Below are 56,240 nucleotides of genomic sequence, written 5' to 3'. Positions count from 1 at the left end.
GAGCTGGCCACCACCATGCCACCGAATTGCTTGAGGGGATCCTTGGCCGGCGCTTGGCCTAGTCCGAGCGGGCCGATCTCCTCCTCGGGGACGGGTTTGCGGGGGCTCATGCGGGCTCCTTTCCAAAGAGTGCGCGGGCGTCACCTGCCGTGACCACCGAGCCAGTAATCACGATGCCGGAACCGGACTGCACATCGGCCTCCTCCGCCAATTCCACGGCCTGGGTATAGGCGCTGGGCAGTTCTGGTTCGACGTACACGCGCTCTTCACCGAAGATGTCGCGGGCGAGCTCCGCTAGCTCATAGGCATCGCGGGCGCGCGGCGAGGTGTTCTGAGTAATCACGACTTCCGTGAGAACGGATTCCAGGGCGGTGAGGATGCCGGCGGCGTCCTTGTCGGCGAAGATGGACACCACGCCGATGAGGCGCGCGAAATCGAAGTCTCGGTCGAGCGCTGCGGCCAGGGCCTTCGCGCCGTGCGGGTTGTGGCAGGCGTCCAAGAAGGTCGTGGGGCTGGTGCGCACGCGCTCCAAGCGTCCGGGGGAAATGGCCTTGGCAAAGCCGGTGCGCGCGGAGGCGATATCGAGCTGATTGCCTGGCGACGCCCCGAAGAAAGCCTCCACCGCCGCCAAGGCGACGGCCGCGTTCTTGGCTTGGTGCTCGCCGTGCAGCGGCAGGAAGATGTCCTCATAGAGGCCGCCGAGACCTTGGATGGTGAGCTGCTGGCCGCCGACGGCAATGCGGGATTCCAGCGCGGCGAACTCGGAGCCCGCGCGCGCTACGCCGGCGCCGACGTCGACGGTGCGCTGCAGCAGCACACGCATGGCCTCCGGCTCCTGCTCGGCGATGATAGCGATGTTCTCCCCAGGCGTGAGCACGTCGTCAGCATCGTGCTCGCGGGCTTTGATGATGCCGGCCTTTTCACCGGCGATCTCGGTGATGGTGTCACCGAGGTAATCCGTGTGGTCGAGACCCACCGGCATGACCACGGCTACCTCCGCGTTGACCACGTTCGTGGCATCCCACGTGCCGCCAAGGCCAACCTCGACCACGGCGACGTCGATGGGCGCATCGGCGAAGGCCGCGTAGGAAATACCCACCAGCACCTCGAAGGTGGACATGGGGATGTCGGAGCGGGAATCCACCATTTCCACATAGGGCTTGATTTCGCGCCAAATGCGCACGAAGTCGCGCGGGTGGATGGGGTGGCCGTCGATGCCGATGCGCTCGGTGACTAGCTGCAAGTGCGGGCTGGTCACTAGGCCTACGCGGCGGTGGAAGGAGCGCAGCAGCGAATCGATCATGCGCGCGGTCGAGGACTTGCCGTTGGTGCCTGCAACCTGGATGACGTGGAAGGAACGCTCCGGGTTGCCCAAGAGATCCATGAGCATCTCGATGCGCTCGAGGCTGGGCTCAATGATAGTCTCCGGGGCACGCGCGTTGAGCTCCGCGGTCACCTGAGCCAGCTCCGCGAGCTCCTCCGGCGTGGCCTGCTCGGGCGCTGCCTCCTCGTAGTCATCCTCGCCGCCGAGGTTGAGCGTTAGGCCGGAGTCGGTGATTTCGACCGGCCCGCCATCGGTGCCCTCCGCGAGGGCATCGACGACCTCAAATTCCTCGCGGTCTTTCTCCCCCGCCACTACTTGAGCCCCTCCAGACGTGCGGTGATGCGCTCGACTTCTTCCTGAGCCACCTGCTGGCGCACGCGGATCTTCTCCACGACGGCCTCCGGCGCCTTGGACAGGAAGGCCTCGTTACCCAGCTTCTTGCCGGTCTGGTCCAGCTCCTTCTGGGCCTTGGCCAGATCCTTCTCCAGGCGCTTGCGCTCTGCGGCGACGTCGACGGCGCCGGAGGTGTCCAGGGTGACCTCGACGGTGGCCTGGGACAGGCGCACCTCGATGGAGGCGGACGCGGTGAAGTCCTCACCCGGCTCGGTGGTGTTGGCCAGGTTGCGGATGAGCCCTTCCTGCTCCTGCAGGTCGGCCGCGGCGAAGTCGAGGCGGCCCGGGACCTTCTGGGAAGGCTTGACACCCTGATCGGAACGGAAGCGGCGCAGCTCAGTGATGAGCTTGTCTGCGTCCTGAATGCGGCGGGCGGCTACCTCGTCCTTCTCGGCGCCGCCGTTGGTGTGCTCCTGGGTAGGCCACTGCGCGGTGACGATGGTCTCCCCACCGGTCAGGGCCTTCCACAGGACCTCGGTGACAAACGGCATCGTCGGGTGCAGCAAACGCAGAACCAGATCAAGAACGCGGCCCAGAACGATCTGGGTCGTACGTCCGGTAGCCTGCTCCTCGGCGCTCGCCCCATCGAAGTCACGCGGGATCTGGGTCTTGGCAATCTCCAGGTACCAGTCACACAGCTCATCCCACACGAAGTGGTAGAGCAGCTCGTTGGCCTTGGCAAACTGGTAATCATCCAGGTAGGAATCCACCTTGGCGCGGACCTCTTCGGAACGGTCGAGGATCCAGCGGTCGGCGTCGGTCAGCGCGTCGCGTGCCGGCAGCTCAGCCACGCCCGCGCCGTTCATGAGCGCGAACTTGGTGGCGTTGAAGAGCTTGGTGGCGAAGTTGCGGCCGGCAGCGGCGGCATCGACAGCCAGCGGCAGGTCCACGCCCGGGTTCGCGCCGCGGGCCAGGGTGAAGCGCAGTGCGTCCGCGCCATAGTCGCGCACCCAATCCATCGGGTCGATGCCGTTGCCCAAGGACTTCGACATCTTGCGGCCCTGCTCATCGCGCACCAGGCCGTGCAGGTAGATATCCGTGAACGGAACCTGCGGGCGGCCGTCCTTGCCCTCACCGAGCAGCTCCGGGGTGTGGGCGCCGGCGAAGGTGCCGAACATCATCATGCGGGCGACCCAGAAGAAGAGGATGTCATAGGCGGTGACCAACACGTTCGTGGGGAAGAACTTCTCCAGATCGGCGGTCTTTTCCGGCCAGCCCATCGTGGAGAAAGGCCACAGCGCAGAGGAGAACCAGGTATCCAGAACGTCCGGGTCCTGGACGTAGCCTTCTGGGGCTTCCTCGTCGGGGCCGACGCAGATAATGTCGCGCTGGCCGTCCTCGCCCTCCGGGCCGTACCAGATCGGGATGCGGTGGCCCCACCACAGCTGGCGGGAGATGCACCAATCGTGCATGTCATCGACCCACTCAAAGTAGCGCGGCTCCAGGGACTTCGGGTGGATGGTGGTATCGCCCTCGCGGACGGCGTCACCGGACATCTTCGCCATCTTCTCCACGGCCACGAACCACTGCAAGCTCAGGCGCGGCTCAATCGGCTCGCCGGAGCGCTCCGAGTGGCCCACGGAGTGGACGTAAGGGCGGATCTCCTTGACAATGCGGCCCTGCTCGCGCAGCGCCTCACGGATCTCCACGCGGGCTTCCTCGCGGGTCAGGCCGTCGAACTTCGTTCCGGTGTTCGCGATGTGTCCGGTGGTGTCCATGATGGTGGGCATGTCCAGGTCGTGGCGCAGGCCCATGGCGTAGTCATTCGGATCGTGCGCCGGGGTGATCTTCACGGCACCGGTGCCGAATTCCATGTCCACGTAATCATCGGCGATGATCTTCAGGCTCAAATCATCGCGGAAGGGGTGCGGCAGCTCCTTACCCACCAGGTGGGCGTAACGCTCGTCATCGGGGTGGACGGCGATGGCGACGTCACCCAGCATCGTCTCCACACGGGTGGTGGCGACGATGAGGTGCGGTTCGTCGTCGTTCAGCGAGCCGTAACGAATGGACACGAGCTCGCCCTCGACGTCCTTGTACACGACCTCGATATCGGACACCGCGGTCTCCAGCACCGGGGACCAGTTAACCAGACGGTTGGCCTGGTAGATCATGCCCTCGTCGTAGAGGGTCTTGAAGATGGTCTGCACGGCGCGGGAGAGGCCATCATCCAGGGTGAAGCGCTCGCGGGACCAGTCCACCGAGTCACCGATGGCGCGCATCTGGTTCTGGATGGTGCCGCCGAATTCTTCCTTCCACTCCCAGACCTTGTTGATGAATTCCTCGCGCTCATAGTCCCAGCGCTTCTTTCCCTCCTGCTCGCGCAGGCGGGCCTCCACCTTGGTCTGGGTAGCAATACCGGCGTGGTCAGCACCCGGCAGCCACAGGGTGGCATAACCCTGCATGCGCTTGCGGCGAATGATGGAGTCGATCAGAGTGTGGTCCAGGGCGTGGCCCATGTGCAGCTGGCCGGTGACGTTCGGCGGCGGCAGCACGATGGAATAAGGCTCCGCCTCCGAGGAAGCATCCGGGGTGAAGTAACCGGCGCTTACCCAGCCTTCGTAGAGGTCCTTCTCTACTGCCTGCGGCTCCCAGGACTTGGGAAGCTGGTCCGCGCGGTTGGTGCCAACGAGTTGCTCTTTATTCTGATCAGTCACCTGGCCAACTCTACCCTGTGCGTCAACTGGCACCAGCGCCGTGTCTAGAGTAAGGGCATGTCTCACAACCCTGGCCACCGCGCCCGTCTCCGCACCCGCCATTTCGCCCGCTCTAAAGAAAACTCTCAGGCCTTCGCGTGCCTGACGAGCTATGACTGCATGACCGCCGAAATCTTCGATGAAGCCGGGGTAGATCTCCTGCTCGTCGGCGATTCCCTGGCCAACGTGGTCCTGGGCCGCGAAACCACGCTCTCGCTCACCCTGGATGAGATGATTCCGCTGGCCCGCGCGGTGGTTGCATCGACCTCCCGTGCCTTCGTGTTGGTGGACCTTCCCTTTGGCTCCTATGAGGACGGCCCCTCCCAGGCACTCGAGACCGCGGTGCGCGTCATGAAGGAAACCGGCGCGCAGGCCGTGAAACTGGAGGGCGGTGCGGAGCGCGCACCGATTGTTGCCGCGCTTGTCGCCGCCGGCATCCCCGTCTGCGCCCACATTGGCTTTACACCCCAGCAGGTCCACGCCTTGGGTGGCTTCGTAGTCCAAGGCCGGGGTGCCGGTGCGGAGAAGCTTCACGACGACGCCCGCGCCCTCGCCGAGGCCGGCGCCTTCGCCGTGGTGCTGGAGATGGTCCCGGCAGCCCTTGCTGAGCAGGTGACCAAGGAGCTGCCTATCCCCACCATTGGCATCGGCGCCGGCGCGCAGACCGACGGTCAGATTCTGGTGTGGACCGATGCCTTCGGCCTGGGCGGGCCCAAGGCGCCGCGATTTGTGCGCCGCTACGCGAATCTGCGCGGCGCACTGCTGGAGGGCGCGAAGGAGTACGTGTCCGATGTGAACGAACGCTCCTTCCCCAACGCCGAGGAGTCCTTCGAGGACTAAGGTCTTAAGCCATGCAGATCCTCACAACTAAATCCGAACTCCGTGCCTTCCGCGCGGCAACGTCCGGCTCCGTGGGCTTGGTACCCACGATGGGCGCGCTTCACGACGGCCACGCTTCCCTCATTCGCCGCGCCCGCGAAGACAACGACACCGTGGTGTGCTCGGTCTTTGTCAACCCCCTCCAGTTCACGGACCTGGGCGATTGCGAAGACTACCGCGCCTACCCGCGCACCCTCGACGCGGATGCCGCGCTGCTGGACTCGTTGGGAGTCGATGCGGTCTTCGCCCCCAGCGTGGAGGAAATGTACCCGGGCGGTACCCCGCGGGTGTGGGTGCGCACGGGTGAGATGGGCTCGGTCTTGGAAGGTGCCTCGCGCCCCGGCCACTTCGATGGCGTGGCCACCGTGGTGAGCAAGCTGTTTCACCTTGTCACACCAGACCGCGCTTATTTTGGGCAAAAGGATGCGCAGCAAGTAGCCATCATCCGCCGCCTGGTGGCGGACCTCGACCTGCCGCTGGACATCATCAGCGTGCCCATCGTGCGCGCAACGGACGGCGTGGCCGAGTCCAGCCGCAATGCACGCCTCAGTGCCGCCGAGCGTGAGCAGGCGGTCGCCCTATCCCAGGCGCTCTTCGCGCTGCAGGATGGCGCCTCGCTCAAAGAAGCCGAGGCCCAGCTCGCCACCTCCCCCGGCGTGACGGTGGATTACCTCACCGTGGTGGACCCCGCCACGCTCGAGCCCGTAGATACACAACACCGGCCCGCCTTGGCGCTGGTTGCAGCGCAGGTGGGGCCGGTGCGACTCATCGATAACTTGGTGCTGGAAGCTTAGCCCTTCAGCAGGTGGGCTACGGCCTCGCGCTCCTCACGCAGCTCCTGCACGGAGGCCTCGATGCGCTCCTTCTGGAAGTCACTAAGCTCCAGGCCTTGGACGATTTCCCACTTTCCGTCGCGGGAGACGGTGGGGAAACCTGCGACGAGCCCCTCGTCCACGCCATAGGAACCATCCGAAACGATGGCGGCGGTGCGCCAATCCTCGGTGCCATGGATCCAATCGTGCATGTGATCCACCGCGGCGGATGCTGCGGAGGCTGCCGAGGAGCGGCCACGCACGGCGATGATCTCGGCGCCGCGCTTGGCCACCTTCGGAATCATCTCCTCCTTGTACCAGGTCTCATCTACCTCGGCGTTGGAGTAGGTCAGGTCCGGGAACTGGGAGGCGGAGTGGTTGCCCCAAACGGCAACCTTGGTCAGCTCCGCGGTGGGCACGCCCGTCTTGAGGGACACCTGGCTCAGCGTGCGGTTGTGGTCCAGACGCATGAGCGCGCTGAACTGGCTCGGGTCCAGGTCCGGAGCACTGTTCGCGGCGATATAGGCGTTGGTGTTGGCCGGGTTACCCACGACGAGGACGCGAACGTCGCGTGCGGCGACGGCGTTCAGCGCCTTGCCCTGCACAGTGAAGATAGCGCCGTTAGCCTCCAACAGGTCAGCGCGCTCCATACCCTTGGTGCGCGGGCGGGAGCCCACGAGGAAAGCGGCCTTGGTGTCCTTGAAGGCCACCTCCGGATCATCGGTGACGGTAATGCCGCGAAGGAGCGGGAAGGCGGAGTCATTAAGTTCCATGGCCACGCCCTCAGCGGCACCAACGGCGTCCGGGATTTCCAGCAATGCGAGTTCAACTGGAGTGTCCTTGCCATAGACATCGCCGGCAGCGATGCGCCACAGCAGGGAGTACGCGATGTTGCCGGCGGCGCCGGTCACGGTGATCTTGACGGGTTGAGAAGCAGTCATGTGTGAATCCTTTCGGCTGGGTACTCACTTCCCCACCCTAGTCCCGTTTTTCGCCCCCATGGGGTGTGATTTTACCCCCGAAAGATGCGAGTTCTTTGCACTTGAACTCCATGGCCGTCTTTTTTCGGCATAGTGGACAACTGTACGCATATTCATCGACTAGACGGGACTTTCCATGAGCACTGAGACTGCAACGGTCGACTCCGGCTCTGTTGAGCACGTGATCGATGTTGCGATAGCGCAGTTTTCTGAGCACGGTTATGCCGATACCAAGCTCGAAACCGTGTCGAAGCTGTCTGGAATGTCCAAGCGCATGATCCATTACTACTTCGGGGATAAAAAGGGCCTCTACCAGCAGGCATTGGCTGCAGCTGCCCAGCGGCTCAACCCTCCGGAGGGCAGCTTGGAAATCAATTCCGCGGTCCCGGTAGAGGGCGTGCGCACTTTGGTGGACTGGATGTTCCGCCAGCACGTGGACAACCCGGAGGCCATCCGGATGCTGACGATGGAGTCCTCTCACAGTGTGCTGGAGTCCTCGCACGCGCTTGTCGACGTTTCAGCGATCTCCCTCCACCTCGACAGGCTGCTTATGCTGGGCCAAGATTCCGGCGCCTTCCGCCCGGGCATTTCTGCGAACGATATCTTCACTCTGATTTCGGCGCTGACGATGTACCGGGTGACAAATCACGCGATGATGAGCAATCTGCTCGACATCGATATGCACACCCACAACAACACCGAGGGTCTGCACCGCATGGCCGTCGATGCCGTGCTGGCCTTCCTCACGGCGAACATCCCCGACATTGGCTTTGAGTCCTACCTCAAGCAGAACGAGACCGAGCTGGAAGCCGAATCCGCGCCCTTGGACGTCTACTCCACCGAGGACGAAGGCGACGTGTCCCGGGACCTCTACGAGTAGAACCCTCTTCCCAGCACCGGGCGAGCAATAAAACCACAGTAAAGGAACCATTTACCCGCCGGCCCGTGCATAATCCCAGGTCACGATCTCGCGCCATAGCTAAATGGTCCCACTCATCTGGTTCCTTTGCCCCCCAGCACGAAGATGGCATCTGACAGACGGCGTTTTTAGGCCTGAAAACGCCTTTTAGACAGCGCAAGAGGCATCTTCAGCCGTGAAGATGCCTTTTATAAGATGCCGTTTAGGCGGATTCCTTCGCCTCATCCGAGTACACGAACTCCGGCTCGCCGCCGTCAGTCACGCAGTCCTGCGTGATGTGGACGCTGGCAATGTCCTCGCGGTCCGGAAGGTCATACATGATGGGAACGAGCAGCTCCTCCATGATGGCGCGTAGGCCGCGGGCACCGGTCTTGCGCTCGAGTGCTAGCTCGGCAATTGCCTCCAGCGCCGCATCCTCGAAGTGCAGCTCCGCACCATCCATACTGAACAGGCGCTGGTACTGCTTGACCAGGGAGTTCTTCGGTTCCACCAATACCTTAACCAGCGATTCGCGGTCCAGGTTGTCCACCGTGGCAACCACCGGAAGGCGGCCGATGAATTCCGGGATGAGGCCGAACTTCACCAGGTCCTCTGGGCGCACCTGGGAGAAGAAGTCGACGGACTCCTTCTCGTCCTTGCTCTCCAGCTTGGCGCCGAATCCCACGCCCTTCTTGCCCACGCGCTCCGAAATCACCTTGTCCAAGCCCGCGAAAGCACCGGCCACGATGAAGAGGATGTTCGTCGTATCCAGCTGGATGAACTCCTGATTCGGGTGCTTGCGCCCGCCCTGTGGCGGGATGGCCGCCACGGTTCCCTCGAGGATCTTCAACAGCGCTTGCTGCACGCCCTCACCGGACACATCGCGGGTAATCGAGGGGTTCTCCGACTTGCGGGAGATCTTGTCCACCTCATCGACGTAGATGATGCCGTGCTGCGCGCGCTCCACATCAAAGTCCGCAGCCTGCAGCAGCTTGAGCAGGATGTTCTCAACATCCTCGCCCACGTAACCGGCCTCGGTCAGGCTCGTGGCATCCGCGATGGCAAAGGGGACGTCGAGCAAACGCGCCAGGGTCTGCGCCAGGTAGGTCTTGCCGGAGCCCGTCGGGCCCAGCATCAGGATGTTGGATTTGGCAATCTCCACCTCTTCATCCTGAGTCTTCTTCCGACGGCCCTCCAGGCCGGCGGCTTCCTCAGCCTTGATGCGCTTGTAGTGGTTGTACACAGCCACCGACAACACACGCTTGGCCTGGTCTTGGCCGATGACATACTTATCCAGAAAAGCCGAAATCTCCGAAGGACGCGGAAGGCGCATTTCCTTCTCTTCGTCCGCCTCAGCCTGAGCCGCGCCGAGCTCCTCTTCGATGATTTCGTTGCAGAGCTCGATGCACTCGTCACAGATGTAGACGCCGCCGCCGGCGATAAGCTTCTTCACCTGCTTCTGACTCTTTCCACAGAAGGAACACTTGAGCAGGTCAGCGCTTTCTTGCATACGTGCCATGAAGGCCTTTCAACTCTTTTCTCTGGGGTTGGGTGGAGCGATTTTACCGCAGTCCATTCCACTCTAGTAAACCACCCAGACCCGAGCGCTATTCCTCGCGCGGCGGCGCGCCACTGAATTTAAAACGGCAGTTAATGGACATAGACAGAGCGGTTCACTAACTTACATCGAAACCTCTCCATCAGCAGAAAGACTTTCATGGACATCCGCGAACTCATCGACCGCTCCCCCATGGGCGCGCGCCAGTGGCTCATCATCGCCATCGCCCTCTTCCTCAACACTCTCGACGGCTACGACATGGTGGCCATGGCCTTCGGCGCCGGACCTGTCAGCGAAGAGTTCGCCTTGTCCAATTCCTCCCTAGGCTGGCTCCTCTCCGCCGCGCTTATCGGTATCGGCCTCGGTTCCTTCTTCCTTGCCCCGCTAGCTGACCGCCTCGGGCGCACCACACTGATTACCGTCTCACTCATCATCGACCTCGTCGGCCTCGTTCTCACCGCCCTCGCGCCAACGTTTAGCCTTCTCCTCTTCTTCCGCCTCATCACCGGCATTGGCGTCGGCGGCGTCCTCGTCTGCGTCACCGTCCTCGTCAGCGAGTATTCCAACCTGCGCTTCCGCGGACTGGCCGTCGCCATTTATGCCTCCGGCTACGGCCTTGGTGCATCCTTCTGCGGTGTTATCGCATCAACCTTCGATAGCTGGCAACCCATCTTCTGGGTCGGCGCAACGCTCACCGTCGTGGCCCTTATCCTCACGGTTGCTGTCGTCCCCGAGTCCGCCGACTTCCTCGCCGCCCGCGGCCGCATGGACGCCGTGCGCACCATCACCGCCAAGCTCGGCCTCAAGAGCGAGGTCAGCGTCCGCCCCCGCACCACCCACAAGGCGTCCTACAAGGACCTCATCTCCCCACAGTTCCTGCGCACCTCCATCAAGCTCTGGCTGGCATTCAGCTTCATCATGTTTGCTTACAACTTCACCTCACAGTGGACCCCGAAGCTACTTACCGCCGAGGGCCTGACTGCTCAACAAGGCATCATCGGCGGCATCATGCTCTCCTTCGGCGGGGCTATCGGCGCCATCCTCTTCGGCCTATTCACCACGCGCATCGACGCCCGCCCGCTGCTCATCGCCTTCTGTCTTGTCTCCTCCGTCGTCCTCGTCGGCTTCATCAACTCCACCGCCGTGCCCCCCTCATGTTCGCCCTCGGTGTCGGCGTAGGCCTTAGCCTCAACGCCTGCATTTCCGGCCTCTATACCGTCACCCCGGAGGTCTACCCTTCCGCACTGCGCACCACGGGAACGGGCGCCGCCATCGGCATCGCCCGCGTCGGCGCCACCCTCGCGCCTATCCTGGCCGGCTACCTCCTCGAAACAGGCTGGACCCCGACGGGCCTCTACACCCTCGCTGGTGTTACCGCGGTGCTGGCCGCGCTCTCCCTCATCGGCGTGCGTGCCTACACGGCGACCACAAAGCACAGCACGCCACAACCGGTAGCGGCCTAGGCTGGGGCTCAGAGCCACCCTCAACCGCTAAGGAGCTTCACATGTTCGATCTTCAGGACCAGGTTGCCATCGTCACCGGCGGTGCCGCCGGCATCGGCCGCGGTATCGTCAGTGCCCTGCGCGAGGCCGGCGCGACCGTCATCATCGCTGACCTCAACGAAGAAGCCGCACACAAAACCGCCGAAGAACTCGGCGCGGACGCCCTGCTTGTCGACGTCACCTCGCGCGACTCCGTCCGCACCCTTTATGGGGACGTCGTCAAGCGCTATGGCCGCATCGACATTGTCTGTTCCAACGCCGGTGTCTTCCCCAACTGCCCGCTCGAGGACATGAGCGACGAGCAGTGGGACACCATGTTCGCCATCAACACGCACGGTACCTTCACCGTGGTGCAGGAGGCGCTGCCTTACATGAAGAAGGCGGGCTACGGGCGCATCGTCATCACGACGTCTATCACCGGCTCGCACACCGGTTACCCAGGCTGGGCGCACTACGGCGCTTCGAAGGCCGCGCAGCAGGGCTTCATGCGCTCCGCCGCCCTGGAAGTGGCGCGCGATGGCATCACCATCAATGGAGTTCTACCAGGCAACATCCTCACCGAGGGTTTGGAGGGCCAGGGTCAGGAGTACCTCGACCAGATGGCGCGCTCCATTCCCATGCACCGTTTAGGGTCCCCGCGCGATATCGGCAATGCCGCGGCCTTCCTCACCTCCCGCGAGGCAGGCTACATCACCGGCCAGACCCTCATTATCGACGGCGGCCAGATCCTCCCCGAGTCCCCCGAGGCCATCCTGCCGCCCTACGAAGCCTAGGCATGACCGAAGCCCCGCTATCTACTAGACAGCGGGGCTTTAAGCTTGCTCACTTAGGCGTTGAGCTTGCGGTAATCAAAGACGGTATCGATGAGACCGTATTCGACGGCTTCCTGCGCGGTGAGGATCTTGTCGCGGTCGGTATCGATGCGCACCTGCTCTGCGGTGCGGCCGGTGTGCTCGGCCAGGGTCTCTTCCATGAGGCGGCGCATGCGCTCGATCTCGTTGGCCTCGATCTCAAGGTCAGAGACCTGGCCCTGCGTGCCCTGCGTGCGCGGCTGGTGAATCAGCACGCGAGAGTTCGGCAGAGCGGCGCGCTTACCCGGGGCGCCAGCGGCCAACAAGACGGCTGCTGCGGACGCGGCTTGGCCCAAGCAGACGGTTTGCACGTCCGGGCGAACGTAGCGCATGGTGTCGTAGATAGCCATCAGCGCGGTGAAGGAGCCACCCGGGGAGTTGATGTACATCGTAATGTCGCGATCCGGATCCTGGGATTCCAGGACCAGCAGCTGCGCCATGATGTCGTTGGCGGAGGTGTCATCGACCTGGGTGCCCAGGAAGATGATGCGCTCTTCAAAGAGCTTGGAATACGGGTTGGTGGTCTTCGATCCCTGTGCGTTCTGCTCAATGAACTCCGGCAGAACGTAGCGGGAAGAAGGCATCTGAAGGTTCGACATAGTGATAAAGCTCCTTGTTCCCTAGTTGGTGATAGGACCGTTGACGGACTCGATGACGTGGTCGACGATGCCGTATTCCTTGGCCTGCTGGGCGGTAAACCAGCGGTCGCGGTCCGAATCCTTGGTGATTTGCTCGAAGGTCTGGCCAGTGTGCTCAGCGATGAGCTCAGCCATCTCACGCTTGGTCTGCGCGAACTGCTCAGCCTGGATGGCGATATCTGCAGCGGTACCACCCACACCAGCGGAAGGCTGGTGCATCATGATGCGGGCGTGCGGCAGCGCGTAGCGCTTGCCCTTGGTGCCACCAGACAGGAGGAACTGGCCCATCGAAGCAGCCAGGCCCATGCCATAGGTAGCCACATCGCACGGCGAGTACTTCATCGTGTCGTAGATTGCCATGCCCGCGGTAACGGAGCCACCCGGCGAGTTGATATAAAGCGAAATATCGCGCGTGGGGTCCTCTGCAGACAGCAGGAGGATCTGGGCGCACAGTTTGTTGGCAATCTCATCATCCACCTGGGTTCCCAGGAAGATAATGCGCTCGCGCAGCAGGCGCTCATACACGCTATCGCTCAGATTCATACCCGTAGACGACGAGTTCATTGAAATCTTCTCAGACATGAATGGTTCTCCTTCAAGTGAAGAATGCTTTAACTGGCCCCACCTTACCGGCATTCCTCTCAAACTTGGCCTCTGTTCGCTATGAGCGTTGGGGCGCAGCGCCAAAGGCGCATACGGAAGCTGGGTTAACATTTACTCATGTCTGTTTCCGAGCTGTCCACCAGTACCCAGAACTATTTGAAAGCTATCTGGGGGCTAAAGGAATGGTCATCCGAGCCCGTTACCGCCACACTTATAGCGAAACAGCTGGGACTCAAGCTCTCCTCGGTCTCCGATGCAGTGCGCAAAATGTCGAAGCAAGGGCTCGTGTCACACACGCCCTATGGCTCTGTGGAGTTAACCGAACTTGGCAGGCAGTACGCATTGGTCATGGTGCGCCGCCACCGATTGCTTGAGTCTTTTTTGGTTCAAGCATTGGATTATACGTGGGACGAGGTCCATGATGAAGCCGAAAATCTCGAACACGCGGTGTCCGACATGCTCATAGAACGTGTGGATAAGGTCCTTGATTACCCCACTAGGGATCCACACGGCGATCCTATCCCTACGGTTGATGGACAGATCACAATCCCCAGTGCGCACCGTCTCACCGACAGCGGTGCACAATCGCAGGTGACCGTGGAACGCATTTCTGATTCCGACCCACAACTGCTGGCCTTCCTCAAAGAGCAAGGCATCGTCACTGGGGCTGTTCTTAGCACGCGCGAAGGAACGCCCTTTTCAGAATCGCTCGAAGTACAGGTAGCCGGCAGTACTCAGTGGGTAGTACTTGGACGCCCAGCTACCGACGCAGTGTTTGTAGCACACCACAGCCTTTAGACCTTCCCCTTTGTATTAATCCTGCCCTCACCTGCCCTTTTCAAAACTACGTTAGACCGTAGTTGCAACTACGGCATTGCGTAGTTAGTCTTTTCGAATATCACCTATCCCACTTATGGCTAAGGCCAGGATGAGCAGGATTGCCATGTCAGACTCACCAGATTTGGTGTACTTTTCCAGCGTTTCAGAAAACACAAAAAGATTCGTTGAACGCTTAGATAGACCCGCGGTGCGCATTCCACTGCGCCCCAAGAAAACCGGGATGATCCAGGTTTCACACCCGTACGTACTCATCGTTCCCACCTACGGTGGAGGCTCGCTCAAACGCGCAGTCCCCAAACAGGTCATCGACTTCCTCAATGACCCAATCAACCGCTCCTTTATCCGGGGCGTTATTACCTCAGGGAATACCAACTTCGGAAGTGCTTACTGCGTCGCCGGACGCATCATTTCCGCCAAGTGCCACGTACCGGAGCTGTATCACTTCGAGCTTCTCGGCACACAGAAGGACATCGCCGCCGTAAAGCAGGGCCTTCAGAAGTTTTGGGAGCAGCAAAAGCAGCTAACGATGACACCCCATTAATCCCCCGCAAGATGAAGAACCCATCCGCATCACACAGATTGGAAGACACAATGTGGCCTCTCGATGCCACCCCCACACAACCTCATGGCACTACGCTCCGCACCGCTTCAGCAAACAATGCCGGCGGTGTCGGCAAGCGCAAGAGCTACCACGCACTCAACGCGCAGCTGAACTTGTTCGACGCTTCTGGAAAAATCCAGTTTGACAAGGACATTCAGGCAGCACAAGACTATGTCACGCACCATGTCGCTCCCCGCATGCATCAGTTCGATTCCACCAAGCAACGCTTGGAATGGTTGGTTGATAACGAGTACTACGAGCGGGATTTCCTTGAGCTTTATGATGACGCCTTTCTGTGCGCCATGTATGACAGAGCTCATCGAGCTAAGCACCAGTTCCGCACCTTCCTCGGCGCATTTAAGTTCTTTACTTCATATGCACTGAAAACCTTTGATGGCTCCCGATTCCTAGAAGGCTACGAAGAACGCGTCGCCACCACAGCTTTATACCTTGCACAGGGCGACGAAGAGCTCGCAGAAAAGCTGGTGGATGACATCATGACAGGACGATTCCAGCCCGCCACCCCTACTTTTCTCAACGCAGGCAAAGCCCAGCGCGGCGAAATGGTCTCCTGCTTCCTCCTGCGAATCGAAGACAATTTGGAGAGCATTGGTCGCAGCGTGAACTCTGCACTGCAACTATCAAAGCGCGGTGGTGGAGTGGCCTTGTTACTGAGCAACCTGCGCGAATCCGGAGCCCCGATCAAAAAGATAGAGAACCAGGCTTCCGGCGTAGTCCCAGTCATGAAGATTCTCGAAGATAGCTTCAGCTATGCCAACCAATTGGGCGCCCGGCAGGGCGCTGGAGCCGTCTACCTGCATGCGCACCATCCAGATATTCTTCGCTTCCTGGATACCAAGCGGGAAAATGCCGATGAGAAAGTCCGCATCAAGACTCTTTCGCTGGGGGTTGTTATTCCAGATATAACCTTCCGGCTGGCCAAAGAGAACAAAGATATGCATCTTTTTAGCCCGTATGACATCACTCGCGAGTACGGCGTAGCCATGTCTGACATGTCCATCACCGAGTACTACGACGAGTTGGTTGCCAATCCGCGAATTTCTCACACGACCATTAAGGCCCGCGAGTTTTTCACCACGCTGGCTGAGCTTCAGTTTGAATCCGGATACCCCTACATCCTCTTTGAGGATACGGTCAACCGCGCTAATCCCCTCAAAGGACATATCAATATGTCCAACCTGTGTAGTGAAATCCTCCAGGTCAACACGCCATCGACCTACGGAGCTTCGGGTGACTACACCACCGTTGGCCAGGATATTTCCTGCAATCTAGGTTCGCTCAACATTGCGAAGGCTTTTGAATCACCGGACTTTGGGGAGACCGTCGAAACCGCAGTGCGTGCCCTCACGAAGGTTTCAGACCTGACGAACATCGAAGCTGTTCCTTCCATCGCTCACGGAAATGCTTCCATGCATGCCATTGGTCTGGGCCAAATGAATCTCCACGGCTTCCTTGCTTCACAGCGTATTCCTTATGGCTGCGCCGAGGCACTGGACTTTACAAATATTTATTTCCTCACGGTGACCTACCATGCGCTCCGCGCATCCCATGCACTCGCGGTTGAAAAAGGTCAACGATTCACAGGCTTCGAAGAATCCACCTATGCCACTGGCGCCTACTTTGACAAATACATCGACCAAGACTGGGCGCCAGCCACTGAACACGTAAAACAGCTCTTCCACGAAGCAGGCGTACAGATCCCCCAACGCGAGGATTGGCTACGGCTCAAGAATCAAGTGATGCAAGATGGCATCTACAACGCCTACTTGCAGGCAGTTCCACCCACTGGATCAATTTCCTACATCAATGACTCCACCGCGTCCATCCACCCGATTGCCTCCAAGATTGAAATACGCAAGGAAGGCCGCTTGGGGCGCGTGTACTACCCCGCACCGGAAATGACCAACGACAACCTGGAGTATTTCGATGACTCCTACGCCGTGGGATACGAAAAAATCATCGACACCTACGCCATGGCCACCCAACACGTGGACCAAGGGCTTTCCCTGACCTTGTTCTTCACCGCTGATACCACCACGCGGGACATCAACAAGGCACAGATCTATGCCTGGAAAGCCGGAATCAAGACCCTCTACTACATCCGTTTACGCCAATCCGCGCTCCAAGGAACCGAGGTCGAAGGCTGCGTCTCCTGTGCTTTGTAGAAGCACGGTCCTCCCCTTGTCCACAACCATCCACTCAGAAAGAAAGAAGCTATGTCTTCAACATCGAACAGTGCTGAACTAACCAGCATTTCAGTTACACCGCCGAGCTACCGGCATGATCCTTCAGCCCGCATCCGCGCCATCAATTGGAACCGGGTGAGCGATGACAAGGATCTTGAAGTGTGGAACCGTCTCACCGCTAACTTTTGGTTGCCAGAGAAGGTCCCGCTTTCTAATGATCTCCCGGCATGGCAGAGGATGACACCCGAGGAACGCAACCTCACCATGCGGGTGTTCACGGGACTCACCACCCTGGATACTGTCCAGGCCACCGTGGGTGAAATCTGTCAGATTCAAGATGCCCGCACCGAACACGAGGAGGCCGTGTATACCAACATCGCCTTCATGCAGTCAGTCCATGCCCGTTCTTACTCTTCAGTGTTTTCTACCCTGAGCAGTACAAAGGAAATTGATGAAGCATACCGCTGGGCGGTGAATAATGACCTTCTCCAGGCACGCGCCAAGAAAGTGCTCGCGCACTATTTTGGGCCGGATCCACTCAAACGCAAGGTGTCATCGACGCTGCTTTCCTCGCTGCTTCTCTACGCGGGTTTCTATCTTCCCTTGCACTTTTCTGTCCACGCCACCCTGACAAATACGGCAGACATGATTCGCCTCATTCTGCGTGACAAGGCAGTGCACGGCTACTACTCGGGTTACAAGTATCAGCGCGGTCTGGAATCCACGACCCCGCTACGGCAGAAGGAAATGCATGATTTCACCATTTCTTTGCTCGAAGAGCTTTATGCACTAGAGCTGGACTATTCCGGCGAGCTATATGAGCCTTTGGGACTCATGGATGACGTAGCCGTGTTCGTTCGCTATAACGCCAACAAGGCACTCATGAATTTGGGCTACCCGGATTATTTCCCGCCCGAAGAAACGGAAGTGAACCCAGAAATCCTCGCCGCCCTAGCCCCCGGAGCAGATGAGAACCATGACTTCTTCTCTGGATCTGGTTCCTCCTATGTCATTGGTACTGCTGAAGAAACGAGTGATGATGACTGGGATTTCTAAACCTTTTCCGCGACCGGACCAAGGAAGCTGGCTTGAGACCATCGCGCTGTTTGAAGCCATCCGCGAAGGAAACCAACCCGCAGCCATGCGGCTTTTGAATACATCCGCCGCACGAGAGGCCGTCCTCGGGGGGCTTCTAGGGCTCATCGAGCTGTACTTCCGCCATGAAGAAGGAGACAAAGTAGATGGCTTCCTCACTGCCGCCCACGCTGCCGGCCCACCACCGGCCTTTGGCTGCAAGCCCTTTCTCCCATGACCACGTCTCCCTACACCCAACTAAGAAAGAAGGTTTACCATGACCACCCCACGTATCAGCGTTATCGTCGGCAGCCTGCGGCGAGGGTCATTTACACGCAAGATTGCACACGAGGTGCTCACGATGATCCCTGAAGACTACGAGGCAAACATCGTGGAAATCCGTGACTTGCCGCTCTATGACTTCGACTACGATGACCCCGCCGTCACGGACAAGCCCACTCCGGCTGAGTACACCACTTTTCGCGAGTCCATCAAGAACTCGAGCGGGATCCTCTTCATTACGCCAGAGAACAACCGCACTATCCCCGCCTGCCTCAAAAACGCAGTGGACATCGGCTCTAAACCCAACTCAGATGTGGCGTGGAAGCACCTTCCCGCAGGTATCATTAGCCACTCTGTAGGCCGCATGGGCGGCTACAGTTCACAGAAGAACCTTCGCCTCGCCCTGTCCTACTTCGATATGCCGCTTCCGGGTCAGCCCGAAGTATTTCTGGGTCAATCCCCCACCCTTTTCGAAGAGTCCGGACATCTCAATGAACGCACCGCAGACTTTGTCAAGGATTACGTTATGCGCTTCCTGCAGCTAACCGACAAGGCCTTTAGAGCCACGAACGGCTAGCGGTATCCCCAGCCAACACCCATCACGCCCTCTACGAAGTACTCAAAGACTCCTAGAGGGCGTTCACAATGACACAAACCCCGGATTCAGGCTCATCCTTGAGTTACCTGAATCCGGGGTTTCACGCGCGCTCGCCACCACACATGTGGCAGCGGCGCATTACAAGCGGGAGATTACTTCTCCTCGGAAGCTTCAGCCTCGTCCTCATCGATCTCACCGAAGTACTGGTCAACATCAACCTTGTTGCCAGCCTCGTCGGTGACCTCTGCACGGCAGATAGCCATAGCCAGGGCCTTGCCGCGGCGCACGTCAGAGAACAGGTTGCCCAGCTGGTTGCTGGACTGCAGCTGCTGGATGAACTGGTTCGGGTCCATGCCGTAGGACTGCGCGGTGAACAGGATGTGGTCGGTCAGCTCCTGCTGGGACACCTCCGGCTCCTCAACCTCAGCGAGTGCGTCCAGGAAGAGCTGGGTGCGCACGGATTCCTCAGCGGACTTGCGCGCATCAGCGTCGAACTCTTCGCGGGTGGTGCCCTGCGCCTCAAGCAGCTGAGCCAGAGCCTTCTCGTCGTGAGCCAGCTGACCCATGACCTGGTGCAGCTGAGCGTGGACCTGCTCGTCCACCACGGAGGCGGGGAGCTCAAAGTCAACGTCGGCAAGCGCGGCCTTGAGGACCTCATCGCGGATGGCGGCAGCCTGCTCGGACTTCTTGGACTCCTCGACGCGGGTCTTGGTGTCCTCGCGCAGCTCGTCAATGGTGTCGAACTCGGAGGCCATCTGTGCGAACTCGTCGTCGAGATCCGGCAGCTTGCGCTCCTTGGTCTGCTGGACGTGGACCTTCACGGTGGCCTCGTCGCCCTCGTGCTCACCGGACTGGATGGTGGTGGTGAACTCGTTGTCCTCGTCGGTCTTCATGCCGCGCAGAGCGGTGTCGAGGCCCTTGATCAGGTTGTCGTCGCCGATGCGGTAGGTCATGCCCTCGTGGGAAGCCTCGTCCAGCTTGGTGCCGTCAACCTCGGTGGTGATGTCGATGATGGCGTAGTCACCGGTCTTCATCTTGCGCTTGGTGTCCTTGAGCTCACCGAAGCGGGAAGCCAGGTCCTCGAGCGCCTTGTCGACGTCCTCTTCGGAAGTCTCCAGCGCCGGCACCTTAACGGAAATCTTGGAGAAGTCCGGCACCTCGAACTCGGGGCGGATATCTACCTCAGCGGTGAACTCGACGAAGTCGTTGTCCTCCAGCTTGGCAATGTCGATCTCCGGCTGACCAATAACCTTGAGATCGTTTTCGGTAACGGCCTGCTCGTAGCGGGACGGCAGCATGTCGTTGACTACCTGCTCGAGGATGGGGCCACGACCAAAGCGGGCGTCGATAAGCTGGCGCGGAGCCTTGCCCTTACGGAAGCCCGGGATGGAAACCTGCTGCGCGATCGCCGCGTAGGCCTGAGCGATTTCCTTGTCCAGCTCAGCGAACGGAACGTTGACGGTGAGCTTGACGCGGGTATCGCTCAGCTTGTCTACGGTGGTCTTCACGAGAAACTCTCCTGATTGTGATCGTCTAAAAATGTAATGAAGGGGCCTGGATGCGTGTCCAGGCCCCCATACGTCGGGGCGACAGGATTTGAACCTGCGACCCCCTGCTCCCAAAGCAGGTGCGCTACCAAGCTGCGCCACGCCCCGTATGGAAAGCCTCTGCGCCCGGAAGCTCCGAACGCAGCTGCGCTTCATACTGGGGCTAGTGTACCGATAGCCGCTTGACTATCCCAACACCGGCCCCATTTTATGTTCATTTATGCATGTCAAAGGATGTTTCACCGCTTAGAAGTCGAAGTCGAAATCAAACATTCCGCCATCGCCTCCGTCGCCACCAAAGAGGCCATCGAAGAAGCCACCATCGTCGCCTCCCCCGGCATCGCCAGAGCCCATATCACCGGCTCCGTCCAGGGCACCGCCGTCCATGCCTTCAGCGCCGCCGAGGTCTCCACCCCAGTCGCCGCTTTCAGCCGCCGCGGCGGAGTAGCCGACGCCGGACATGCCCGCGAACATGGCGTTGAACATCATGGAGTAACCCACCATCCACACGCCGGTGGTCAACGCATCAGCCCACCACGGGCGCGAGTACCAACCGGCCGGGACCGGGCGCCCAGCCACGACACCGCCCGGGTAGTAGTTCGGGGTTTGTGCAGATGCGCTTGGCGACGCCGTCAGCGTCTCCCCGTTTGCTTCCACCGTGCGGGTTTCCGTGACCTTGCCGGCCTGGCGCTGGCCCTCCAGCGGCGGGAGTTCGGGGCCTGGGTCCATGCCCATAATCTCGCGCGCGGCCGCCACATAGTACAGCCCCTCCAGCGCGGACTCCCGCGCGAGGTGCGCTTGCTTGGCGGTGGTGGCGCGGGAAATCGCCGAGTTGGCGGCGGTAAAACGCTCGGAGGCATCCGCCATGGCCTGCTGGGAGGCAGTATCCGTGCCGCTCAAGTTCATCACCTGACCACCGAGACGCTCAGTCCAGCGGCGCGCATCCGCCATCGCATCCTCGAAACGCTGGGATTCTCGCAGCTCTTGCTGCTTCTTCCCGTTGCGCGAGGACAGGAACCATGCGCCGCCACCGACGACGAGGATAAGGAGCAATAACGAGCTCACGAAAGCACCACTTTCATCTCAGAGTTGAATTGCGTGTCGAACTATGTGTTGTTTTGTTTGTACGCCTACCCAAACTAACGCGCTTTACCCCGCTTAAGTTCCCATTTTCCTTTCAGCGCCCGCGTGCGCTAAAGTAGTCGGCACGCCGATTCAACGGCTTTCAACGTTGAGACTTTCAAAGTCAAGACCTTGAAAGTTGAAGATTGCCGGTTGTGGGAATGTCGTATAGTGGCTAATACCTCAGCCTTCCAAGCTGAAGACGCGGGTTCGATTCCCGTCATTCCCTCCAAGGAAAAGCCGCGCTAACCACCTAATTTAGGTCGTTGGTGCGGTTTTAATCGTTTTCTGCACGGATGAACAAGCTCTGCGTAGAGTGGGCCGCATGACTGTACCTAATATCAAATTGCACGATGGAAACTCCATCCCGCAGCTCGGCTTCGGCGTCTTCAAGGTTGACCCCGACAAGACCGAAGAGCTGGTCCTCGAGGCCCTCAAGGTGGGCTACCGCCACATCGATACCGCTGCCATCTACGGCAACGAGGAAGGCGTGGGCCGCGCGATTGCCAAGTCCGGCATCCCGCGCGAGGAGCTGTTCATCACCACGAAGCTGTGGAATGACCGCCAAACCGACGCAGCCGCAGCCCTCGATGAATCTTTGGAGAAACTGGGGCTCGACTACGTTGGCCTCTACCTCATCCACTGGCCCTGCCCGGACAACGGCCACTACGTCGAGGCGTGGAAGCAGCTCATCGAACTGAAGAAGGCCGGCAAGGCAAAGTCCATTGGTGTCTCCAACTTCGAACTGGAGCACCTTGACCAGCTGGAAACCCAGACTGATGAAACCCCCGTGGTCAACCAGGTAGAGCTGCACCCCTACCTGCAGCGCTGGCGCGAGCTCGATGCCTTCCGTTCCCACAAGGTGCAGATTGAGGCTTGGGGCCCACTGGGCCAGGGCAAAACCGATCTCTTTGAGCAGCCGGAAATCACCGAGCCCGCCGAGAAATACGGCGTCTCCCCCGCTCAGGTGATCATCCGCTGGCACCTACAAAATGGCGTCATCGTGTTCCCGAAGTCCGAAAACCCGGAGCGCATCGCGCAGAACTTCGATGTATTTGGCTTTGAGCTTGATGAATCCGAGATGGCCGCCATCACCGATCTCGACCTTGGGGAAGAGGGCCGCGGCGGCACTCACCCCAAGGACATGAACTAAGCCTCCGGAAGCTCCGGCGGAATGTTGGTGCGCTCGTACTCGGCAAGAATGTCGATGCGGCGCTGGTGGCGCTCGGCACGGGACCATTCCTGATCCAGGAAGGCATCCACGATGGCGAGTGCCTCCTCCTCGGAGTGCATGCGGCCGCCGATGCCGATGAGCTGGGCGTTGTTGTGCTCGCGGGCCAGGCGTGCGGTCTCCGGCGACCACGCCAGGGCGCAGCGCGCGCCCTTCACCTTGTTAGCGGCGATCTGCTCGCCGTTGCCGGAACCTCCCAGCACGATGCCGAGCGAACCCGGATCGTTGACGGTCCGCAGCGCGGCCTCAATGCAAAATGCCGGGTAGTCATCCTCGGCGTCGTACTCATGGGCACCGCAATCAATGACGTCGTGGCCCTGCTTCTTCAGGTGTTCGGCAATGACGTTCTTCGTCTCGAACCCTGCGTGGTCTGCTCCTAAATAAACGCGCATGGCCCACATCCTACCGGTCGGCGAACACGCCCGCCGACCCGTTTTAGCAATAATTCAAAATTGATATGGTGGGGCACGTCTACTCCCAAGGAAGGACCCCACTATGTCCATGACCGCACGCGTCTGCTTCCTTTACGTCGGCGCAATCCTTGTCGGCGCAGGTTTATTCGCCGCCGGTTTCTTCACCGACAACGTCTTCATTCTGCCACTTCTCTTGGACGCAGTGATGACGCTGGCCCACCTCGGCGTGGGCCTGTGGTGGCTCCTACATAAGCCACGCACCGCCGGCGGAATCACCGCCGGCGTCCTCGCGCTACTTGCAGGTGCGTCGTGGGCCACGTGGCTAGCCGCAGCCTGGGAGGAATACCAGGCGCAGAGCTATCTGCCCATCATTAACATCGCGGGACTTCCCGCTATCGTACTCACCCCTATCGTCCTGGTCTGCGTCATCGTGGCGGCAATGCGCAACCGCACGCGTTAAACCTGGGGATCCTCGGTGCGGGAGCGCTTGAGCTCGAAGAAGTAGGGGAACTGGGCGAGGCGCACGGAGGCGTCGAAAAGCTCGCCGGCTTCCTCGCCGGTGGGAACGCGCGTGATGACTGGGCCGAAGAAGGCGGTATCGCCGAACTTCACCACTGGGGTACCGACCTCGTCGCCAACTTCGGAGATGCCCCGGTTGTGGAACTCGGTGAGCTTGTCATCCATCTCTTCGGTGTTGGCCACGGAGGCGAAGGTGGCGGGGAGGGAGGCGTCGTCAAGCGCCTGCTTGATGATGTCGTCGTAGGCGCCGTACCCCTTCTTGCCGCCCTGGCCCTCCGTGTGGATGCGGGTGCCCATCGCGGTGTAGAAGGCATCGACCTTGTCCGGGGCCTCCACGGCAATCTTGGCCGCCACGCGGGCAGGACCCCAGTTGGCTTCCATCATCTTCATGTACTCCGGATCCAGGTCGCGGCCCTTGTTGAGCACGGACAGGGACATCGGCTCAAAAGTCACCTCGATATCGCGGACCTTCTCCACCTCCTTAATCCAGCGCGAGGTCAGCCACGCGAAGGGGCATGAGCAGTCGAACCAGAACGTCACTTGTTGAGCCACGGTAAATCTCCTTTGTTTCTGTGGTCTTTGGCACCCCACCCTAGGCGTGTGACTACGCTGGTGCAGAGACTTAAGGTACCGAGAAAGAGGAGATACAGTACATGACCTCGATTAACCTCACCCGCGAGGAAGCCCAGCAGCGTTCCGACATGGTGGAGGTAAGCCACTACGACGTCGCCCTCGACCTCACCGGGGAAGAGTTCTTCACCTCCACCACGGTGGTGAAATTCCGGGTGAAGGAAGCTGGTTCGACGTTTATTGACCTGCGCGGTGACGAGCTTCTCGAGGTCCGCCTCAATGGTGCGCCGTTGCCCACCAGCGCTTATGACCCGACGTACGGGATCCCGCTATCGGGTTTGCAGGTGGCGGAGTATGAGCTGAAGGTCGTGGCGAAGATTCGTTACTCCCGCACCGGCGAGGGCCTGCACCGCTTTATCGACCCGGTGGATGGTGAGGCTTACCTCTACACCCAGTTCGAGACTGCCGACGCCAAGCGTGTCTTCGCCTGCTTTGACCAGCCGGATCTGAAGGCAACCTATTCATTGGCCTTCGAGGTCCCAGAGCACTGGACGGTGATTACGAACTCCCCTATCACGCGTTCGGGCAATACCGTGCGCGCGGCGGTGGATTACCCGCTGTCGACCTACTTGATTGCGCTGTGCGCGGGCCCGTACGTTGGTGTGACGGATACGTGGACCGGAACGTTGGCGGAGCACCCGGAGGGCTCGCCGGCACAAACCGTTGAGGTGCCGCTGGGGATTTACTGCCGCCCCTCGCTGCTGGATTCGCTCGACGCGGAGCGCCTCTTCACCGAGACTAAGCAGGGCTTTGATTTCTATCACCGCAACTTCGGCTTTGCCTACCCCTTTGGCAAGTATGACCAGATTTTCGTACCGGAATTCAACGCCGGTGCGATGGAGAACGCCGGATGCGTAACAATTCGGGACGAGTACGTCTTTACGTCCCAGGCCTCGCACTACAAATACGAACGCCGCGCGGATACCATCCTCCACGAGCTGGCCCACATGTGGTTCGGTGATTTGGTGACCATGCAGTGGTGGGATGATTTGTGGCTCAACGAATCCTTCGCTACCTGGTCCGCGGCGATCTCCCAGGCGGAGGAAACTCAATACGACACCGCGTGGGTGACCTTCGCCAATGTGGAAAAGGCCTGGGCTTACCAGCAGGATCAGCTGCCCACCACGCACCCCATTTCCACGGATGCCTCCGATATTGAGACCGTGGAACAGAATTTCGACGGCATTACCTACGCCAAGGGTGCGTCGGTGCTCAAGCAGCTGCAGGCCTATGTGGGCCGCGAGAACTTCTTCGCCGGCGTGCGCCGCCATTTCCAGGAACACCAGTGGTCGAATGCCACCTTCGGGGATCTGCTGCGCCACTTGGAGGAGGCCTCAGGGCGTGACCTGTCCTTCTGGGCACAGCAGTGGCTCAAGACCACGGGCGTAAACACGCTGGGCGTGGCGTTGGGTACGGACGAGTCCGGCATCATCACGCAGGCCTACCTCACCCAGCGTGGTGATACCCTGCGCACGCACCGCGTCGCTGTCGGCGTCTATGCCTTGCAGGGTGAGAAGGTGGTGCGCACCGAGCGCATCGAGATGGATATCGACGGCGCCTCCACTGAGATTCCGGAGCTTGTGGGCCGCGCGCTTTCCGACGTCCCCTTCGTCCTTCCCAACGACGATGACCTGACCTACTGCCTCATCGATCTGGATGCGGGTTCTTTGCAGTTCCTGCTGGAGAATGTTGACAAATTCGAGGACCCCATGGCCCGCACCCTGTGCTGGTCCACCGCGTGGGAGATGACCCGTGCAGGTACCATGCGCGCCCGCGATTTCGTCGCGCTCGTCGCCCGCGGTGCGGCGGCGGAGACTGAGCTCGCCGTGCTCGAGCGCATCCTCGCCCAGGCCGCTTTGGCCCAGTCCACCTATGCCGACCCGGAGTGGGCGAAGGAGGACACGCAGCTTGCCGACGCCCTCCTGGCCGGCGCCCGCTCCGACGACGCCGAGCGCTCCATCGTCTTCACCCAGGCGCTGGCCGGCATCAAGCTTCACGACGCCTCCCGCACCTTCTTCCAGGACCTTCTTGAGACCTCCTCGGATGCGGGCCTGCGCTGGAAGGCGCTCACCGCGCTCATTGCTGATGGCTCGCTTGCCGACGTCACCGGCCCCGAGGCCGCCGGCGCCGCCATGACGGCGGTGGCTGAGGAACTCAAGCGCGATAACACCGCGACGGGCTACCAGGCCTCGCTTAAGGCGTTGGCTGCGGTTAATACCGAGGACAACAAGCGCGCGGTGTGGGACGAGATTGTCGCCGGTGAACTGGGCAACCGCGACTTGGAATCCAAGCTAGCGGGCCTGGCGTTCGTAGGCTCCGACGAGCTCCTGCCGAGCGCTGAGTTCTTTGACGTGGCGGAAAAGATCTGGTCCGCGCAATCCAACGAGATTGCCCTGACCACGGTAACCGGGTTGTTCCCGCGCTGGGATGTCAGCCAGGAGACCCTCGACCGCGCCGACGAGTTCCTCTCCCGCGACTTGGCCGGCGGCTTGCGCCGCGCAGTCACCGAGCAGCGCGACCGCCTCGCCCGCGCTCTGCGCAACCGCGCCGTCGACCGCGGCTAGTCCCCAGAGCATACGCATCAAGCCCCTCACCTGAGGGGCTTGTGCTCCAGTTCCTCCTCCCCCTGTCCGCAGCCACCGTTCACCCAGCCAATCCCTGTCCGCCGCCACCGTTCACCCAGCCAATCCCGTCCCCTACCCTTTGTCAGCATTAGCCACGCCTGTGGCCAACCTTCCTCCCGTTACCCGTGACGCACCCCTCTATCCAGGAATTTTCTTCCTCCGGTTGCGGGGTTGCTGGTGCTGTTTTAGTCTCTGTGGCCATGGGGGATATCGAAACCTACCTCCGCCTTCGCAACTCGGGGATTACGCTGGTGGAGCATGCACCTGGCACACCCGATGAGCTCCGCGCGCTCGGCGCCGATGCCTCTGATGCCACCGAGCTTTCACAGCTGCATCAGGTTTACTTCGGTCCCACCCGCTTTAGCGGCAAACAACGCAAAGCCCGCCACGCAGCACTCGCCCAGAAACACAGCCTCGGCACCCTCACACTGATTGAAACCTACACCGCACGCGTGAAAAAGACCCTGGATGCCTGGAACCTCCGCGCAAAACTCGCCGCCACACCCGCACACCGCATCCCCACTGTGGCCGCCGCACGGCTTAAAGAACTGCGTGCTAAAAGAACCGCCAAACCAGGCGTACGCATCACCTACCGGGAGCAAGGCCCCAACACCCTTTCCATTACTGACGATGCCACCACGATTGCCAACATGCGCGCCGTCTTAGAATCCACCAACAACACCGACCTACTTCAAGCCGCCAACGACATCTTCTTCAACCAAGCAAGCGGTACAAAGCCGGCCGTGCGCACCCAAGTCATCATCACCCTGAATGAGCTCGACCAAATCATTAACGGCGACGGGGACGAAATCCAGCTCAACCTGACTAACGGCGCACGCATGACAGGTGCTGAATTCCTCACCCACAAGTTTGCCGAAATAGGCTACGCCACCATCGTCCACCCCATTGACGGGCCCATCAACACCTGGCGGCTAGAACGGGGAGCAAACCTCAACCAGCGTCTTAGCCTGCACGCGGAATTCCACACCTGCTCAAGACCAGGCTGCAACAAACCAGCCGATTACTGCCAAGTCCACCACCTCATCCCCTGGCAAGCAGGTGGCTTTACCAACATTAAAAACCTGACGTTTTTGTGTGCCTACCACAACGGTATTAACGATGATGACCCTTCAAGGCCTACCGGCCGCGGCTACATGTACCGACTCAACACCGGAGTCAGCTTCATCCCACCCTGGGGTGCCCCGATAACCGCAATGCCGGAATACCAAGAAGCACTAGCCAGACTCAACACCGAAAAAGCAGGACAGCCACCAGAGGAACCACCCGACAGCAGTTAACCTCAGCCACCACGCACAGCAACGACTGAAAGGAAACGGCTTACCACCTGCACCAATACCGCCACCCGCCAACCGAGGGAAGGTTAGCGGGCACATCGGCGATCCTTCAGACACCACCACCCACAAACCACAACAAGGCACGCGGGGATCCCTGACCACGGCTAATGCGCCACAACATGCAGCGGGGTGTACCGGGACTCTTAAGCCCTTAAAGAACTAAACCCGCTAACTGTTAGAAGGGGGACGGGAAACTAGGAGATCCCAGACCACAGTTCACATGCCGCAAGATACAGCGGGAGCAGCGGGCCCTTTAGCTCTTAAAGAACGAGACCCACCAACCCGATGGTGGTTGGCGGGTTTCCTGGAGTACACGTTCGTATTCCCGGCGGGGAAAACTTATGGCGCTGCCCTCGCTGGTGTCTAGTCGAGGGTCGGCGTGGGATCCTCGCCGATGACGACCTCCACCGTGACGGCATCAGGGCGCAGGGTCTCTTCCAGCTGAGCGGCTACGACGCCGCCCTCTGCCTTGATGGTTCTCGTAATGCGTAGGACCGGTTGGTTCCGACCTACTCCAAGGGCTTTCTGCTCCTCCGTGCGCGCGGTGGCGGCCACGAGGGAGTCCCGCTTAAACACGGGTGCCAGGTCAAGCTCCGTCAACAGCTCGGTCAGCGGCTTCTGGACGTCCTCTTCCGTGAGGTCCGAGGCCAAGGCCTGCGGGATAAAAAGGGTGGAGGCCATGATGGGCGAGCCCTCGGTCAACTGCACCGCGCGGCATTCCCACACGGAATCGCCTTCCTCAATCCCGAAGGAGGAAGCGAGATGCCCAGGCACCTCAATCAGCGTCAGCGACAACACCCGCACCTCCACATCGAGGCCATGCTCACGCAGCTGGTCAAGCGCGCTTCGCCCGCTCGTCAGGCTCAGCGTCGGCGGGGTGGCACGCACGAAGGTGCCACCGGTGCGCCCGCGCTTGCGGTCAATGAGACCTTCGATCTGGACGATGTCCAGCGCGTGGCGCACCGTCATGCGCGCCACCTTGTATTCCTGGACTAACTCCCGCTCCGTGGGAAAGCGGTCACCCGGCTTCAGTTCGCCGGATTCAATCTTGCTCCGCAGCGAATCCGCGATCACCAAATAGGCGGGGCGGCGACGTTGAGAGGTGGACACGCCTCATCACTGTACCGTGCGCTGCGTTTTTCGCATCTTGAGAGAAAATGCGGCTCCTACTTGCGCTGATTCAACTCAATGCGCGGGCGTACGCGAATCTCCGTAAGCTGCGTCGTCGGGCCAGCATCAACGGTGGCGCGGATGGCCTTCGCCACCTCCACAGGAGCGATGACATGCTCTGGGTTGTAATCCTGCAGGCCCTGCAGCATCGGGGTATCCGTCGGGCCCGGCGCGACGGTGGACACGCGGATGCCGAGTTCGCCGAGGCGGAGGCCGTCGGCAAGCGCGTACAACGCATGCTTCGTGGCGGCGTAAATGACGTTGTCACCATAGGAGTGAATGCCGGCACCGGAGTTAATGAACACCGCAAGCCCCTCCTCCGCGCGCAGCGCGGGCAGAAGCAGGCGGGTCAGCTCGGCTGGCACGTGAACGTTGAGGTCCATCTGCGCGCGCCAATCCTCCGGCCGAGCGCTTTCCACCGAGCGCTTATCCGCCCGAGCCGCCGCATGCACGAGCACGTCCACGCGCTCCAGTTCAGAAAGCTCGGTGGGAAGCGCCGCACCATCAAGTAGCGACAGCAGGTCGATGCCCACCGGCACGATGTTCTCCGCCTCCGGCAGCTCCCCGGCGCGCCGCCCCAGGGCATACACGCGGTGGTCCCGGGCAAGGTCCTTGATGATCTCCGCGCCCATTCCACCCGTCGCACCAGTTACAACGGCAGTTTTCACCATGGTTGTTCCTCCTTCTCGTTAGCGGAAGCGCTTCGGCACATCCGGCTCCCCCAGCGTCAGCATCAGGCGGTTGGCCCAGTTGAAGAACGCGGTGGAGTTGATGACATCGATGATGGCTAGGGTATCGAATCCCACGGCCTCGAGGCGTTCAACGTGGGAGGCGTCGAAAGCAAAGGGTGACTCGGTCAGGGCCAGGGCGGCATCGCGAATGGCGGACCACTGCGCCGAGCCCAGGTCAGCATCTACGCCCTCCTCGAGCAGACGGTCAATCGCCGCGGCGTCACCGCCCTCTTCCTTGGCGCGCTGCTGGTGCACCGACGCGCAGTACTCGCAACCGTTGAGACGCGATACCACCGTGGCGGCCAGCTCACGCTCGGCGCGACCGAGTCCGCCGTCGGTGTTGTAAAAGATGTCCAGGTCCGTGAGCGTGCGCGCCTTGAGCGCTGCCGGGTCGCGGGCGAGCAGACGGAAGTACTCCATATCGATGCGCTCGGGCTTAATGAGCGCATCGCGCTGCGCGTCTGTGAACTCCTCCTTCGGCTGCGGCGGCACCCACGGCTTCCAGCCCAGCGAGTGCGCTACAAAGCCCTGCGGCTTGGCGACGTCCGGCACCAGCGTCCCCTCCCCCGGCACCCACTCCGGGGTCTGGGTGGGACGCGGCGCCTCAGTCACGGGCGCGGGCTGTGCAGTACCGGCAAGCACGGAGAGGCCGTGCGCCACGCGCAGCTGGAAAGACAGGAAGCTGACCAGCTGCGCCAGCGTCACGATGTCATCGTCGGACCAGCCGGCCGCCTGCAGGTGACCAATCGCAGCTGGAGAAGCATCCTTGGGGTGGAAGACCAGAAGGTGGGCGAAGTCGAGGGCGGCGGCGAGGCGCTGGGAGACCTCGAAAAGCGTGAAGCCGCCATCAATATACGGGCCGGTGGTGATGCCGCTCTCCACCGCGCGGGATATTTCGACGGCAAGCTCCTCTGATTCCTCCGCCAGCAGGTCAGAATAAAAGGCGACGGCAGGCGTCGCCTGATACACGCCCGCCACAAAGGTAGCGATGGCGTAGCGTTCCGCATAGCTGAACGTGCCGGGCGTTGAAGGTTCGAGGAGCGCGGCAAAGGAGGCCTGCGCGTTCTCCTTGGCCTCGGGCCGGCGCTCGCGCAGCTTGGCGACGTCCCCCTCAACACCCGCCAACAGGTTAATGATGTCTGCCATGAATGATTCCTTTCTTGTGTTCGCCCCAGGCTACAGACCCAGGTTGAGGTCGCCGGCGCGGTAGCGGGAGCCAGGGATGGCCTCGATGAGCTTTTGGGTAAACGGTGATTGTGGATTGCTAAAGACCTCGGCCGTGGCACCAGATTCCACCTGCTGCCCCTTCGAGAGCACCGATACGGTATCGGAGATTTGGTTGACCACCGCGAGGTCGTGCGAGATGAAAATGTAGGTCAGGCCGAGCTCCTCCTGCAGCCGCGCCAGCAGCCGCAGGATCTGGGCCTGCACGGTGACGTCGAGGGCGGAGACTGCCTCGTCGAGAATGACCAGCTCCGGCTCCACGATCATGGCGCGCGCGATGGCCACGCGCTGGCGCTGGCCGCCCGAGAGCTCGCGCGGACGGCGGTCGTAGTAGTCCGGGTTCAGCGCCACCAGGTCCAAGAACTCTTTGGCCTTTTCCTTGGCCGCGCTTGCACGCACCCCCTTCAAGTTCCGCAGCGGCTCCGCCACCGTCTGGCCGATGGACTGCTTAGGGTCCAGTGAGCCATAGGGGTTCTGGTAGACCAGCTGGATGTTGTTTCGCTCTTCGCGCAAGGCCTTACCGCGCAGGCCCACGATGTCGCGTCCGCCCACGGTGATGCTGCCGGAAGTCGGGGTGTTGAACATCGCGATGCTGCGCCCCGTCGTGGTCTTGCCGGAGCCGGATTCACCCACGATGGCGTGGGTCGAGCCCTTGGCCACGGTGAAGGAGATGTCATCGACCGCGGTGAAATCACCGAAGCGCTGGGTCAGGCCTTCCACGCGCACCAAGGGTTCGCCCGCGGTGCGGTCAGTGGTTGTGTCGGTCTTGACGACGGCGTTGCGCGACGTAGCTGCTCGGCCGGCGTCGGCGACGGTGAGGGAGGGGGCGTCGGCAAGCAGGCGTTTGGTGTAGTCGTGGCGCGGGTTCGTCAGCACCGTGGCGGCCAGGCCCTCCTCGCGCAGCTGACCGGACTCCATAACCACGACGCGGTCGGCGCGGTCACCGGCCACGGCGAGGTCGTGGGTAATGAAGAGGATGCCCATGCCGAGCTCCGCGCGCATGTCATCGAGGAGATCGAGGATGATCTTCTGCACGGTGACGTCGAGGGCGGAGGTCGGCTCGTCGGCGATGATGAGGTCGGGCTCTAGCGCCACGGCGGCGGCAATGAGCACGCGCTGCTTCATGCCGCCGGACAGCTCGTGCGGGTATTGGTGATAGCGGCGCGCAGGGTCATCGATGCCGACGCGCTCCAGCAACTCCAACGCCTTTGCCTTGCGCTCGGCGGCGGTGCCCACCTTGTGGATGCGCATGCCCTCCTCCACCGAGGCGCCGATGGTCTGGACTGGGTTGAGGGAGTTGTTCGGGTCCTGCGGGATCAGCCCGATGCGTCGCCCTCGCAACTCACGCCACTGGCGCCGGCGCAGCGAGGTGATATCGCGACCATCGAAGGTGATGGTTCCGGCATCGATCGTGGCATTCGAGGGCAGCAAACCGATGGCTGCCATGGCCGAGGTGGTCTTGCCGGAACCCGATTCGCCCACGATGGCGGTCATCTGTCCCGGGTGAACCTCGAGGTTGACGCCTTGCACGGCGGAAACGTCACCACCTGCGGTGGAATAGGACACGTTGAGGTCCCGCACGCGCAGCAGGGGCTGCGCTGCATTTTTTGTAACAGACATGTTAGGCCTCCACGGGGAAGTTTTGGGACAGGCGGTTGGCGGACATCACCATGGCGACCAGCGCGATGCCGGGCAGGATGATGAGCCACCAGGCGGTGGCCATGAAGTCACGGCCCTCGGCGATAATAAGGCCCCATTCCGGGGTCGGCGGCGGGGCGCCGTAGCCCAGGAAGCCGAGGATGGACAACTGCAGGATGGCGGTGCCGAACTGCAGCGTGGCCAGGGCGATGACGGGCGTGAGTGAGTTGGGAAGTATGTGGCGCAAGAGCACCGTGGCGTGGGTGGCACCGGCGCCGTATGCGGCCTCGATGTAGTCCGAGCTGGCCACGGTGATCACCTGGGAGCGGGCCAAACGGGCGAAGGTCGCGACCGAGGTCGCGCCGACGGCCACCGCTGCCTGCACGGAGCCGAAGCCCAGCACGATGATGATGGACAGCGACAACAGGATGCCGGGGATAGAAAGAAGCACGTCGACCACGCGCATGAGGACGGTGTCCACCGCTCCGCGCAGGGAGCCGGCGAGCAAACCGATGAGCGTGCCGACGACCAGGCCGACGGCCACGGCGATCAGCGCGCCGAGGAGCGACTGGCGGGCACCGTAGACGATGCGCGGATAGAGGTCGCGCCCCACCGCATCCGTGCCCATGAGGTGGCCGGACTCCCCCGGCGCCAACAGAGCTACGTCGGTGCCAGCATAGGGGTCGGCCGAGGTGAACAGACTTGGGAAAAGCGCGGCCAGGAAAGCGATCACGAGGACCACGATGGCGATGATGGAACCCGGCGCGAGCCAGGGATTCGCGGTGTGGCGGCGCGGCGCTCGTGAAGAACGCAGCGGATTGGTGTGCGTCATGCTCATGAGCGCACCGTCCTTTCCGAAGTAGCGGCCGAGGTGGTGGCGGAATCTGTGCTGCGGCGGGCAGCTCGCTCCGGGGCGCTGGCACGCAGGCGCGGATCCAGCACCGGGTAGAGCAGGTCCACCACGAGGTTGATGATGATGTAGGAGGTCGCAGCGATGAGAACCACGGCCAGCAGCACCGGGGTATCGCGGTTCGCCACGGCCTGCGCCACCATGTAGCCCAAGCCGGTGCGGCCAAAGACGGTCTCGGTCACCACGGCACCGCCGACGAGCTCACCGAAGAGCAGGCCCGCCATGGTCAAGGTGGGCAGCAGCGAATTGCGCAGGACAGTTCGCCAGAAGATCCACGCCTCCGAGGCACCGCGTGCGCGCACCGCCTGGACGAAGGGCCGCGATTGCGTCTCATCGATGGAGCGGATCAGCACTTGGATGAGCGGCGCGGCCATAGGAACCGAGAGCGTCACGGTAGGCAGGATGAGGCCCTCCACGCTGCCGGGTTCAATGACGCGCACCCAGCCCAGCTGGAAGGAAAAGAACTGGATGAGCAGGATGGCAATCCAGAAGCCGGGCAGCGAGACCATGAAGGAAGGCAGTCCCCGGAAGAAAGAACCGATGGCGCCAAGCCCCGGCAGCGTGGCCACAAAGGCCACGAGCACGGCCACGATGAGTGCGAGAACGATGGCACTGGCGGCAAGGATGAGGGTGTGGGGAAGGGCGTCGGCAAGCAGCGTGGCTACCGGAGCGCCCGACTGCGTGGAGTTGCCGAAGTGCCCGGTGAGGAAGCCACCCAGGGAGGTGAAGTACTGCACCACGAGCGGCTTGTCGACGCCCATCTCCTCCCGAATAGCCTCAATCTCCGCCTGGGACAGGCCCAGGGCAGGGTCGCCGAAGCGCGACTGGACGGCATCCGATGGCAGCGCCGACAGGAGCACAAAGGCCACGGTGTAGGTAATGAGCAGCACGAGGAGGGCCTGCCCAATGCGGCTGAAGAGTTGGCGGGTTGTCATTTATTTCTCCTCCTCATCCGATGCCGCGGCGTCGATGGACACCTCGTAGAACCACGGGCGCGCCACCGATTCCGGGCTAAAGCCCGAAATGCCTGGACGGACGGCGTAGACCACAGGTTCCTCAAAGAGCGGCAGCGCATAGGCCTGCTCGGTGATGTAGTCCTGGACTTCTTCCGTGGCCTTGATGCGGCCTTCCTTGTCGGGGGTGTCGAGGACGGCGTCGAGAAGCTCCTGCAGGTGCGCGTCGATTGGGGTGCCCTCCGCGTCTTGGTTGAGGAAGGCGTCGCGGTTGTTGATGCCGTAGAGCGAGGTGATGACGTCATAGTCGGCGCGGCCCACCATCGAGTGGTAGATCTGCACCTTGTCAACGTCCTTGGCATCGGCGTTCTGCGTGGCCTGGTCGCCGGCGTTGACTTGGATGCCGATGCCCAGCTCACCCAGCTGGTCCTGCACCATGGTCATGACTTCCTTGGAACGCGGCTGCGGCAACGCGGTATTGGTGCGCAGGACGAGGCGCTGGCCGTCCTTGACGCGGATGCCGTCCGGCCCGGGTTCCCAGCCGGCCTCGTCGAGGAGTCGCTTGGACTCTTCGGGGTCGAAGGCATAGGCGGCGGACTGGTCCTTGTAGGCCAGGCCGGTCTTGGCCACCGTCGAGGTGGCCAGTGGATAAGACTCGGAGAAGAGAACGCGGAGAATCTCCTCGCGGTCCACGCCGTGGATGATGGCCTCGCGCACGCGCTTGTCCTGCAGCAACGGGTGGTCGAAGCGGAAGGCGAACTGGTTGTTCATGGAGTTCGTGCCGCGCGAGATGATGCCAACACCCCGGTCCTTGAGCAGTGACTCCTGCGGTGCGGAGATCTGGCGGGCGATATCGGCCTGGCCGGAGAGGATGGCGCCAGTGCGCACGGATTCTTCGGCGGCGAGGATGTAGTGGACGCCGTCGATCTCCGCGCGCCCTTGGTGCTTCACGGCCGGCGGGGCCCAGTCGTAGTCCTCGCGGGTCTTGAGCTTGAGGTCGGTGCCGATTTCTTCCGATTCCACCACGAAGGGGCCCGAGCCAATGACGTTGACCGCGTTGCCGGGACCGAAGCCCTCGTTGTCCAAGGCCAGCGTTGAATCGGAGAGCAGGCCGGCGTTGTAGGCAGAGGTGGCCTGGAGGAAGCCCGGGGAAGGCTGGGTGAAGTAGAACTTCACGGTGTCCTCGTCCACGACCTCGCCGTGGTCATAGTTGGCGATCTGCTCTGAGCTGGTCAGCGTGCGGGACTTATCGCCGCGGCCGAAGAGATCGAAGTTGGCCACGACGTTTTCGGCAGTTAGCGGGGAACCGTCGGAGTAGGTGACGTCGGTGCGGATATTAAACGTGTACTCCGTAGCATCGGCGTTGACTTTGGGCATCTCCGTGGCAATCCACGGCGAAAGTTCGAGGGTCTCGGGGTCTTGGTACAGGAGACGATCGGTCAGCTGGTTGACCACGCCGCCGTTGGGATAAAAGCCGGCGGCCGGCGGGTAGAGCGTGCGGAAGAACTGCGGCTCTAGGTAGGTGAGGACGTTGTCCTCCCCGTCCGGCCGTTCCACGGCGGAGCAGCCGGCTAAGGCGAGGGCTGCTGCCAGGGTGGCGGCGAGTGCGCGTAGGGTTTTCACGGTATTGCTTTCAGAGAGTAGATAGTCGGTTTGAATTGTGTCTACGGATTTAACACAACGTATACTGACCGGTATTATTCCACTAGACAGAACAGTCTAAAAGTTTGAGGTTGATTTTTATGCCCTCCATCGCCATCGTCGGGGCCGGCCCACGCGGCATCTCGCTGGTCGAGCGCCTCGCGGCCCACCTGCGCGCGACCCCCCTTGAGTCACCCCTGCGCCTCCACATCATCGATGATGCCCCGCTGGGCGCTGGCCGCATTTGGGATACGGAGCAGACCCGCACGTTGTGCATGAACACGCTGGCCGGCGCGGTCACTCTGTTCACCGAGCCCAGCTCCACCACCACCGCGCCGGTCCTCGAGGGCCCCATCCTCTACGAGTGGATCCAGCTCCTGCGCGGCGAGCGCCCCGACATCGCGCCTGCCAAGCTGGAGCTTTATGATTCCCACCCGCCGCGCGAGGAGCTCGCTGCTTCCTTTGCCGAAGAGCTCGCGCACACCCGCCCGGAGTCCAACCCCTCCCGCGCGCTTTACGGCGCCTACCTGGAGTGGGTCTTTGAGGTTGCGCTGGCGCAGCTGCCGGAGAGCGTGGACGTCGTCCAGCACCGCGCCCGCGCGCTGTCCATCGGAGCCGCTGAGGACCACGATGTCATAGCACTTTCCGACGCCTCCACCGTCACCGCCGACGCCACCGTCCTGGCCTACGGCTGGCAGGTGCCCGCGCTGAGCGAGTCCGAACGCCCCCTGGCGGAGGCTGCACACTCGGACCTGCATTGGGTGCGGCCAGACAACCCCGTCGAACAGCCGGTGTCTGCGGTCCCCGCGGGCGAGAAGGTCCTGGTCCGCGGCCTGGGTATGGGCTTTTTCGACATCATGGCGCTGCTCACCATCGACCGCGGTGGTGAGTTTGTGGAGGATCCCTCCACGCGCTCCGGGCTGCGCTACGAGCCCAGCGGTGAGGAGCCGCACTTCATCGTCTCCTCCGGCCGCGGCTACCCTTATATCCCGAAGTCGGAATACCACGCGCTGCCGCCGAAGGCCGCCCTGACCCGCTTCCGCGCCGCGGTGGCCGCCCTGGATCCGGAGGCTGAGCTGAACTTCGGCACGCAACTACTGCCGCACATTCTGCGCGATGCCTACGCCGAGTACTACGAGAACCAGGCGCGGGTCGCACCCGATGCCCCGCAGCGCCCCCTCGCGGATATCATCGCCACCATCGACGCCACCGCGGTGGATGCCGACGACCTGACAGGCATGGCGGACCAGCTCACCGTAGCCCTCGAGGGTTCCTCCGCCCAGCCGTTAGATCTTGCGCACTGGGCGAACCCGCTCGATGATTTCACCGGTGGTGAGGTCACCGAGTACATTGCCGAAGGCCTAGCACGCGACATCATCGAGGCCGTCGCCGCCGCCGATTCCCCGCTGAAGTCCGCGCTGTGGGCTATCTCGGCCGCGCGCAAGCCCTCGTCGATTGCCGGCTCGGAAGGCCGGATGACGTGGGAGTCGCGCACCAGCACCTTCAAGGAGTTCATGGCCTTCGGGCAGATGGTGGGGTCGGGTCCGCCGCTCTTCCGCACCCGCCAGCTGCTCGCGCTTGTCGACGCCGGCCTCGTCACCTTCCTGGGGCAGCGCCCCCAGCTGGAGATCAGAGAGAAGTTCACGCTGCGCACCGTGCACAACGAGGCTTCCTCCGCCTGGCTTATCGACGCCTGGATGCACTCCCCCGATGTCCGCCGCGCCGGTGATCCTCTCGCGGTGTCCCTCAATGGGCGGGTGCGAGCGTTCGTCGACCATGGTCAGTCCACCGGCTCGCCGGAGACGACATGGAACCGCCGCGTGGTCAACCCCGGTGGCACCGAAGACCCGCGCCTGCACATCGTGGGCATCCCCACCTATTCGCAGTGGCCGGACACCACCATCTCCCCCATGCCCGGCACGGACCCACTCATGCTGCAGGAGACCGACCGCACGGCCGGCTCCCTGCTCGGCACGCTCTAGCCGCCGCGTGGCCCCGACTCATTCCTCGGGGTCACGTGCTATTTGCGTGCGAAGACCTGTTGCAGCGCCGCGACGCGGCTATCTAGTGGTGGAACGAGATTCTTCACATTGAGGTGCGCGTTCTGTCCCTTGAACTCCCATACGTGACCCGTAAACGCCGCAAGGATTGCGTCCTTTTCAACTTCGAGAGAAGGGGTCGCGTCGATAAAAGCACCGATAACATCTCGCCATAGCTGCGGGTCACGGGCGCAAATAATGTAGCCGTGCTTAGCCTCTTTGAGGAAGGCGATGAGGCATCTGAACACGCGCTCCTGAGACGGTAGAACAAGTCCCTTCTTGTTGTTGCTTTCGATGACCTTGGGGATGTCACCAGACGCTTTGGTCCTGTAGGGGAACATCTCCATGCGCACGATGTCACCTGCTCGCTCACCCGACTCCGGGCGCTGCGGAATGACCTCATTCCACGAAACAGGCTCTTTTTCTTCACAGTCATCGAAGAGGTAAAAGCGTGCGCGATCGAAATACCAGCCTTTGTCATCTGCAATGTCCCAGGGCAAGCGAGCGTTGTCGACGTCATTCGAGAACAGCGCCGCGACGTTGCCTTGATCCCTGATGAAGGGAGTAAAGGCCTCTCCCCCATCTTTTGTATTTGCTACGCCTTCCATACCGTCTCGAGACAGTCTGATGACGTCATTTCCGCCATATGCCGGATTCTTCAGCAGCCACAGGATGCGAATGTGCTCGATGCCGCTATCTAGCTTGACCGACAAGGATTCCGGAACGGTTCGCGTAAGGCTCGCGGCACTCTCCGCAGCCTCCGCGCTAAATGCCTCCTTGATTGCCTCGGCACTCTCCTCGATGCGCTCATCCTTAAATTCAGCACTAATGCGCTTCTTAAAGGCATCAGAAGGAGCGAAAACTGCGCCGCAGAGATACTCCTTAAACGTTGGGCTTTCGAGGTTAAGGCTGTCGCCATTGAGGGCATCTGCATTCCACTTAGTAAAAGTGGCAAAGTCCTGCTCGTGCATGCAAGATTTCAGGAATGCTTCCACGTTTTCACCTTGCGACGCAACGGTGGCCTGCGGGTACCTGGGGTGGGTTCCTTGGAGGAATTGAATGAACTCCTCGGTAGGTTCATCGGAACCGTTCGCAAATGGAACTGGAATCTCGTCGAAGTATGAGGCCCAGAACTCTCGTGCTGCGTCCACCTCATCGCTGAAGGACCCCAATTGTTGTGTGGTTCGTGTCATGCCTCTCCTACAGGTAGATTCTCCGATTACTAGTGTAAGGCGTCGAGGGCCTGCTCCAGGTCCGCGAGCAGGTCATCGATGGACTCGATGCCCACCGAGATGCGCACCAGGTCCGCCGGCGGAACCAGCTCGGAGCCCTCGGCGGAAATGTGCGTCATGTTCTGCGGGTGCTCGATGAGGGACTCCACGCCGCCGAGGGATTCGGCCAGCGAGATGAGCTTGGTGTTGAGACAAATCTGGCGGGCGTGCTCCTCGCTGTGGAAGCGCACGGACATCATCCCGCCGAAGCCACGCATCTGCTTCTTAGCCAGCTCGTGGCCCGGATGCGAGGGCAGGCCCGGGTAGAGAACCTGCTTGACCTCCGGGCGGGATTCCAGAAACTCGGCCACGGCCTGCGCATTGGAACAGTGGCGGTCCATCCGCACTTCAAGGGTTTTGATGCCGCGGGCGGTGAGGTAGGCGTCGAAAGGTGAGGACACCGCGCCGACGTTGCCCTGGAAATAGAGCAGGCGCTCATCCATCTCCGCGGAGTTGGTCACGACCGCTCCACCCAGCACATCCGAGTGGCCGCCCAGGTACTTCGTGGTGGAGTGCAGGACGTGGTCCGCACCCAACTCCAAAGGGTTCTGCAGGTAGGGCGTGGCAAAGGTGTTGTCGACGACGACTTGGGCGTCGCCAGCCGCCTTAACAACCTCAGAGACTGCGGCGATATCCGTGATCGTCGTCGCCGGATTGGTCGGGGTTTCCAACCAGATCAGCTTGGTGTTTTCCTTGAACGCCCCTTTAACCGCCGCGGCATCGGCGGTGTTGACGATGGACAGCTCGATACCCCACTCGCCGTAATCATGGTGCAGGAGGCGATACATGCCGCCATAGGCATCGTTGCCGAGGATGACGTGGTCACCTGGACGAACAAGAATCCGAATGAGGGTATCGACGGCCGCCATGCCCGTGGCGAAACAGCGCGCATACTCGGCATTCTCCAGCGCCGCGAGGGTCTTCTCCAGAGAATGAACGGTGGGGTTAGCCACTCGCCCGTACTCATAGCCGCCGCGCAACTGCGCGAGGCCGTCCTGTTGGTAGGTCGTGGAGGCGTAGATCGGTACGTTGATGGATCCCATGTAGGGATCCGGCTGGTAACCGGCATGGATTGAACGAGAGGAAAAGCCAAGGGTGCGGTTGTCAGTCATGAGGCACAATTCTAGACCAAGCTGTTCAGTCGCGGGAAAGACAAGCTTTTTATATTCAGCTCTCTTCCCTACCATCGGTAAGCGTCAGTTGTGAGCGATAGCAGAAAGGACACACGTGACCAGACCAACCGCATACCTAAGCGCTTCCTCCGAGCCAACCGACGGGGCTGTCGACGCAGTCACCCGCTGGTGGCAAACAGAAAACATGCAGTCCTGGCTCATCGACAAACCCATCGGCATCGCGCTCATCCTCATCGTCGCCATCATCGGCAGCTGGCTGCTGCGCCGACTCATCACCAAGCTGGCTGATAACAGCATCAAGAAGGGCAAGCTCAGCTCGCCGCTCTCCCCGCGCAAAGCGCACCGAACAACCGACAAAGTCCTCGAGCAAACACAGGAGGCTCGGCGCACCTCCCGCATCCAGACCCTCGCCGGCGTTGGACGCTCCGCGGTTGCCATATTCGTCTGGGTCTGGGCAGCGCTCGCTATCTTGGACAAGCTCGGAGTCAACGTCGCCCCGCTCGTAGCCTCAGCCGGCGTGGTTGGTGTCGCCCTTGGTTTCGGCGCCCAAGCGCTGGTCAAGGACTTCCTGTCCGGCATCTTCATGCTCATGGAAGACCAGTACGGCATCGGTGACACCATCGACCTCGGAAACGGGGTCTTCGGCGACGTGGAGTCCATTTCCCTACGTATTACCACGGTCCGCGATATCGATGGCGCGCTATGGTACGTCCGTAACGGCGAAATCTTGCAGGTGGCCAACCATTCCGACCGCTACTCCGTCGCCCGCGTGCAAGTCCCCATCGCACTGAGCAACGACCCCACCCGCGCAGTCGATGTCATCACCTCCGCAGCAGAGAACGCCGCCCGCGACCCCGAAATCAAGGGCTTCATCCTGGCCAAACCTACGGTCAATGGCATGTCCGGTTTGGAAGTTGACCACATGTCCTACCGCGTTTCCGTCAAGACGCTACCGGGCAAACAATGGGATGTGCAGCGCGCGATGCAGGCGAAAATCCTCACCGCCATGCATACGGAAGGAATTACCACGCCCTACCCGCGAGGGATGGCTATCTTTGATTTGGAAGAACCCAGCCTGACGCGAAAGGAAGATTAGGCGTGCAACCAACGAGCGTGTACGAAGCCGTCGGTGGAATGGAGACTTTTGAGAAACTCGTCGGTGGTTTCTATGCACAGGTGCGCGACGATGATCTCATCGGGCCGATGTACCCGCAGCAGGATTGGGAGGGCGCGGAAAAACGTCTGACCTGGTTCCTCGTGCAGTACTGGGGCGGACCCCAGCTCTTCTCAGAGAATCGCGGTCACCCGCGCCTGCGCATGCGCCACGCGCCCTACTCCATCGACATAGCTGCCCATGATCGCTGGCTCGAGCTCATGGGCAACTCGTTGGCGCAGATCGACGAAGACACCATCCCGCCGGCCTATCGCGCGATGATTTGGGACCACATGGAGCGAGTAGCGGCGATGCTCATCAACCGCGCACCCTAAAGCCCGAAGGCCTCCTTCACGGGCTGGGACACCAGCTCTCCCCCGCGGGTCATCAGACCATTGGCCAAGCCCGGGAAGCGCTCGACTGCACCGTCGAAGCCTCCGGCAGCCAGGGCGCGCATGTACGGCAAGGTGGCCGAGCCGAGTGCGCGTGCGGAGGTGTTCGCCACCGCGCCCGGCATGTTGGCAACACAGTAGAAGAGGGTGTCGTGCACCTTGAAGGTGGGCTCATCGTGCGAGGTCTTGTGGGAGTTCTCGAAGCAGCCGCCTTGGTCAATGGCAACGTCGACAAGCACGGCGCCCTTCTTCATGCGCTTAACCACATCCTCCCGAACCAACTTCGGGGCGGCAGCACCGGGTACGAGGACGGCGCCGATGACGAGGTCGGCGGCGAGAAGCTCCGCTTCCAGCGTGGCAGGGTCCGACACCAGGGTGCGCACGCCGCCCTGGTACTGCTCATCGAAGCGCTGCAGGACGTGTGGGTCGAGGTCGAGCACCGTGACTTCCGCGCGCAGGCCGTGCGCCATAGCCACCGCGGACGCGCCAACCTGGCCACCGCCGATGACCACCACTCGCGCCGGTTGGGTGCCCGGCACGCCGGAGACCAACAAGCCACGCCCACCCTGCGTGGACAACAGATGGTGAGTTCCCTCAATGACGGCGAGGCGCCCGGCCACCTGGGACATCGGTGTCAAAAGCGGCAGAGTGCCGCGGGCATCGGTAACCGTCTCATAGGCCACGGCGGTGGTTCCGGCCTCAACCAGGGCGTCCGTCAGCGGACGGTCCGCCGCCAGGTGGAGATAAGTGAAGAGCAGCAGATCCTCGCGCAGGTAGCCATACTCGGCCTCGAGCGGTTCTTTGACTTTGACCACCATGTCCGCCGCCCAGGCCTCCTTGGCGGTGGCGACGATCGTCGCGCCCACGGCTTGGTACTCGGAGTCCGGAAAAGAAGCGCCTTCTCCGGCCCCAGTTTCCACTAGAACCTCATGGCCATCTTTGATGAGTGCGTGCGCAGCGCTCGGGGTAAGAGCGACGCGGTTCTCGTTGTTCATGATTTCTTTGGGTGCCGCAATACGCATCGTGCGAGTCATCTCCTTTTATTAAAGAAACTGAATTCGACCCCTTAATGGTAACGCAAATCACGCTGCGTTGCGGGCGTAGAAACCACACAGTTTTCCTTCCGCGGTGCCGCGCCCCGCCGCGGACTCTGCGGCGGCGAGGCTGGAGACGTTTTAGAACAAAGACAGCCGCGTGGAGTGATAAACACTGCCATAGGGCGCGTCGAGGCGCACCCACCGCCCCTTGCCCGCCACGCGCAGGTGGCGGGGGATATTGAGTGACGCAGCAAAGCCCGGGATGAGGCCCAAACTCGTGCAGGCGAAGATCATCCGCATAGGAATCTCTACTTGGGTCTCCGCGCTCTCCACGGTGAGCACGGTTTGATTCAACAGGCTTTTCGGAGGTCCCATCGGACCAGAGAATTGCCGAGCTAGCTGCCGGCCTTTATCCGCTAAGTCACGGACGACGTCGACAGGCAATGAATCAATCTCTCGAAACCCCGTTGCCGGCGGCAAGGCCCCCGGCCATGAGGGGTCGCGCGCGGGGCCTAGGTCAAGCACCCCCGCCCCGTCCTCCTCAAGAAGGTGTTCGGGGGTGGTGCGGAGGGCGTCGAGAAGCGCCTGCGCCGACACCACTGCCCCATCGCGGCCAACGACGCCCTCGCAGCGCCGCGCTACGACGACATCGAAGGGGGTCGTGACAAAAACCTCAACGTGGGTGGCGTCGTATTGACGCAAGCGCACCGTCGCTGAGGCATCCAGCCCCGTCGCACGAGCGAGGAGGGCCTGCAGCCCCACCCCGCCGTTGTGCAATGTCAGGGATTCACTCTCCATAATTGCGCTGGCCGCCTACTGCTCGTCCAACTCGACGACAGCATTTTCCAGGATGATGGTGCGCTCCTGCTCAGAAACCTCTCGCGGCATCTGGGTATCTGGATCAATGGTGACCTGCACACAGTCGATGACGCAGGCCACCTGGCCCTGCGCGTCCTTGATTTTCTGGCGAGTGGTAAACGACGTAGTTCCAAGGCGCACCACCGTGGTCTCCACTGTCACCGTGCCGTGCCGTCCATCCCACTTGATGGGGCGAACATAGTCCGCGTCGATGTGGCGAACAAAAGCCACCATGTTTAGGCCACGTGAATAGAAGTGGTGCATGGCAAAGGCCAAGCGCGCCTCCTGTGCCAGCTCGATAAAGTTGGCGTTCATCATGTGGCCGTACATGTCGAAGTCCGACCAACGCACTCCCACGGTGAGCTCGTGGACGTTGTCCTTAGTCTCCTCCGACACAACATTCTGAGCGGGCATTCCAGAATCCTTCCGAAGATTTCCTTTGAGTGTTAGGGCTGAGCGGCCCTAGCGGCTGAGCTTGCGGTGGGTAACGCGAGACGGACGGGCGGCGTCCTCACCGAGGCGCTCGACCTTGTTCTTCTCGTAATCGCCGAAGTTACCCTCGAACCAGAACCACTGGCCTTCCGCGACGTTGCCTTCCCAGGCCAGGATGTGGGTACAGGTGCGGTCGAGGAACCAGCGATCGTGGGAAATAACCACGGCACAGCCGGGGAACTTTTCCAGCGCGTTTTCCAGGGAGCCCAGGGTTTCCACGTCCAAGTCGTTGGTCGGCTCATCGAGGAGGATCAAGTTGCCGCCCTCTTTGAGGGTCAGGGCCAGGTTCAGGCGGTTGCGCTCACCGCCGGAAAGAACCTTAGACGGCTTCTGCTGGTCCGGGCCCTTAAAACCGAATGCGGAGAGGTAGGCGCGGGACGGCATCTCGTTCTGGCCAACGTGGATGTAGTCCAGCCCATCGGAGACGACCTCCCACACGGTGGCCTCTGGGTCGATGTTTTCGCGTCCCTGGTCAACGTAGGAAAGCTTGACGGTCTCGCCGACGGTGACAGAACCGGAATCCGGCTCTTCCAGGCCCACGATGGTCTTGAACAGGGTGGACTTACCCACACCGTTCGGGCCGATAACACCGACGATGCCGTTGCGCGGCAGGGTGAAGGACAGGTCCTTAATAAGGACGCGACCATCGAAGCCCTTGGTCAGGTTCTTGACCTCCACAACCTTGTTACCCAGGCGCGGCGGGGTCGGAATCTGAATCTCCTCGAAGTCGAGCTTCTTGTACTGCTCGGCTTCTGCAGCCATCTCCTCGTAGCGCTGGAGACGGGCCTTGTTCTTGGCCTGGCGCGCCTTCGCACCGGAGCGAACCCACGCGAGTTCTTCCTTGAGGCGCTTCTGCAGCTTCTTGTCCTTAGCACCAGCAACTTCGAGGCGCTCTGCCTTCTTCTCCAGGTAAGTGGAGTAGTTGCCCTCGTAGGGGTAGAGCTTGCCGCGATCAACCTCACAGATCCAGCCCGCAACGTGGTCGAGGAAGTAGCGGTCGTGGGTCACGGCCAGGACGGCGCCCGGGTAGGACTCGAGATGCTTCTCCAGCCACTGGACGGATTCGGCGTCGAGGTGGTTAGTAGGCTCGTCGAGCAGCAGGAGGTCCGGCTCACTCAGCAGCAGCTTGGCCAGCGCGACGCGGCGGCGCTCACCACCGGACAGGTTAGTCACCGGGTCATCAGACGGCGGGCAGCGCAGTGCCTCCATGGCCTGCTCGATCTTGGAGTCAACCTCCCACGCATCCGCGTGGTCGAGCTCCTCCTGCAGCTTGCCCATTTCTTCCATGAGCTCGTCGGAGTAGTTGGTGGCCATCTCTTCCGCGATCTCCTCGAAGCGCTGCTTCTTCTGGAAAATCTCCCCGAGGCCTTCTTCGACGTTCTCGCGGACCGTCTTCTCCTCGTTGAGCGGCGGCTCCTGGAGGAGGATGCCGACCGTCTTGCCCGGGTCAATGAAAGCCTCGCCGTTGGAAGGCTGATCGAGGCCGGCCATAATTTTCAGGATCGAGGACTTACCTGCACCGTTGGGGCCCACGACGCCAATCTTGGCGCCCGGGTAGAAAGCCATAGTGACATTGTCCAAAATAACCTTGTCACCGATGGCCTTACGCACGTTTTTCATCGTGTAGATGAATTCGCCCATGTTTCACCCTTTACTTCTGTCAGGATTGGTCAATAACAGTACAAAGAGTACATCACATGGGCGGTGGTAGTCCCCCGTCCTTAGGCCATAGCTTCTTCTGGCGCCGGTTCTCGGTGAGGTTCGGTCGCACTCTGCGCTTGCTGACGATCCGCCGCAGTATCCTGCGGGGTATCTCCCGACTGCAGAGCAGCCGGCAATGCCTCATCCTCCGCAGTACTCGGCGGTGCCGTGTAATCCACATCCGGTACTGGCGGATTCTCCCCCAGCCAGAGGGCTTCGCTGCCCTCCTCACCATAGGAGGTACCAATCTTGGTGGAGGTAATGCAGAAGCGGTTGAGGTCAAGGCCCACGTGGGCGATCTTGATATAGGTCCTAGAGCGCTTTGCCCCGTTCTTATCCTCCCACCGGTCCGTGACAATGGAGCCCATAACAAAGACCGGCATACCCTTAAACAGGGACTTCTTAACGTTGATGGCGCACTGGCCCCACACCTCACCGTCGATATAGTTAAGGTCCAACTCCCGCCACACCGTCTTGCCCTCCTCATCCTTCTCCGGAACGCTGCGCGAGGAAGCAAAGCGGAGGCGGGCCTTGTACATGGTTTCGCTGATTTTGGTCAGGTGGGGGTCGTGAGTCAGGCGCCCCGTGAGTGAGATTGGGTATTGAGACATTGCGTGATTCCTTTGCTGTTTGTGGCTGGTGCTCTTTTCAATGCGAGGAAGCGATGCGCCTCCCGTACCTCGCATCATCGCCACCGATCAGCGCGCCCGCAATGGCCTCACTGCCAACCTGTGGATAACTTGTTGAAAGCATCAACAACATATCCGTTTCGCCCGGTAAGGACTCCTTTTCACGCACCCAGGGTGCGCACTCCCGCTAGTGCTGGCGGAAGGTGGAATCATCCCCTTCGCTCATCTGCTTGAGCATGGCGTTATAGCTTTCCAAATCAGCATCACCGTCAATATCCGCCTTAGCATCATGGCGCCGAGCGGTGGCACGATCCTCCCGCAGCCAGTCGAGGAAGAGCGAACCAAACACAATCACCAGCGGGAATTGGCCGAAGCCCCAGGAAATACCGCCGCCGGTTCGTTGGTCCGTGACAAAGTCCGGGTGCCACGGCAAGCTCAAGGACTCATAGAAGTCCAAGCCCAGAATGACTTGCATCTGCATGAGGTAGACGCCAGCAAAAAGGTGCAGGGGCATCGACACGAAGAGGATGAGCAGGCGAATGCCCGTCGGCGCGCGCCACGGCAACGGGTCCGGGCCAATAACCTCCCAGTAGTAGATGTAGCCAGAGATCAGGAAGACCCAGTTCATGATCACGTGCCCAGCGTGTTCCGAAATGGCGAGCTCATAAAAGTTCGGGAAAAGATAGAGCACGTAGAGGAAAGCCAGGAACTGCACAACGTTGACCGCTGGATGCGTAAGAATGCGCAAGGTACGAGCCTTGGTGAGGGCGACGGCAGCGTCGTGAAGCGTGGGCTTGCCCGGCTCCCCAGGCTCAAAAGCTTCCATCACTAAGGTCACCGGAGCGCCCAGCACAAGGCACAGCGGGACTGCCATGGACAGAATCATGTGCACCAACATGTGCATGGAGTACAGCGCCGGCATATACAAGCCGATGCCATTGCTCATGATCAGCGTCATGCCCAGCGCTCCCACTAGGAACCACGCAGTGCGTCCTGCCGACCACGTCAGCCCGCGGCGCTTGAGGCGCCACAGCGCGTACAGGTAGAAGCCGGCCAGCACGATCCCCAGCGAGCCAAACATGAGATCAAAGCGGAACATGGTCCACACGTTGGTGGCGGTGGGGGCGTCGAAAAGCTCATAGCCCAGCAGGATCTGCATGGCATTGAGATTCGGGTCCCGCGGCGGCGGGGGCGGCGTACGGCCCATCGAGATGGCCACGCCAACGGTCGCCGCCATGATGAGAACCTCAACCACAGCCACCCTGATAAACAGGCGCGGCGAACTCTTCAAGTGAGGGATGGTGACCCGTCGGTGCACGAAGCCGATGGCCGCCAACACCACGGTGAGCACCGCTTTGCTCAGCACCAACAGGCCGTATCGAGTAGTGAACAGATCCCCGAACTCAACGCGAATCAGCGCATTAACTACGCCTGTAGCTGCCAGCCCCACGATGGAGAACAAAGCGACCGTGGAATAGCGACGCACCGCCACACCCATATCTGGGCCAAGGCGGCGGCCATGGGCGATGAGCCCCATGAGTCCACCGACCCAGAGCATGATGAAGAACAGGTGCAGCAGCAGCGAGTTCGTACCGTAGTCATGATCGCCGCCGGAAGCCGAGTGGCCCTCCATCCCGAGAGGCACCGTCAGCAACAATGACAAGAAAAACGTTCCGACCTGGCCCGCCCACGTGCGTGCGACAAAACCAGATACGGCAACAACCACTGCGATAGCTGCGGTGAGCAGCCAGACTTGCGACGCCGCGATCTGCCCCACTGCCATGCCCATCAGCTCTGGGTTGAGAACCTTGGCCAACGGGGTGCCGGTGAGATCCGACATGACGAGAGGGACCTCTAATAAAGACACCACCGCGGCGCCCACCGCCGCCCATGCGCCGGTCCGCGCTGCGATGTGCCCATCGACGGTGAGCGTGGCCTTGATGAGACGCTCGTTGTCCTTATCCGGTACCGCCGGGTAGATAAAGAAGGCGCTCGACATAAAGGAGCCGATAGAAAGCGCCATGAGCATCCACGCGATAGCGCGGAAGAAGGGCAGGCCGAACGTTGTCATACGCCCTGGGTCGGGGATGCCTAGGGCGGCGAGCGAGTCCGCAAGAAAGAACAGAGAAATGATTCCGCCCACGAGGCCCGCGAAGACGACGAAAGAAAGATTCAACAAGCGGGAAGGCTGCGCTCCCGACGTCGAGCGCGCCGCCCCCCGAAAGCGCTGTGAGCTGGGAGTTTCTTTCTCAGTGTGCATGGTGGGCAGTCTACCGTCACGGAGGTTCTCTTACCTAAAAAGTAGTTTTTTCTAAGCTTTCGGGTAGTCTGCTCTTATGGACTCTCGCCAGCTTCACCATTTTCGGTCCGTTGTGGACCACGGTTCATTCACGCAAGCTGCGGAAGCACTGCAGCTCACGCAACCTTCTTTAAGCCTGACCGTGCGCAAACTTGAAAAGGATCTCAACGTGAAGCTGCTCTCCCGCGGGCGCGGTGGAGTCCGAACCACAGAGGCCGGAGATTACCTCTATGGCGTCGCTACCTCGATAGATTCCCTTCTTACCACCGCCACCACGCGCCTTGCCGAAATTGCATCCGGCAGCGCGGGCTCTGTGACGTTATGCTCCGCCCCCGAGTTCAACTGGCTTTATATGCCAGAGATTCTGTGCCGCATGCGCCAGCGCGCACCGGAGGTAAGTGTTTCCTTAAAGGACTTAGAACCAACCGCCACGTTGAGAGAGGTCCTGGATGGCTCAGCGGAGTTGGGAATCCTCCTCACCACTAACCCACAGCGCTTCCACCAAGACTACGGCGCGCAGCTCACCATTGACTGCGCCGCAGAAATGGAGGTGCACGTCGCGCTCCCCGAGAGGCTTAAAGGCTTGCCCGACCCCGTGCGGTTGACCGACCTGAGCGCTGAGACCTGGCTCTTGCCGCCGCGCTGGCCGGAACTCAGCGGTTTGCCGGAAGCAATGGATCAGGTGTGGGCTAAGGCAGCATTAAGCAAGCCCGTTACAGTCCAAGAAGTTCCCACGTTGCAAACGGGGTTGCCACTCGTGGCGGGCGACTACGGCATCAGCCTCCTGCCGCACACCGCGCAGGCTTTGGGCCAGCAGGGAGTCCACTTCCGGCGAATCGCGGAAGCCCTCCCGACCGTGCAGGCGCTCGTCATCCACCGCGCGGACCGTGCGCTGAGCCCCGCGGCGCGCACGCTTAACGACGTCCTCCTCAACGCCTACGCCGAGCCAACGCCAGCGGTAGCCCGATAATCGGACTACACGCCCCAGTGCGTTATGATGGCGCGGTACGCCTCCATAGCTCAGTGGATTAGAGCAGTGGGTTTCTACCCCATGTGTCGCGGGTTCGAATCCTGCTGGGGGCACGCAGGTCAGGGACACTTTTTGGGGTTTTATTAAGCCTCGGAAAGTGGCCTTTGGGCACAATTTGGACACACTTTTATGGACATCACCCTCGCGACTTTTGACCACGCTCCACAATCCGCGCTGCGCGGAATGCGCTTCAGCAATGCCTGGGGGACGTCACCAAGCTATGCGGAGTCACGCCGCGGAGTGCTCACCGGGCAGTACCCGCAGCGCGGAGCCACAACGCGCATCACGGACATTTTTGCGGCAGCTGGCTTCGAGGTTCGGGAGGATACCCGCCCCGCATCGTCACGGGTCTTTCGGCTTCTTGAGCAACCAGACCCCCACGTGTTGGATGATCTCGATGGCGTCGTAGCGGTGTGTTCCCTGCAGGAGGATAAGGCCGCGATGTCTCTCCTGTGGCCCGGGGTTGCAGAGTCCGGGGAGTGCACTGAGCTTGTCTCCCCGCTCGACCTAGCTCCTACCCTCGCGGCGATCGCGGGGCTTGATGTGCGCCCCAACGCGCCCTTGTCATTCGACGGGCTCAATTTGGTGCCGGTTCTCCGCTATGGCGCTTCCGGGCACGGGGCTCTCTTCTTCGACTACGGCGTACGCATGCAGGACGCCACGCTTGTCGACGGCACCGCAACCCCACCCAGCGCCCTGCCGCGTCTGCGTGATGAGTGGGAAACGTGGAAGCGCTTCATGGCGATGGGCCCGCTGCAGTAATTTGTAGAAACTAAACTACCGATTACTCCACTGGAATGACGACCCAGAGGATGAGGTAGAGCAGAATTCCTGAGAAGCCCAGCAGCGTGGCAACAACGAAGAGGATTCGCACCAAGGTCGGGTCGAGGTTGTAGGTCTGTGCGATGCCGCCGCACACGCCTCCGAGCATCGTGTCAGTTGTGGAACGGGTCAAACGTTGGTTGTTCATGATGTCTCCTTTCACTGTCCATTATCCAGAGTTGGGCCGAAGGGTTCATCGGTGTTTACCCTGATTTAGACCCTGATTGCTCTACGCTGGGTGGAAACTTCCCACCCTGAGAGAAAGGACGCCGTTTCATGGCTCACTCCCCCGGGCTGCCCGCCCCTACCCGCTCCTCGTATGCGCTGCTGACCGGCGCTAGCCAGGGCATTGGCGCTGCGATGGCCAAGGACCTAGCCGCCCGTGGCTACAACGTCATTCTCGTTGCCCGCCGCGAAGACGTCCTTGAATCCATCGCCGCGGACCTGCGCTCGCGCCACGAGGTGGACGCCATCGCGCTGGCAGCGGACCTCTCCGAGGCCGCAGACGTGAACCGCGTCATCGAGTTCATGGCGGGCAAGGAAATCTCCATCATCGTCAACTCGGCGGGCATCGCCAGCTTTGGCAAGTTCATGGAGCAGGACTGGGATTATGAAACCCGGCAGTTCGACCTCAATGCAAAGGCCGTTCACCGCCTGACGCGCGCCGCCCTTGAGCAGATGCTGCCGCGACGCAGCGGCGCTATCTGCAACGTGGGATCGGCCGCGGGCAACGTCTCCATCCCGAACAACGCCACCTACGTGTTCACCAAGGCAGGTGTTAACGCGTTCACGGAGGCCCTGCACTACGAGCTCAAGGGCTCCGGCGTAACCTGCACGCTGCTTGCCCCCGGCCCGGTGCGCGATGCCGTCATCCCCGAAGAAGAGCAATCCATCGTGGACAAGGTAGTCCCGGATTTCTTGTGGACCACCTATGAGTCCTGCTCCGAAGAGACCCTGGAGGCCATGGCCCGCAACCAGCGCCGCGTGGTTCCTGGGCCGCTATCAAAAGCAATGAACGCGTTGGGCAAGATTGTGCCCACCCCAATTGCTGCACCGCTTATCGGCAGCTTCTATTCCAAGATGGCCTAGGACATAAAAATGCCCGCTCTCCCCCGTGGAGAGCGGGCATTGCTTTACTTGCCTTGGAGCGGCGATTGCTCCGCGATAGCCTTCTGAGCGGCCTCCTCCCGGGCGAGCTTGCGCTCTACCCAGAACTCGGCGTTCTTGATGCCCAACGCTTCTGGGTCAAATTGCGGGTCCTTGCCAGCTGCCTTCTGTGCGCTGTAATCCTTGAGGCACTTGAGGGCCGGGACCTGGAGGAAGAGGATGGCGATGATGTTGAGCCACGCGGTCGCGCCAACGCCGATATCGCCCAGCGCCCAGGCAGCACCCGGAGTCGTCGTTGCGCCAACAACCACGGACACCACGAGGAGAATGCGCAGGAGCCACACCAACGCGCGGCGGGCGGTCTTGTTGCTAATCCAGCGGTTGAAATAGGTCAGGTTGACCTCCGCCATGTAGTAGTACGCCAGAACGGTGGTAAAGGCGAAGAAGGCAATAGCGATGGCAATGAAGCTCGGGCCGAAACCTGCCAACAGGGTGTCCAGACCGTGCTGGACAAAGCCCGGACCGACCTCGACCCCATCCGGGATTGCACCGGCGTAGCGCACTGGGCCATCCTCCGACTCGCCTTCGAAGACCTTGTACATGTCGGTAGAGATGATGATGAATGCGGTAGCAGAGCACACGAAGAGGGTGTCAATGTAGACCGCGAAGGCCTGCACGAAGCCCTGCTTGGCTGGGTGGGATACCTCCGCAGCTGCGGCAGATTGTGGGCCGGTACCTTGGCCTGCCTCGTTGGAGTAGATACCGCGCTTCACGCCCCACATGATGGCCGAGCCCAATAGGCCGGAGAAAGCCTGCTCCGCGCCGAAAGCGGACTTAAAGATCATGCCGAAGACCTCGGGGATCTGGTTGAAGTTCATGATCAGGATGATGATGGCAAAAAGGATATAGGCGCCGGCCATGAACGGGACCACGAGGGAGGCGAAGTTAGCGATGCGCTTCACGCCACCAATAATGATGATGGCGAGAATTCCGCCCAGAATCACGGCAGACCAACCGACCTCAACACCCCAAGCGTTCTGTACGGCCGCAGCCACGCCGTTAGCCTGAATGCCGGGCAGGAAGTAGCTGGTGGCAAGGATCATCGCAATAGCGAAGACGATTCCATAGACCACCATGAAAGGACCGGCCTTGGTGTGCTTATAGGCCTTCTCGATGTAATAAGCCGGACCACCGCGGTATTCGTCGGTGTCTTGGTCCTTCTCCTTATAAACCTGCGCCAAGGTACATTCCACGAAAGAGGTTGCGGAACCCAGCAGAGCCACCGCCCACATCCAGAACACAGCACCTGGGCCGCCGAAAGCGATCGCGGTTGCAACGCCCGAGATGTTTCCCACGCCAACGCGGCCCGCCAGGGAAATCATCAGCGATTGGAAGGACGAGACACCTGAATCGGAGCTTTCGCCGTCCTTCAGCTGCTTAATCATGTCCGGAATGCAGCGCACCTGTAAGAACTTGGTGGCCAGGGTGAAATAAATTCCCGCGCCGAGGCACAGGAAGACTAATGCTGGTGACCAAATTAATGAGTTGAGAGTGTCAAGAAAGGCTGACATCGGTAGGTTTCCGTCCTTCGATATATGTGAGTGCCATCACTTTAAAGGCTGACCTAATAATGTCCCATCTCCCAAGGGTTTGGTGAGAGAAATCATGAAAAAGTTCAAGAAGCCCTCGACACTGCCCCTCAATGGCAACCAGAAAACCCCAGCACACCTCGAATAAAAAGGCACCTTCCACAACGAGACCCCTCCTCACCCCCATTTACCCCCATCTCAGCCGACTAGGGCACCTCCCAAACCATGACCGAAGAGAAACTATGGTGGAAGCCATGAGTGATATTCCCGCCAAAAATGACCGCCTCGTCTGGATCGACTTGGAGATGACCGGACTTGAACCGCAGCGCCACGTAATCGTGGAAGTCGCCGCCGTCATCACGGACGCCGAATTAAACATCCTCGACGAGGGCCTCGACCTCGTCGTGCACGCTACAGAGGAAGAACTGGCGGAGATGGATGACTTCGTCACCGAGATGCATGCGAAGTCCGGTCTCGACAAGGAAATCCGGGAATCCACGATCACAATCGAAGAGGCAGAGGAGGCGGTACTGAAGCTCGTCGAGAAGCACTGCGACGCCAACCACCCTGCTCCCCTTGCAGGCAATTCCATCGCCACGGACCGCACCTTCATTCGCGAATACATGCCGCGCCTGGACGCCGCGCTGCACTACCGAATGATTGACGTTTCCACGATTAAGGAACTAGCACGCCGCTGGCACCCGCGGGCATACTACAACCAGCCACAAAAGGGCATGGCACACCGAGCCCTGCAAGACATTATTGAGTCCATTCGAGAGCTCGACTTCTACCGCCGCAGCGTATTCCGCACGGACGACGGCCCCTCCACCGCGGAAGCGGAGGATCTTAAGGCTGCCACTACCGATGATTACCAGGCGTTTTTGTAAATTCAACGAGGTGAGTTAACCTGTATCTCGTTGCTTTCAGGCAACGATGGTGGCTGTAGTTCAGCTGGTAGAGCACCAGGTTGTGATCCTGGGTGTCGCGGGTTCGAGCCCCGTCAGCCACCCCGAAAATACCCCCTGACCTTGGGAAGCAAGGTGAGGGGGTTTCTTATTTGGGGGTTAACGATCAAAATGTCCCTTAACCGGGGCTTAAGGGTCAAAATGTGTGTCTGACTCGGCGTGTCGTCGGGGCTAGATTTGGCCGCTTCCAGGCCGGATGACTGGGCGTAGACGGTGTGGCTTAAGGGACATTTCGTGTGGATTTGCGGCGTGTCGCACTAAGGGACATTTCGTGTGGATTTAGGAGCGTCCGGCCCAGCCTTTTCTTATGCCTAAGCTGGGGTTCCACTCGTTGTCGATATGGGTGTCGAATGTGGCAGGTCGCCCGTCTGGGTGGCCGCGTCGTGTGAGCTCTTCTTTCGTCTAGGCCGCGTATGCCGCTTCTCCCCATTGCGTCCAAACTCTTGATGCCTGGCTAGGTCCAGTGGATGTACAGGGGCTTCGGTGCGGACGTCACCATAGGAATTGACCTAACCGCTCCAGCCGCGGCTTACCTACCACAGACCTAGGACTATCCGGTGTTGATTTCACCGATCAGGCTGTTGGAACCAATTTAGAATCAAGATCACTGCATTATCCCAGGCTGCCCCGGGAATCCGTATCGATTTATCCACACGAAATGTCCCTTAAGCCCCTTAACCCCTAGGGCTAGATTTGGCCTTTTGGATGCCGATTAAATCGAGTGTAGTTGGTGTCGATGGCGTTGCCGTAGAGGGCTGGTCGTCCTGTTTCGTGGTCGGCTTGGTTCTCGTTGTGGGTCAGGGTTTGTACTTTGGCGAGTTGGTCCTGTCCCCAGTTGGATTGCCTGGCGATTTCTACGGGATCGTCGGGCAGTTCAGTTTTTAGGTAGAGCCACCACTCCAGCATTCGGCGTTGGTGTTCTCCGCGTCGTCCGCGGTGGGTTCGTGCTAGTAGTTTCAGCTGGGAGTTGATTCCGCCTTCCAGGCTGTTGGTGGTGGCTTTGATCCGGTCAGTATCAAGGACTTCTTCAGGCGGGTTGAGGTAGACAAATAGCAGTTTGCTGCGCCAGAGGTGGTTGAGGCTGTTGTAGGCCTTGCGCACGTTGGCATGGGTCCAGGTTCGTGTCCAGCGACCTGTTTGGGGGGTCTTTGACTGTTGCGACCGGCTATTTGGTAGCAGTGTCGTGACTATCTGGTAGCGCTTCAGTGAGTATCTGGTAGCAGCTCGCGGCGCTCGGGGTGATACTTCCGGTAGCCGCACCACTCGGGTGCGGCGCGTA

52 protein-coding genes, 4 tRNA genes and 1 pseudogene (1 of these 57 running past the window's edge) are annotated in these 56,240 nt (G+C 61.0%); 26 read left to right on the top strand and 31 right to left on the bottom strand.

Annotated features, from left to right (window positions below; all coding sequences use genetic code 11):
• The 3 genes in view from ACUY3D_RS06940 to ACUY3D_RS06930 are tightly spaced (each overlapping or abutting the next) and all read right to left on the bottom strand, a layout consistent with a single transcriptional unit that may run on beyond the window.
• Positions 1 to 110, bottom strand: partial view of a DUF4233 domain-containing protein gene (locus ACUY3D_RS06940; protein ID WP_070530438.1) — the beginning only. It extends 337 nt beyond the left edge of the window; 110 of the gene's 447 nt are visible here — the first part of the coding sequence; it begins with the start codon at positions 108 to 110; the stop codon falls past the left edge of the window.
• Entirely contained in the window at positions 107 to 1,636 is a 1,530-nt protein-coding gene (folC, locus tag ACUY3D_RS06935; RefSeq protein ID WP_448240688.1) for a bifunctional tetrahydrofolate synthase/dihydrofolate synthase, read from the bottom strand. Before folC ends, ACUY3D_RS06940 begins: the two co-directional genes overlap by 4 nt.
• Positions 1,636 to 4,374 carry a valine--tRNA ligase gene (locus ACUY3D_RS06930; RefSeq protein WP_070519473.1) on the bottom strand — a complete coding sequence of 913 codons (2,739 nt, stop codon included), beginning with the start codon at positions 4,372 to 4,374 and terminating at the stop codon, positions 1,636 to 1,638. Before ACUY3D_RS06930 ends, folC begins: the two co-directional genes overlap by 1 nt.
• A gap of 57 nt (positions 4,375 to 4,431) precedes the next feature.
• Here ACUY3D_RS06930 and panB point away from each other — a divergent pair, with 57 nt between their 5' ends.
• Both panB and panC read left to right on the top strand, forming a co-directional pair.
• A complete protein-coding gene (gene panB / locus ACUY3D_RS06925) occupies positions 4,432 to 5,253 on the top strand; it encodes a 3-methyl-2-oxobutanoate hydroxymethyltransferase (protein ID WP_448240686.1) in 822 nt (273 codons plus the stop codon).
• 11 nt (positions 5,254 to 5,264) lie between these two features.
• Entirely contained in the window at positions 5,265 to 6,086 is an 822-nt protein-coding gene (panC, locus tag ACUY3D_RS06920) for a pantoate--beta-alanine ligase (RefSeq protein WP_239248863.1), read from the top strand.
• On the opposite strand, the gene ACUY3D_RS06915 is transcribed toward panC, so the two are convergent.
• A complete protein-coding gene (locus ACUY3D_RS06915; RefSeq protein ID WP_070530427.1) occupies positions 6,083 to 7,045 on the bottom strand; it encodes a malate dehydrogenase in 963 nt (320 codons plus the stop codon). The genes panC and ACUY3D_RS06915 overlap by 4 nt on opposite strands.
• Positions 7,046 to 7,220: 175 nt before the next feature.
• Between ACUY3D_RS06915 and ACUY3D_RS06910 the strand changes: the two genes are divergently transcribed.
• On the top strand, positions 7,221 to 7,964 hold the full coding sequence (locus ACUY3D_RS06910; protein ID WP_070519465.1) for a TetR/AcrR family transcriptional regulator: 744 nt from the start codon (positions 7,221 to 7,223) through the stop codon (positions 7,962 to 7,964).
• Between the two features lie 241 nt (positions 7,965 to 8,205).
• On the opposite strand, the gene clpX is transcribed toward ACUY3D_RS06910, so the two are convergent.
• The gene (clpX, locus tag ACUY3D_RS06905) at positions 8,206 to 9,501 is read right to left on the bottom strand and encodes an ATP-dependent Clp protease ATP-binding subunit ClpX (protein ID WP_070624520.1); all 1,296 of its coding nucleotides are present in this window, start codon (positions 9,499 to 9,501) and stop codon (positions 8,206 to 8,208) included.
• Between the two features lie 198 nt (positions 9,502 to 9,699).
• Between clpX and ACUY3D_RS06900 the strand changes: the two genes are divergently transcribed.
• Genes ACUY3D_RS06900 through fabG form a run of 3 tightly spaced genes read left to right on the top strand, consistent with a single transcriptional unit; the run spans position 9,700 to position 11,815 of the window.
• Positions 9,700 to 10,719 carry an MFS transporter gene (locus ACUY3D_RS06900; protein WP_448240685.1) on the top strand — a complete coding sequence of 340 codons (1,020 nt, stop codon included), beginning with the start codon at positions 9,700 to 9,702 and terminating at the stop codon, positions 10,717 to 10,719.
• On the top strand, positions 10,695 to 11,003 hold the full coding sequence (locus ACUY3D_RS06895; protein ID WP_246819475.1) for an MFS transporter: 309 nt from the start codon (positions 10,695 to 10,697) through the stop codon (positions 11,001 to 11,003). The genes ACUY3D_RS06900 and ACUY3D_RS06895 overlap by 25 nt, the downstream gene beginning before the upstream one ends.
• A 41-nt stretch (positions 11,004 to 11,044) precedes the next feature.
• On the top strand, positions 11,045 to 11,815 hold the full coding sequence (fabG, locus tag ACUY3D_RS06890) for a 3-oxoacyl-ACP reductase FabG (RefSeq protein WP_070565114.1): 771 nt from the start codon (positions 11,045 to 11,047) through the stop codon (positions 11,813 to 11,815).
• A 53-nt stretch (positions 11,816 to 11,868) separates the two neighbouring features.
• Here fabG and ACUY3D_RS06885 read toward each other — a convergent pair whose 3' ends face one another.
• Both ACUY3D_RS06885 and ACUY3D_RS06880 read right to left on the bottom strand, forming a co-directional pair.
• Positions 11,869 to 12,492, bottom strand: coding sequence for an ATP-dependent Clp protease proteolytic subunit (locus tag ACUY3D_RS06885; protein ID WP_070447792.1), 624 nt, complete (start codon positions 12,490 to 12,492; stop codon positions 11,869 to 11,871).
• 21 nt (positions 12,493 to 12,513) lie between these two features.
• A complete protein-coding gene (locus tag ACUY3D_RS06880) occupies positions 12,514 to 13,113 on the bottom strand; it encodes an ATP-dependent Clp protease proteolytic subunit (RefSeq protein ID WP_010190917.1) in 600 nt (199 codons plus the stop codon).
• Positions 13,114 to 13,251: 138 nt separating this feature from the next.
• Between ACUY3D_RS06880 and ACUY3D_RS06875 the strand changes: the two genes are divergently transcribed.
• The 6 genes from ACUY3D_RS06875 (at position 13,252) to ACUY3D_RS06850 (ending at position 18,715) form a co-directional block, all read left to right on the top strand.
• Entirely contained in the window at positions 13,252 to 13,932 is a 681-nt protein-coding gene (locus ACUY3D_RS06875) for a metal-dependent transcriptional regulator (RefSeq protein ID WP_448240682.1), read from the top strand.
• 115 nt (positions 13,933 to 14,047) lie between these two features.
• Entirely contained in the window at positions 14,048 to 14,515 is a 468-nt protein-coding gene (gene nrdI, locus ACUY3D_RS06870; RefSeq protein ID WP_005324049.1) for a class Ib ribonucleoside-diphosphate reductase assembly flavoprotein NrdI, read from the top strand.
• A gap of 50 nt (positions 14,516 to 14,565) precedes the next feature.
• Positions 14,566 to 16,761 carry a class 1b ribonucleoside-diphosphate reductase subunit alpha gene (gene nrdE, locus ACUY3D_RS06865; RefSeq protein WP_143334656.1) on the top strand — a complete coding sequence of 732 codons (2,196 nt, stop codon included), beginning with the start codon at positions 14,566 to 14,568 and terminating at the stop codon, positions 16,759 to 16,761.
• Between the two features lie 51 nt (positions 16,762 to 16,812).
• Positions 16,813 to 17,838 carry a class 1b ribonucleoside-diphosphate reductase subunit beta gene (nrdF, locus tag ACUY3D_RS06860; protein WP_012715216.1) on the top strand — a complete coding sequence of 342 codons (1,026 nt, stop codon included), beginning with the start codon at positions 16,813 to 16,815 and terminating at the stop codon, positions 17,836 to 17,838.
• Positions 17,822 to 18,094, top strand: coding sequence for a hypothetical protein (locus ACUY3D_RS06855; protein WP_034655492.1), 273 nt, complete (start codon positions 17,822 to 17,824; stop codon positions 18,092 to 18,094). The genes nrdF and ACUY3D_RS06855 overlap by 17 nt, the downstream gene beginning before the upstream one ends.
• A gap of 39 nt (positions 18,095 to 18,133) precedes the next feature.
• Positions 18,134 to 18,715, top strand: a complete 582-nt coding sequence (locus ACUY3D_RS06850; protein ID WP_101735461.1) for an NADPH-dependent FMN reductase — start codon at positions 18,134 to 18,136, stop codon at positions 18,713 to 18,715.
• Positions 18,716 to 18,888: 173 nt separating this feature from the next.
• On the opposite strand, the gene tig is transcribed toward ACUY3D_RS06850, so the two are convergent.
• From tig to ACUY3D_RS06835, 3 genes are all read right to left on the bottom strand, one after another.
• Positions 18,889 to 20,244 carry a trigger factor gene (gene tig, locus ACUY3D_RS06845; protein ID WP_070524649.1) on the bottom strand — a complete coding sequence of 452 codons (1,356 nt, stop codon included), beginning with the start codon at positions 20,242 to 20,244 and terminating at the stop codon, positions 18,889 to 18,891.
• A 73-nt stretch (positions 20,245 to 20,317) separates the two neighbouring features.
• Positions 20,318 to 20,391: transfer RNA gene (locus tag ACUY3D_RS06840), tRNA-Pro, on the bottom strand.
• A 138-nt stretch (positions 20,392 to 20,529) separates the two neighbouring features.
• Positions 20,530 to 21,348, bottom strand: coding sequence for a DUF1542 domain-containing protein (locus ACUY3D_RS06835; RefSeq protein ID WP_339016843.1), 819 nt, complete (start codon positions 21,346 to 21,348; stop codon positions 20,530 to 20,532).
• 214 nt (positions 21,349 to 21,562) lie between these two features.
• On the opposite strand from ACUY3D_RS06835, the gene ACUY3D_RS06830 reads away from it, so the two are divergent.
• Positions 21,563 to 21,637 (top strand) — tRNA-Gly (locus ACUY3D_RS06830).
• A gap of 93 nt (positions 21,638 to 21,730) precedes the next feature.
• Positions 21,731 to 22,558 carry an aldo/keto reductase gene (locus tag ACUY3D_RS06825; RefSeq protein WP_448240678.1) on the top strand — a complete coding sequence of 276 codons (828 nt, stop codon included), beginning with the start codon at positions 21,731 to 21,733 and terminating at the stop codon, positions 22,556 to 22,558.
• Here the strand turns inward: ACUY3D_RS06825 and ACUY3D_RS06820 are convergent.
• On the bottom strand, positions 22,555 to 23,028 hold the full coding sequence (locus ACUY3D_RS06820) for a ribose-5-phosphate isomerase (RefSeq protein WP_010191143.1): 474 nt from the start codon (positions 23,026 to 23,028) through the stop codon (positions 22,555 to 22,557). The two genes, ACUY3D_RS06825 and ACUY3D_RS06820, sit on opposite strands and share 4 nt — an antisense overlap.
• A gap of 103 nt (positions 23,029 to 23,131) precedes the next feature.
• Between ACUY3D_RS06820 and ACUY3D_RS06815 the strand changes: the two genes are divergently transcribed.
• A complete protein-coding gene (locus tag ACUY3D_RS06815; protein ID WP_180952016.1) occupies positions 23,132 to 23,509 on the top strand; it encodes a hypothetical protein in 378 nt (125 codons plus the stop codon).
• Here the strand turns inward: ACUY3D_RS06815 and ACUY3D_RS06810 are convergent.
• The gene (locus tag ACUY3D_RS06810) at positions 23,506 to 24,120 is read right to left on the bottom strand and encodes a mycothiol-dependent nitroreductase Rv2466c family protein (protein ID WP_448240676.1); all 615 of its coding nucleotides are present in this window, start codon (positions 24,118 to 24,120) and stop codon (positions 23,506 to 23,508) included. The two genes, ACUY3D_RS06815 and ACUY3D_RS06810, sit on opposite strands and share 4 nt — an antisense overlap.
• 101 nt (positions 24,121 to 24,221) lie before the next feature.
• On the opposite strand from ACUY3D_RS06810, the gene pepN reads away from it, so the two are divergent.
• Both pepN and ACUY3D_RS06800 read left to right on the top strand, forming a co-directional pair.
• Positions 24,222 to 26,762: an aminopeptidase N gene (pepN, locus tag ACUY3D_RS06805; protein WP_448240674.1), complete on the top strand. Its 2,541-nt coding sequence runs from the start codon at positions 24,222 to 24,224 to the stop codon at positions 26,760 to 26,762.
• 260 nt (positions 26,763 to 27,022) lie between these two features.
• Positions 27,023 to 28,120: an HNH endonuclease signature motif containing protein gene (locus ACUY3D_RS06800; RefSeq protein WP_448240672.1), complete on the top strand. Its 1,098-nt coding sequence runs from the start codon at positions 27,023 to 27,025 to the stop codon at positions 28,118 to 28,120.
• Positions 28,121 to 28,540: 420 nt separating this feature from the next.
• On the opposite strand, the gene ACUY3D_RS06795 is transcribed toward ACUY3D_RS06800, so the two are convergent.
• The 7 genes from ACUY3D_RS06795 to ACUY3D_RS06765 are packed head-to-tail and all read right to left on the bottom strand — an operon-like array spanning position 28,541 to position 36,426.
• Positions 28,541 to 29,287, bottom strand: coding sequence for a GntR family transcriptional regulator (locus tag ACUY3D_RS06795; protein WP_448240670.1), 747 nt, complete (start codon positions 29,285 to 29,287; stop codon positions 28,541 to 28,543).
• Between the two features lie 56 nt (positions 29,288 to 29,343).
• Positions 29,344 to 30,018 (bottom strand): SDR family oxidoreductase, encoded by a 675-nt coding sequence (locus tag ACUY3D_RS06790; protein ID WP_448240668.1) that lies wholly within the window; start codon positions 30,016 to 30,018, stop codon positions 29,344 to 29,346.
• Positions 30,019 to 30,036: 18 nt separating this feature from the next.
• Positions 30,037 to 31,224, bottom strand: coding sequence for an alkylhydroperoxidase domain protein (locus ACUY3D_RS06785; protein WP_448240666.1), 1,188 nt, complete (start codon positions 31,222 to 31,224; stop codon positions 30,037 to 30,039).
• Between the two features lie 30 nt (positions 31,225 to 31,254).
• Positions 31,255 to 32,922: a dipeptide ABC transporter ATP-binding protein gene (locus ACUY3D_RS06780; protein WP_154737241.1), complete on the bottom strand. Its 1,668-nt coding sequence runs from the start codon at positions 32,920 to 32,922 to the stop codon at positions 31,255 to 31,257.
• Between the two features lies 1 nt (position 32,923).
• Positions 32,924 to 33,778, bottom strand: a complete 855-nt coding sequence (locus ACUY3D_RS06775) for an ABC transporter permease (RefSeq protein ID WP_448240664.1) — start codon at positions 33,776 to 33,778, stop codon at positions 32,924 to 32,926.
• A complete protein-coding gene (locus ACUY3D_RS06770) occupies positions 33,775 to 34,785 on the bottom strand; it encodes an ABC transporter permease (RefSeq protein WP_070522266.1) in 1,011 nt (336 codons plus the stop codon). Before ACUY3D_RS06770 ends, ACUY3D_RS06775 begins: the two co-directional genes overlap by 4 nt.
• Positions 34,786 to 36,426 carry a TIGR04028 family ABC transporter substrate-binding protein gene (locus tag ACUY3D_RS06765; RefSeq protein WP_448240662.1) on the bottom strand — a complete coding sequence of 547 codons (1,641 nt, stop codon included), beginning with the start codon at positions 36,424 to 36,426 and terminating at the stop codon, positions 34,786 to 34,788.
• A gap of 119 nt (positions 36,427 to 36,545) precedes the next feature.
• Here ACUY3D_RS06765 and ACUY3D_RS06760 point away from each other — a divergent pair, with 119 nt between their 5' ends.
• Positions 36,546 to 38,426 carry an FAD/NAD(P)-binding protein gene (locus ACUY3D_RS06760; RefSeq protein ID WP_070563702.1) on the top strand — a complete coding sequence of 627 codons (1,881 nt, stop codon included), beginning with the start codon at positions 36,546 to 36,548 and terminating at the stop codon, positions 38,424 to 38,426.
• A gap of 38 nt (positions 38,427 to 38,464) precedes the next feature.
• Here the strand turns inward: ACUY3D_RS06760 and ACUY3D_RS06755 are convergent, their stop codons facing one another.
• Both ACUY3D_RS06755 and ACUY3D_RS06750 read right to left on the bottom strand, forming a co-directional pair.
• Entirely contained in the window at positions 38,465 to 39,676 is a 1,212-nt protein-coding gene (locus ACUY3D_RS06755; protein ID WP_070563705.1) for a hypothetical protein, read from the bottom strand.
• A gap of 29 nt (positions 39,677 to 39,705) precedes the next feature.
• Positions 39,706 to 40,866, bottom strand: coding sequence for a cystathionine gamma-synthase (locus ACUY3D_RS06750; protein WP_070563708.1), 1,161 nt, complete (start codon positions 40,864 to 40,866; stop codon positions 39,706 to 39,708).
• Between the two features lie 115 nt (positions 40,867 to 40,981).
• Between ACUY3D_RS06750 and ACUY3D_RS06745 the strand changes: the two genes are divergently transcribed.
• Together ACUY3D_RS06745 and ACUY3D_RS06740 are read left to right on the top strand one after the other, a co-directional pair.
• Complete coding sequence (locus ACUY3D_RS06745) at positions 40,982 to 41,983, top strand: mechanosensitive ion channel family protein (RefSeq protein ID WP_070683775.1); 1,002 nt, start codon at positions 40,982 to 40,984, stop codon at positions 41,981 to 41,983.
• 2 nt (positions 41,984 to 41,985) lie between these two features.
• Positions 41,986 to 42,375 (top strand): globin, encoded by a 390-nt coding sequence (locus tag ACUY3D_RS06740; protein WP_083299178.1) that lies wholly within the window; start codon positions 41,986 to 41,988, stop codon positions 42,373 to 42,375.
• Here ACUY3D_RS06740 and ald read toward each other — a convergent pair.
• The 6 genes from ald to ACUY3D_RS06710 form a co-directional block, all read right to left on the bottom strand.
• Positions 42,372 to 43,454, bottom strand: a complete 1,083-nt coding sequence (ald, locus tag ACUY3D_RS06735; protein ID WP_070563714.1) for an alanine dehydrogenase — start codon at positions 43,452 to 43,454, stop codon at positions 42,372 to 42,374. The two genes, ACUY3D_RS06740 and ald, sit on opposite strands and share 4 nt — an antisense overlap.
• Positions 43,455 to 43,607: 153 nt before the next feature.
• Positions 43,608 to 44,267 (bottom strand): DUF8185 domain-containing protein, encoded by a 660-nt coding sequence (locus ACUY3D_RS06730; protein ID WP_070563717.1) that lies wholly within the window; start codon positions 44,265 to 44,267, stop codon positions 43,608 to 43,610.
• A 15-nt stretch (positions 44,268 to 44,282) separates the two neighbouring features.
• Positions 44,283 to 44,741: an acyl-CoA thioesterase gene (locus tag ACUY3D_RS06725; RefSeq protein WP_070531521.1), complete on the bottom strand. Its 459-nt coding sequence runs from the start codon at positions 44,739 to 44,741 to the stop codon at positions 44,283 to 44,285.
• 48 nt (positions 44,742 to 44,789) lie between these two features.
• Entirely contained in the window at positions 44,790 to 46,460 is a 1,671-nt protein-coding gene (gene ettA / locus ACUY3D_RS06720; protein WP_070563720.1) for an energy-dependent translational throttle protein EttA, read from the bottom strand.
• Positions 46,461 to 46,540: 80 nt separating this feature from the next.
• Positions 46,541 to 47,131: a single-stranded DNA-binding protein gene (locus ACUY3D_RS06715; protein ID WP_070563723.1), complete on the bottom strand. Its 591-nt coding sequence runs from the start codon at positions 47,129 to 47,131 to the stop codon at positions 46,541 to 46,543.
• Between the two features lie 205 nt (positions 47,132 to 47,336).
• On the bottom strand, positions 47,337 to 49,409 hold the full coding sequence (locus ACUY3D_RS06710; protein WP_070563726.1) for a bifunctional copper resistance protein CopD/cytochrome c oxidase assembly protein: 2,073 nt from the start codon (positions 49,407 to 49,409) through the stop codon (positions 47,337 to 47,339).
• A 76-nt stretch (positions 49,410 to 49,485) separates the two neighbouring features.
• On the opposite strand from ACUY3D_RS06710, the gene ACUY3D_RS06705 reads away from it, so the two are divergent.
• From ACUY3D_RS06705 to ACUY3D_RS06695, 3 genes are all read left to right on the top strand, one after another.
• Complete coding sequence (locus tag ACUY3D_RS06705; RefSeq protein ID WP_070531529.1) at positions 49,486 to 50,418, top strand: LysR family transcriptional regulator; 933 nt, start codon at positions 49,486 to 49,488, stop codon at positions 50,416 to 50,418.
• Between the two features lie 39 nt (positions 50,419 to 50,457).
• Positions 50,458 to 50,531 (top strand) — tRNA-Arg (locus ACUY3D_RS06700).
• Between the two features lie 76 nt (positions 50,532 to 50,607).
• Positions 50,608 to 51,240 (top strand): hypothetical protein, encoded by a 633-nt coding sequence (locus ACUY3D_RS06695; protein ID WP_070531532.1) that lies wholly within the window; start codon positions 50,608 to 50,610, stop codon positions 51,238 to 51,240.
• 22 nt (positions 51,241 to 51,262) lie between these two features.
• On the opposite strand, the gene ACUY3D_RS06690 is transcribed toward ACUY3D_RS06695, so the two are convergent.
• A complete protein-coding gene (locus ACUY3D_RS06690; RefSeq protein WP_010191177.1) occupies positions 51,263 to 51,448 on the bottom strand; it encodes a PspC domain-containing protein in 186 nt (61 codons plus the stop codon).
• Between the two features lie 128 nt (positions 51,449 to 51,576).
• Between ACUY3D_RS06690 and cmrA the strand changes: the two genes are divergently transcribed.
• Entirely contained in the window at positions 51,577 to 52,389 is an 813-nt protein-coding gene (cmrA, locus tag ACUY3D_RS06685) for a mycolate reductase (protein ID WP_070531534.1), read from the top strand.
• A gap of 44 nt (positions 52,390 to 52,433) precedes the next feature.
• Here the strand turns inward: cmrA and ACUY3D_RS06680 are convergent, their stop codons facing one another.
• Positions 52,434 to 53,978, bottom strand: a complete 1,545-nt coding sequence (locus ACUY3D_RS06680; RefSeq protein WP_070561394.1) for an alanine/glycine:cation symporter family protein — start codon at positions 53,976 to 53,978, stop codon at positions 52,434 to 52,436.
• Positions 53,979 to 54,250: 272 nt separating this feature from the next.
• On the opposite strand from ACUY3D_RS06680, the gene orn reads away from it, so the two are divergent.
• Positions 54,251 to 54,883, top strand: a complete 633-nt coding sequence (gene orn, locus ACUY3D_RS06675; RefSeq protein ID WP_070522488.1) for an oligoribonuclease — start codon at positions 54,251 to 54,253, stop codon at positions 54,881 to 54,883.
• A gap of 49 nt (positions 54,884 to 54,932) precedes the next feature.
• Positions 54,933 to 55,005, top strand: a tRNA-His gene (locus ACUY3D_RS06670).
• A gap of 235 nt (positions 55,006 to 55,240) precedes the next feature.
• Here the strand turns inward: ACUY3D_RS06670 and ACUY3D_RS06665 are convergent.
• Positions 55,241 to 55,446, bottom strand: a pseudogene (locus ACUY3D_RS06665) (IS256-like element ISCau1 family transposase); the annotation flags it as partial.
• Positions 55,447 to 55,648: 202 nt separating this feature from the next.
• A partial coding sequence (locus ACUY3D_RS06660) for a transposase family protein (RefSeq protein ID WP_527249344.1) occupies positions 55,649 to 56,240 on the bottom strand: 592 nt, incomplete at its 5' end.

Source organism: Corynebacterium guaraldiae (genome assembly GCF_053480195.1).
Note: the sequence above shows the minus strand (reverse complement) of the source record. Positions and strands in the feature narration are given on the sequence as shown.

Excerpts from the sequence above, each read along its gene's own strand:
- ACUY3D_RS06800 (WP_448240672.1), top strand. The coding sequence starts at position 27,023 with ATGGGGGATATCGAAACCTACCTCCGCCTTCGCAACTCGGGGATTACG.
- ACUY3D_RS06730 (WP_070563717.1), bottom strand. The coding sequence starts at position 44,267 with ATGGAGAGTGAATCCCTGACATTGCACAACGGCGGGGTGGGGCTGCAG.
- ACUY3D_RS06825 (WP_448240678.1), top strand. The coding sequence starts at position 21,731 with ATGACTGTACCTAATATCAAATTGCACGATGGAAACTCCATCCCGCAG.
- ACUY3D_RS06750 (WP_070563708.1), bottom strand. The coding sequence starts at position 40,866 with ATGACTGACAACCGCACCCTTGGCTTTTCCTCTCGTTCAATCCATGCC.
- nrdI (WP_005324049.1), top strand. The coding sequence starts at position 14,048 with ATGGCTAAGGCCAGGATGAGCAGGATTGCCATGTCAGACTCACCAGAT.
- ACUY3D_RS06715 (WP_070563723.1), bottom strand. The coding sequence starts at position 47,131 with ATGTCTCAATACCCAATCTCACTCACGGGGCGCCTGACTCACGACCCC.
- ACUY3D_RS06695 (WP_070531532.1), top strand. The coding sequence starts at position 50,608 with ATGGACATCACCCTCGCGACTTTTGACCACGCTCCACAATCCGCGCTG.
- ettA (WP_070563720.1), bottom strand. The coding sequence starts at position 46,460 with ATGGGCGAATTCATCTACACGATGAAAAACGTGCGTAAGGCCATCGGT.
- ACUY3D_RS06850 (WP_101735461.1), top strand. The coding sequence starts at position 18,134 with ATGACCACCCCACGTATCAGCGTTATCGTCGGCAGCCTGCGGCGAGGG.
- ACUY3D_RS06895 (WP_246819475.1), top strand. The coding sequence starts at position 10,695 with ATGTTCGCCCTCGGTGTCGGCGTAGGCCTTAGCCTCAACGCCTGCATT.
- nrdF (WP_012715216.1), top strand. The coding sequence starts at position 16,813 with ATGTCTTCAACATCGAACAGTGCTGAACTAACCAGCATTTCAGTTACA.
- ACUY3D_RS06710 (WP_070563726.1), bottom strand. The coding sequence starts at position 49,409 with ATGCACACTGAGAAAGAAACTCCCAGCTCACAGCGCTTTCGGGGGGCG.
- ACUY3D_RS06900 (WP_448240685.1), top strand. The coding sequence starts at position 9,700 with ATGGACATCCGCGAACTCATCGACCGCTCCCCCATGGGCGCGCGCCAG.
- clpX (WP_070624520.1), bottom strand. The coding sequence starts at position 9,501 with ATGGCACGTATGCAAGAAAGCGCTGACCTGCTCAAGTGTTCCTTCTGT.
- ACUY3D_RS06760 (WP_070563702.1), top strand. The coding sequence starts at position 36,546 with ATGCCCTCCATCGCCATCGTCGGGGCCGGCCCACGCGGCATCTCGCTG.
- orn (WP_070522488.1), top strand. The coding sequence starts at position 54,251 with ATGAGTGATATTCCCGCCAAAAATGACCGCCTCGTCTGGATCGACTTG.
- fabG (WP_070565114.1), top strand. The coding sequence starts at position 11,045 with ATGTTCGATCTTCAGGACCAGGTTGCCATCGTCACCGGCGGTGCCGCC.
- ACUY3D_RS06915 (WP_070530427.1), bottom strand. The coding sequence starts at position 7,045 with ATGACTGCTTCTCAACCCGTCAAGATCACCGTGACCGGCGCCGCCGGC.
- ACUY3D_RS06705 (WP_070531529.1), top strand. The coding sequence starts at position 49,486 with ATGGACTCTCGCCAGCTTCACCATTTTCGGTCCGTTGTGGACCACGGT.
- ACUY3D_RS06815 (WP_180952016.1), top strand. The coding sequence starts at position 23,132 with ATGTCCATGACCGCACGCGTCTGCTTCCTTTACGTCGGCGCAATCCTT.
- ACUY3D_RS06910 (WP_070519465.1), top strand. The coding sequence starts at position 7,221 with ATGAGCACTGAGACTGCAACGGTCGACTCCGGCTCTGTTGAGCACGTG.
- ACUY3D_RS06755 (WP_070563705.1), bottom strand. The coding sequence starts at position 39,676 with ATGACACGAACCACACAACAATTGGGGTCCTTCAGCGATGAGGTGGAC.
- ACUY3D_RS06680 (WP_070561394.1), bottom strand. The coding sequence starts at position 53,978 with ATGTCAGCCTTTCTTGACACTCTCAACTCATTAATTTGGTCACCAGCA.
- ald (WP_070563714.1), bottom strand. The coding sequence starts at position 43,454 with ATGCGTATTGCGGCACCCAAAGAAATCATGAACAACGAGAACCGCGTC.
- ACUY3D_RS06790 (WP_448240668.1), bottom strand. The coding sequence starts at position 30,018 with ATGGTGAAAACTGCCGTTGTAACTGGTGCGACGGGTGGAATGGGCGCG.
- nrdE (WP_143334656.1), top strand. The coding sequence starts at position 14,566 with ATGTGGCCTCTCGATGCCACCCCCACACAACCTCATGGCACTACGCTC.
- ACUY3D_RS06820 (WP_010191143.1), bottom strand. The coding sequence starts at position 23,028 with ATGCGCGTTTATTTAGGAGCAGACCACGCAGGGTTCGAGACGAAGAAC.
- ACUY3D_RS06880 (WP_010190917.1), bottom strand. The coding sequence starts at position 13,113 with ATGTCTGAGAAGATTTCAATGAACTCGTCGTCTACGGGTATGAATCTG.
- panC (WP_239248863.1), top strand. The coding sequence starts at position 5,265 with ATGCAGATCCTCACAACTAAATCCGAACTCCGTGCCTTCCGCGCGGCA.
- ACUY3D_RS06775 (WP_448240664.1), bottom strand. The coding sequence starts at position 33,778 with ATGAGCATGACGCACACCAATCCGCTGCGTTCTTCACGAGCGCCGCGC.
- cmrA (WP_070531534.1), top strand. The coding sequence starts at position 51,577 with ATGGCTCACTCCCCCGGGCTGCCCGCCCCTACCCGCTCCTCGTATGCG.
- ACUY3D_RS06690 (WP_010191177.1), bottom strand. The coding sequence starts at position 51,448 with ATGAACAACCAACGTTTGACCCGTTCCACAACTGACACGATGCTCGGA.
- pepN (WP_448240674.1), top strand. The coding sequence starts at position 24,222 with ATGACCTCGATTAACCTCACCCGCGAGGAAGCCCAGCAGCGTTCCGAC.
- ACUY3D_RS06725 (WP_070531521.1), bottom strand. The coding sequence starts at position 44,741 with ATGCCCGCTCAGAATGTTGTGTCGGAGGAGACTAAGGACAACGTCCAC.
- ACUY3D_RS06855 (WP_034655492.1), top strand. The coding sequence starts at position 17,822 with ATGACTGGGATTTCTAAACCTTTTCCGCGACCGGACCAAGGAAGCTGG.
- ACUY3D_RS06780 (WP_154737241.1), bottom strand. The coding sequence starts at position 32,922 with ATGTCTGTTACAAAAAATGCAGCGCAGCCCCTGCTGCGCGTGCGGGAC.
- panB (WP_448240686.1), top strand. The coding sequence starts at position 4,432 with ATGTCTCACAACCCTGGCCACCGCGCCCGTCTCCGCACCCGCCATTTC.
- ACUY3D_RS06770 (WP_070522266.1), bottom strand. The coding sequence starts at position 34,785 with ATGACAACCCGCCAACTCTTCAGCCGCATTGGGCAGGCCCTCCTCGTG.
- ACUY3D_RS06885 (WP_070447792.1), bottom strand. The coding sequence starts at position 12,492 with ATGTCGAACCTTCAGATGCCTTCTTCCCGCTACGTTCTGCCGGAGTTC.
- ACUY3D_RS06875 (WP_448240682.1), top strand. The coding sequence starts at position 13,252 with ATGTCTGTTTCCGAGCTGTCCACCAGTACCCAGAACTATTTGAAAGCT.
- ACUY3D_RS06785 (WP_448240666.1), bottom strand. The coding sequence starts at position 31,224 with ATGGCAGACATCATTAACCTGTTGGCGGGTGTTGAGGGGGACGTCGCC.